This window comes from Bacillus sp. FSL R5-0820 (assembly GCF_038593385.1).
Classification (GTDB): Bacteria; Bacillota; Bacilli; order Bacillales; family Bacillaceae; genus Bacillus; species Bacillus altitudinis.
In genome coordinates this window covers 2,547,065-2,604,735 of sequence record NZ_CP151991.1, presented here as the reverse complement: position 1 = coordinate 2,604,735, position 57,671 = coordinate 2,547,065, and the positions used below count along the sequence as shown (strand labels likewise).

Here is a 57,671-nt window from a genome sequence, read left to right as displayed (position 1 = left end):
GATATTGGCAATGAATGAAACAGAGCCTTTATAGAAAAGGAAAGTACCAATAATGACAGAACCTAAAATATAGATCATGGCTAAAAATAACGAAAACATCGATGTGTATGTGCCACTAAAAAGCTGAGAAGAAATGTAATAGCCTGAGCTGATGAAGGCAATGCCTAGAACCCCAATGATGATTTCAAAGACAGAGATTTTTTTAATGCGCTGCTCTGTAGAAGAGGTGGTTCTAAACAAAGCTAAGATCGTTTGCTTCTGAATGAATCGTCTATTTCTTAGCATGATGACAACATAAATCAAGAGAAACACGATGACCGTTTGCAAAAGAGCCATGCCAGAAAAATGAAGATTGGCAATTGCATGAACACCTGTCACTTTAAATAGAACCATCAGCATCAGCTTTGAGCCGATAAATCCGGTAAATATACCAATAGCCATCGCAATTATATATAGGATAAAATTTTCTGCATGGAGCAGCTTGGCGATTTTTTGTTTCGTCATTCCAATGAGCTGCAAGAGGCCGATTTCTTTTCCTCTACGTTTGATGAAAATGCTATTTGCATATAAAAGGAAGATGCCGACGATGGCGATTAGCAGAATAGAAGCGGCTTTAATTGACGCACCGCCTTTAATAGACCCTTTCACATCATCAAGTGCTGGTGAATACTGCAAGGTGACAAAGGAAAAATAGAGCGCCACACTAAATACAAGTGCAAACACGTATAAATAGTAATTTTTTAAGTTTTTCTTCAGATTGCGGAAGACGAGCTGATTAATGTTCATGCTTCACACCGCCTAAAACACCTTGCGTTTTCATAATATCCTCGAAAAACATCTTTCTCTCTAGTGCGCCTTTATTCAATTGTGTATAGATCTGTCCATCTTTGATAAAAATCACTCGTCTTGAATAACTGGCTGCAACAGGGTCATGGGTCACCATGACAATGGTTGCTTTGCGCTTGTGATTGAATTCTTGCAGCTTGTTCAGTAAGTCAGACGCAGATTTGGAATCAAGTGCTCCGGTTGGTTCATCAGCAAAAATGAGGCTTGGTTCGTGAATAAAGGCACGAACCGCAGATGTCCGTTGCTTTTGTCCCCCAGACAGTTCATTTGGATATTTGTCTCTTAGTTCATAAATACCCATATCCTCTGCAAGCTGTTGAAAGCGTTCAAAAGCTTCTTTTTTAGGCGTTTTGGAGATGGATAATGGCAAGAGGATGTTCTCTTTAACCGTGAGTGTATCAAGTAAGTTATAATCCTGAAAAACAAAGCCAAGCTGTTTCTTTCTAAATTCAGCGAGCTGCTGATCTTTCATTTGCGTCATTTCTGCATCCGCGATCCGAATCGATCCGCTGGACACATGATCAATCGATGACAATACGTTCAAAAGGGTCGTTTTCCCCGAGCCTGATGGCCCCATGATGCTGACAAATTCTCCAGCTTCTATCGTCAAATCAATGCCTTTCAGCACCTCTTGTTTATTGAATTTGTTTCCATAGTTTTTATATAACTTGCGAGCTTCTAAAATGTTCATCTGTCGAACCCCTTTTTTATTTAATTGATATCTCTAGTATAAAAAGAAGCCGATCAGACTTCCTGCGATTTGGCGAACAAAATAGACGAGCATGTGACATTGTTGTCACATGCTCGCAATATGCACAAAATCATTCTTTTTCGGAAAGATAAAGGTAAAAGTGGTCCCTTGATCTAATGTGGAGTTGACCTCGATCGTGATATGAAGAGCGTAAGCTCCCTTTTTTGTTAAATAGAGCCCCATGCCTGTGGAGGCAGTGTCATTGTGATGTCTTGTGGAGGTAAAGCCTTTTTCAAAAATACGGGACACGTCTCTTGAATCAATTCCTCTACCTTGATCTGTGATGGTGAGCACCACTTGTTCGTTCATTTGTTTGCTTTCGATGATAATGTCAGATGATTGGCTGTACTTGACTGCGTTTGTCAGCACTTGTCTGATCATAAAGGATAACCATTTTGTATCACTTAATACGTCTCGCTCTTCTAATAAAAGGTCAAAGCCAATTCCTTTTTGCATACACCACGATTGGAGCGCTTTGATTTCTTTCGTTAGCATGTTTTGGAGATCCAGTTTTTCAATAAATAAATCATTTTCAATATGTTCGATCCTGCTTTGATGCAGCTGTGCATCAAGGAGTAAATGTATTCTAAGCCATTCATATGTCATATTTGATTTGAGCGGCTGTTCTGTTATACGGTCAATCATTAAGTGCATCGCCGTGAGCGGTGTTTTCACCTCATGTATCCATGAGAGCAGTTCATCTTTTTCTTCTTCCAGCGCAGTCTTTTGCTTAGCCGTCATCTGGCGGTATCGGTCGATTTGCTCTGACGCTGCCTCCTGTACAATTTGTTCAAAAGGGGAAGAGGGTTTGAGACGCATTTGATGGTCTATGTTTTCGTCCCATTCTTTCAGTTGTTCATAATAAGAAGTTTCTTTCCGGTAACGAAAAAAAAGAAAGACAATGAAGAGTAATGTAGACAAAAGCACGATATAAAAAAGAGAAGCGAGTGGAATCGTTGTATCCAAATAAGCAACAAAGAGAATGAGAAGCTGCAAACTAAGAAAGAACAAGATCCAGCTTCTTCGTTCTTTTAGAAATGCTTGCAGCATTATTGATCATCCTTTTCTTTTGCAAGATAACCTTGACCCACCTTTGTTTCAATGAAGGCGCCAAGGGAGATTTCGTCTAGTTTTTTTCTAAGGCGGTTGACGTTTACAGTGAGTGTATTGTCACTCACGAATCGTTCATCCTCCCATAATGCTTGGATGAGAGATTCCCTTTTGACGATATGATTTTTATGCTGAATCAATTCTTTGAGAATAAAAAACTCATTTTTTGTTAATTCAACCTCACCGTCTTCATTCGCCACTGTATTATTTTCGAGGTCAAGGGTAGCACCGCACCAAACTTTTAAGTTGGCAGGTTCGGCACTATAATCATGGACTCGGCGAAGAACAGCACTTACTTTGGCGATGAGAACGTCAAAGTGAAAGGGCTTTTGTACAAAATCATCGGCTCCAAGCTGCATCGACATGACCATATCAGCAGGATGATCACGAGAGGAAAGAAAGATGATGGGCACATTGGAATGATGCCGAATCATCCGGCACCAATGAAAGCCATCGTACTTTGGCAGCTGAATATCAATAATGACTAGATCAGGCTGGATGGAAGTGAACTCCTGCATGACCTGTTGAAAATTGTTGATCCCATACACATCATAAGACCAGTTAACTAAACGTTCTTTGATTTCTTGGAAGAGGGTTGTATCATCCTCAATCAGCAAAATTTTAAACAAAACGAGCACCACACTTTTTAAATTAGCTTGTACATCATTGTAGCGGAAAATAGGCACTCCCGCTAGAAGCAGACAGCAAAAAAGCAAGGGAAGAGGTCCCTTGCTTCGGTTTATTTACCTAAAAAGTGCTTTTTAAAGAATGATAGTTGATATTCAAGTGTGAGCGGGTCATTAAAGTAAAACTCTTCCGCATTTGCTTCATACACACGATGTTTTTTCACAGCAGGAATGGACTTATAGATTTCACTGTTTTGATAGGAATTGTCCATCTCGCTGTTTTTGCTAATGATCATATAGTCTCCGGCAAATTCAGGGATGACCTCTTGTGACACCGCATAATAGCCAGCTTTTAATGCTTTTTCTTTTACTTTTTCCGGCATTTTTAGTTTCATTGCTTGGTAGAGGATTTCTGTTCCGCGTCCCCATGCATCTCCAAAGACGTAAAGATCTTTTGTGCCGCTTTCAAAGACAGATACGGTTGCATCTTCACCAATTTTTGCTTTGATTTCTTTGCCAGCTTCAGCTGCACGCTGTTTGAAATCCTTGACCCATGCTTTTGCTTCTTTTTCTTTGTTTAAGACTTTTCCAATTTCAATATGCTGCTGAAGGTAATCGACTTTGTTATACGTGAATAAAACGGTAGGGGCGATTTTTTTCAGTTTTTCTACATTTTTTGCACCGCTTAAACCTATGATGACATCAGGCTTTAGCTTCATGATTTTTTCTACATTTTCATCTGATACTTCTTCCACATTTTTTAATTTCTTTTTGAAACGTGGATTCTTTTTTGACCAAGAGTCAACACCCACAAGGTTCACACCAAGTGACAAGACATTTCCTGTATAAGAGGCGAGAACAACAACACGTTTTGGATTTGCTGGCAACTTCACAGGTCCATTTTCAGATTGATATGTAATCGTGTCTGACGTTGATTGATTTTTTCCTTTATTTGAGGAAGAGTTGTTGCTATTGCCACATGCGCTCAACGCAAGTACGAAGATGAGCATCAGAGGGAACAATATTTTCTTCATGAATGTAGACTCCTTTGAAATCGGCACATAAGCCGTGTATTTGGTTGTATGAGTGATAATGATAATTATTATCACTCAGATATCATACCATAGATGTGAGGTTTGTTGTCAATGATATTTTAGCAGTGGATAGAGGAATTCGGATAGAAAGAAAAAAAGATCAAGGCAGTGTCTGACCTGATCTTTTTTCTTATTTAAACCAGCCTTTTTCTTTGGAACGAGTGATGGCTTCAATTCGGTTTTTGACTTCTAGTTTATCTAAAATAACGGATATGTAGTTTCGGACAGTGCCGCTTTTTATGCTGAGTTCCTTGGCGATTTCTTTTGTGTTTTTTCCGTCTGCGACGAGTTCTAGAACCGACTTTTCTCGTTCAGTTAAAGGATTTTCGTCGCTATACAAGTCTTCCATTAATTCAGGGGCGTACACCTTTTTCCCTTTCATCACGCTGCGGATGGCACTTGCCAAATCCTCGCTTGGGCTGTCTTTCAGCATGTAGCCGCTAACGCCAGCTTTCAGCGCTCTTTGAAAATAGCCAGAACGGGCAAAGGTAGTTAAAATGATGATCTTCACATCAGACTTTTTGAGTTCTTCAGCGGCATCGAGCCCAGATTTTCCTGGCATCTCAATATCCATTAAACAAATGTCGACCGGGTGTTTTTTAGCAAAATCTATGGCGTCCTGGCCGTTTGTGCCTTTTCCAACAACCGTCATATCGTCTTCTAAATCGAGAAGCGATCCAAGAGCACCGAGCAGCATTTGCTGATCCTCTGCGATAAAGATGTTAATCATTTTATTTCCTCCTTATCTTTCGCTGCTGAATCATTTGGAATGCTCATGATCAGCTTCGTCCCGTTTTTTGTCTCAATGTGCAGGCGTCCATTTGCAAATTCCAATCTTTCTCTAATCCCTGCAAGGCCATGTCCCTTCGATTGAGAGGATGGATGACTGCCTTTAAATGTGCCGTTATCCTCAACTGTAATGACAGCTTCCTTTGACTTTTGATGAATCGTGATTTGACAGACAGTGGCGTCGCTATGCTTGACGACATTCGTCACGGCCTCTTTGATGCACATGCTCACAATGTTTTCGTTAAGAAGAGAGATGTGTTTCGGCGCTTCTTTTTCATCATAAATCATGTCAATATCCGCGGCTTCAAGTATTTGCTTGATGTTCAATATTTCATCTTTGATCCGAATGCCTTTCATGGAAGAAACAATTTTTCGCACTTCATTTAGAGACGTTCTAGCTGTCTGCTGGACGCTTTTTAGTTCGGCACGAGCCTGTTCAGGGTCTTTATACACGAGCTTACGGGCAAGGTCACTTTTTAATCCAATGAGAGAGAGTTTTTGTCCAAGTGTGTCATGCAGATCGCGAGCAATTCGCTGTCTTTCTTCAAGTTTGACAAGATCGGCGATCCGTTCATTGGCATATTCTAATTTCTCTTCTAGCCGTTCACGTTCCTTCCTGCTTCTAATGCTAAGAGGGAGGAGGATGGCGCTGATCAGTGTAATCACGACAAACGGAATTTGCGTGAGAAACCAGCCCTTTTTTAAGATCAGGCTAAAGTTCACCGCTACGGCAGCGCTCGCTAGATGGATATAGTATAAGATATAGAAAGGGACTTTTCTTTTGATATGCCCGTTGAAATAGGCGATACAAAAAGCAAAATAAATGTAGCTGTAGAGCATCACATAACCAGTCGAAATGGCGATTAATAGAAGGCCGAATACATATAACGACCAGCCCTTTGAGACAAAGGCAAAACGGTAGACCGCAAAAAAGACGACGTTTAAAATAATGCCGATCACAATGCCTAAAGTCGAAGGGGTCTTAAAGATAAAATAAAAGGGCAGGATGAAAAAAATCGCCCAAATATATGGGGAAATCCCATGCAGTTTTTGAATTTTAAGTTGTTTTTTCATCCGTGATTCACCTTTTTCATTTTTTCAGTCTTTTTCACTACTTTATCAAATTGAACAGATGAGCGCATCCTGCAAATACAACAAGCTCCTTCTATTGTAAGAAAGAGCTTGCGCCAATTATGCATTCTTCTTCAGAATGTCTCCTTTTATGACAGGGGTGATTCTAGTCTGACGTGCTTCTTTAAAGGTCACAAATGCTTTCGTCTCTTCATCCCATAGTCTGAATTTCATCGACTCAATACTAGTCTTTAACGTGATGGTTGGCACATTTTTAAGTGGTTCACTGTGTTCATGGGCATGTTCTAAATGATAATTCGGTACCCTCGGGCTTAAATGATGGACATGGTGGTAACCAATATTGCCTGTTAACCATTGAAGAAGCTTTGGCAATTTGTAAAAAGAACTGCCTTCTACAGCTGCCTGCACATAATTCCAATGTTCATCTGCTTCAAAGTAAGAATCTTCAAATGTATGCTGCACATAAAATAACCATACACCGATTGACCCTGAGATCAGGAAGATTGGACCTTGGACAAGCAGGAACTCCTGCCAGCCAAAAAGAAGACACGTTGCAGTTGCTAGCGCAATGATGCTCACGTTTGTGAAATACGTGTTCCAGCGCTCTTTTTTACGAGCATTTTTGACGTTGAAACGGTTTTTTAAGAGAAAAACAAAGATCGGTCCTAAAATAAACATCACAAAAGGATTACGGTAAAATCTGTAGCGAAATTTCGTCCAAGCTGATGCTTCTTGATATTCTTTGACTGTCAGGAGCCAAATGTCGCCAGTACCTCGTTTGTCTAGATTACTGCTTGTGGCATGGTGAATTGAATGATCTCTTTGCCATTGAAGATAAGGGAAAAGGGTGAGTACGCCCGTTACAAAACCGAACAGGTGATTCAGCGGCTTCTGTTTAAAAAAGGATTGATGGCAGCAGTCGTGAAAAATAATAAAGACACGTACTAAAAAACCAGCTGCAATAACCGCAAAGAAGAGGGTTAAAAGGTAGGAGATGTTCAGGCTATAATAGGCAAGAAACCAAAGCCCCAAAAATGGAATGAATGTATTAAAGAGTTGAATGATACTTTTTTTCGAATTAGCACCAGAGAATTGGCCAACTTGTTTTCTTAAAGTGGCTTGCTGCTGTGTGTTTGTTGAAGTCGTCATGAACGTTCAAGTCCTTTCCGTTTCTTTCTACTTCAAAGTATAGAAGGAAAGGTGTCATGCTCATAGTAGCACCCATCATGTATTCAATATGACATTTGTCATGTTGGACGCGGGAAAGGCTGATGGTTCAAGGGTTGTAAGCTTATTTTATTTTAAATAAAAAAAGTAAAGGCGCTTAGCCTTCACTTTTTATGCACGTGCTTCATGTACTTTTAACTGCTTGCCTTTAATCGTTGTGTGCCGCATGGCTTTTAGCACAAGAGGGCCTTTGCCATTTAAAATATCTACATATGTTTTCGTTTCCTGAATGGTAATAATCCCAATGTCATCAAACGCAACGCCGTCTATTTTGGCGATCGTTCCAACGAAATCAACTGCCCGGAGTTTCTTTTTCTTCCCGCCATTAAAATACAGCTTCATAATATCTTTTTCTATGCCGGCCTGCTTATTTTCCTTTTGAATCGGTGTTTCAATTTTTTCTTCAAAGCTTGCCACATGCTGTTCTGCTTCTTCTTTTGTAGGATAAGGCTGAATTTGAAAATGAATGCCAGCTTCCTCTTTTAATTCTTCAATGAGCGGCTGCCCGTGCCTTGTCATAAACGCAATCGTTTTTCCGCTTTTACCCGCTCTGCCAGTTCTTCCAGTCCGGTGAATGTAGCGTTCTTTTTCATATGGCAAGTCGTAATGAATGACATGTGTCATATCACTGACATCAATTCCTCGGGCTGCAATATCTGTTGCGATCAAATAACGGAATTCCCCGTTTTTGAATTCATCCATGACGGCAAAGCGGTCTTCCTGCCTCATCCCGCCATGAATCTTATCGCAAGGAACATCCCACTCATCCAGCTTCATCGTCAGCTCATTCACTCGCTCCTGCGTATTGCAAAAAATGATACAGCTATCTGGATTTTCAATAACAATCGTTCGTTGAAGTAATGAAAACTTGCCTTCTTCCTCGGTTTCAATCAACGTGTGGGTGATTTGCTGCTTCGTCGTTTCCTCCCGAGCAATCTCTATCACTTTTGGCGATTGTAAAAACTGCTCACTCAAATCCTTCATTTCATCAGACATCGTCGCTGAAAATAACATCGACATCCGCTTTGGCGGCAGATGCTGAATAATAGAAGAGACTTGATCAATAAATCCCATGTTCAGCATTTCGTCTGCTTCATCTAACACAAAAAATGACAGATTGTCTAAAGAAAGTGTCCCTTTTTCAAGGTGATCCAATATTCGTCCTGGCGTTCCGCACACAATGTGGTTCTTTTGTGCAAGCTCTATTTTTTGTGCTTGAAATGGAGCTTTCCCGTAAATGGCGGCTGCTTTGATTCGTTTAAATCGTCCGAGGCTAGTCAGATCCTGTTTGACCTGCATGGCAAGTTCTCTTGTTGGGACGAGGATGAGGGCTTGAGGTTTATTCTCAGCCCAATCCACCATTTCACAAATTGGCAGACCGTAGGCTGCTGTTTTGCCACTGCCTGTCTGAGATTTGACAATGAGGTCCTGCTTTGAAAAAGCAACGGATAATGTCTCGTGCTGAACAGGTGTAGGTGTATGGAAATGAAGCGCTTCTAGCGCTTGTTTCAATTCATCGCTTAATGGATATTGATCAAAATGTTGTAATGGCATCGTGTTCTCCTTTTCGTACATGTATACTTGTGACATCATACCATATCTTTTCAAAGACACCATGACCTTGAATGAAAAGGCATGAAAAAAAGCCCCATAAAGGAGCTTTTCAATGATTAAAGGAATCTGCGTTTTACTTTTTCCCAATAGGAGTTATCTTTTAATTTGACCGTTTTGATCACTTTACCAGAAAGGCCAATATCAATTTGTTTGACATGTTTTGTACCTAGCGCTTCGTTATCAAGACCGATAATCGGATGGTCGTTACCGTCCTGAACAACCTTTAGTGTCAGCTTGCGGTCACTGCTTAAAATGAAAGGAGCTCCAAGTGTACGGTATGAGTTGTTATTCAGCGATGCCAGCTCGGTTACTTGCATACACGGAAGCATCGGATCCACCACGGCGCCGTTGACAGATTTATTGTAGGCCGTTGAACCGGTCGGAGTGGAAATAATCATCCCGTCACCTCTAAAGGTTTCAAAATGGAAATCATCTATATACACATCGATGACAAATGTTTTAATGATGCTAGAGCGGATCGACAGTTCGTTTAAGCAATGGAACTGGTTTGTACTGTCAACGCTTACATCGATGATCGGATATTTTCTCACTTCAATTTGTTCAGTGTTCATGGCATCAATCATTTGATCAAAATGTTCTAACGAAAAATCGCAGTATAGGTGCGAATTCTCTGTTTTTGATACCCCTACATACAAGCAGTCATCCCGGAAGTTCGTTTTGCGAACCGCTTGAAGAAATGTACCATCTCCACCAATTGAAGCAATGATATGGGCATCTTCTGCACGCTTTACGACGTGAAAGCCTTGATCGGTAGCGAGCTTCTCCAGAGAAGAAATGTGTCCATCCAATTCATGATCTTTTTTGTAAAAGAAAAATACATTGCGACGATTGTCTGTCATTGACGTTCTCCCCTTTGTTGTCAAAAATAGATTTCGAGTAGTAAAGGGCTTACATAAAAACCCTTGTTCACATTTTACACTTTTTTCATATGAAAGTACAAATATTAGAAAGACGCTTCATCATGATAGAGGCTTCCATTTAAGAAATGAGTCATTGTAAGTGATTAGACAACGCTGACTTTGAGCATAATTTAATAGCTCATTTTGGAGGCTAGAGAGGTCTGGGCGTTTCGTTGTGGAGATGATCTGAGCTATTAGATGTAGGAAGAGGATAAAATAACCAATTTTTCGTCATGATGAGCAAATGATAGAAGATGTAAAGTTGATCGTCATTTCACATCGGTGCTATCATATGTTGAAATGAAATGTAAAAAAACCACAGTTCCTGTGAAACATTTCATGTGTGTATTCGTATGAACGAAGTGAGACAAAAAGGAGGAGAAAGAAATGAATGCGAAAAGATGGGTAGCCTTAATCATTGCACTTGGTGTTTTCGGCTTTTCGATTGTGATTAGTATCACGACGGCCTTGTATGAAAGCTTCAATGATAATAAGATGAGCTATCAATTCGGGGACGAAATCGAAGAAAAGGTACTAGAGGATGGCAGCGGAGCGAGTAAAATTGCTGTACTTGAGATTAATGGTACGATTCAAGATAACGGTGGTGCATCCAGCCTTTTAGGCGGGGAAGCATATGATCATCGTGCGTTCTTAAAAGAATTAGATAAAGCAAAAGACGATGCGTCTGTGAAAGGTGTCTTGCTGCGTGTCAACTCTCCTGGCGGCGGTGTCTATGAAAGTGCTGAAATACATAAAAAATTAGAAGAAGTAAAGAAAGCGAAGAAGCCAATTTATGTTTCCATGGGTTCAATGGCGGCTTCTGGCGGCTATTATGTATCCACTCCAGCGAAAAAAATCTTTGCTTCACCTGAAACGTTAACAGGCTCTCTAGGGGTCATCATGCAAAGTTTGAATTATGCAAAGCTGGCAGATAATTTAGGCATCAAATATGAAACCATTAAAAGTGGAAAATTCAAAGACATCATGTCTCCAAATCGTGATATGACAAAAGATGAGCGTGCTATCATGCAAAGCATGGTTGACAACTCTTATGAAGGCTTTGTGAAAGTCATTTCTGAAGGACGCGGCATGTCTAAGCAGGACGTCAAGAAAATTGCTGACGGCCGGGTCTATGACGGAACACAGGCGAAATCGAACGGATTAGTGGATGAGCTTGGGTACTATGAAGATGCACTAAAAGCAATGAAGAAAAATGAAAAAGGCCTAAAAGGAGCAAAGGTTATCAGCTATTCACAAAGCTTTGGCTGGAACTCTCTTTTCAATATGAGTGCAAGCAAGCTCTTTAAAAGCGAAATTGATTTTCTGAACTTAAAAGAAACACTGGCTGGCTCAAATGGGTCTAAACCGATGTATCTCTATTCAAAATAAAGGAGGGATCATAGATGGATTCTACATTCGATGAAGTAACGGAAAGTCGCAGCCAAGAGGAAGAATCAAGGCCGACTCTTGCGAAGCGCACTTCAATTGAAGCGCAGGCCTTTGCAGGTTTCTGGATTAGATTTTGGGCATTTATCCTAGATTGGCTCGTCGTATGGGGTGTTAACCATTTGACGGTTTCTCCAATCTTTAGTCTCTTTGGCTGGTCAAAAGGTGGAGGCTGGTTTTCCCCATTTTCCGTCACAACCACAATTGTCTTTCTGCTTTATTTTGCGATCATGACGAAGATTTTCCAACAAACACTTGGAAAGATGGTGTTTGGAATCAAAGTCGTCTCACTTCAGCCGGAGAAGAAGCTGTCATGGGATGTCATTTTCTTTAGAGAAATTGTGGGGCGATATATTAATACGCTTTTTGTTCTCTATGCTGTGGTTGGGTTCACGCCGAAAAAGCAAGGGGTTCATGACTACTTTGCAGATACGGTGGTTGTTCATGAACATTTATATGAAAAAACAGAATCAAACGCATAACCAAAGAGAGTTTGGCCGGGTACCGGTCAAACTCTTTTTTTGGGTGATTGGGTATAAAATCCAGAAGGAGAGCCATAATCGTAGAGGAAGCATCATTTGTTATGGAGGAAGTGAGCACAGTGCTGTACGTTTGGATCGCAGCTTTTTTGTTCCTTGTGATCTTATTGATCTTTATGAAAGTGACCATTTCACTGGACTATTCACATGCAAATGACAATGACCATATTGCGGTGAAGATCATCACCTTATATGGAATCGTCAGACTGAAGAAAGACATTCCGATGGTGAAAGTGAATACGGAAGATCAAACGATTGATATTCGTGAAAAGAAAATGGCCAGCACCAAAACGCCTAATCAAGAAAAAGAAACCATGCATAAAAAAGTGGGAAAACGTGATGTGAAAGAAATCCTTCATCAAATGGAGCGTATTACAAAAGAGATTGTCGATCTAAACCGGATCATGCGAAAGTTCTTCATTCATATAAAAATCGTCTCATTTCACTGGTCCACATGGATTGGTTTTCATGACGCAGCTTTAACAGGTGTAGCAGCCGGCGGTGTGTGGTCAGTCAAAGGAGCACTTCTTGCCTTTATGCAGGAGCATCTCACCTTTAAGCACAAACCCGTCTATGAAGTGATTCCCGCTTTTCAGCACAATGTATCACAGACACACTTTGCATGTATAGCTTATTTTCGGATTGGACATGCTATGCTTGCAGCCATTCGATTACTTGTCCATTGGTTAAAAGGGAGAAAGGCGAGAAAAAATGCCTCTCTTCAAGCAACGAAGAATGAATCATCTGTTTAAGGAGGAACCCGAAAATGGCAGATCATCCAATCCAAGGTCTGATGAAGACAGCGATGGAAAACTTAAAAGAAATGATTGATGTGAACACGATCATCGGCGATCCAGTCGAAACCCCTGACGGCAGTGTCATTCTCACTGTGTCAAAGGTTGGTTTTGGATTTGCAGCCGGCGGCAGTGAATTCAACGGTAACCAAAAGAAAGAAAAACGGTCTGATGAACAAGAACGAAAAGAACCGAGACTCCCATTTGGAGGCGGAAGCGGCGGGGGAGTATCGATTACACCAATCGCCTTTTTAATTGTGGGAACAAATGGCGTTAGAATGCTTCATTTGGATGAACACACACATCTGCTCGATAAAATATTGGATTCTGCTCCTCAAGCAATTGAACGTCTTCAGCACATGTTTAAGAAGGATGAACGGGAGCATCGTCACAAAGAACGAAAACTAGATGACATAGACCTTTAAAAAGTTAGCTGCCCTGCAGTTAACTTTTTTTTCAAAATGGACGATTAGGCTTTGCAGTTTTTTGCTTTCTCTACTATGATAGAACCATACATTTGATAAGGGAGGAATTGTTTTGGCATCGATCACATTTAAAGGGAGCCCAGTAACGCTTGTAGGAAATGAAGTGAAAGTAGGCGAGCAGGCTCCAGATTTCACGGTATTAACGAACTCACTAGGGGAAGTTTCACTTTCTGATTTAACAGGAAAAGTGACGATTATCTCAGTGATTCCTTCTATTGATACAGGTGTGTGTGACGCACAAACAAGACGTTTCAATGAAGAGGCAGCCGGCTTAGGTCCGGTCAATATTTATACCATTAGTGCAGACCTACCATTTGCACAAGCACGCTGGTGCGGAGCAAACGGAATTGAAAATGTCGAAACATTATCTGATCATAGAGATATGTCATTTGGTGAAGCGTTTGGTTTATATATGAAAGAATTGCGTTTATTGGCGCGTGCGGTCTTCGTATTAGACCCAAGCGGAAAAGTGGTTTACACTGAGTATGTAAGCGAAGCAACCAATCATCCAAATTATGAAAAAGCCATTGAGGCTGCGAAATCACTGTTATAAAAGCAGCATCGACAAGAGCTCCGGCTTCATACTGGGGCTCTTTTCAATGAGAACATATAGCTTTTAACAAAGCGAGGAGAGAAAAGCATTGCAGAAAGATCAAGTGAGTACGATTTTTGAGCTGCTCGATACAGCTTCAATTCGTTTAAAAAAGGAACAGAACATTTCCTATATTGAAGCATTGGCAGAAGCAGGAGAAGCCTTTTTCCAGTCAAATGATCGAAACGGTTTACTAAAAGATTTAATAGAGAAAGCAGATTTCGCCTCTTATGATCATGAGCAGATTCGTAAAGCGTTTCAGCTCGCCGTACTGAAAGGACAAAAAGATATTTCACATCCAAACCGGCAGATGACACCTGATACAATTGGTCTGTTTGTCAGCTATTTGGTCAATAAATTTTTAGAAGGACAAAAAGAGCTGGTTGTCTTTGATCCAGCAGCGGGAACAGGGAATTTACTGCTTGCGGTCCTCAACAATGTAACAGCAGAAACAAAACGTGGTTTTGCCTCTGAAATTGATGACGTGCTCATTAAAATTGCGTGGGCACAAGCGAACTTAGAAGAAAAAGAAGTAGAGCTTTTCCACCAGGACAGCCTTGAGCCGCTTCTTATCTCACCAGCAGATGTTGCTGTATGCAGTCTTCCTGTCGGGTATTATCCAAATGATGAGCGCGCTAAAGACTATGAATTAAAGGCAAAAGAAGGTCATTCCTTTGCGCATTATTTATTCATTGAGCAAAGTCTTCGTTACACGAAAGAAGGCGGCTTCTTATTCTTCATCATTCCAAACGATTTATTTGAAGGAAAAGAAAGCGTACAATTAAAGGATTTCATCAAAGAACATGCATATATGAATGCGTTAATTCAGCTGCCAGTCTCTATGTTCAAAGACAAAAAGCATGCCAAAAGCTTATTTGTGATGCAAAAGAAAAAAGAGGGGCTCGAAGCACCGAAACGTATGCTATTTGCCAATCTGCCATCTTTCTCACAGAAGGAAGCAATGGTTGGCGTCATGAGAAAATTAGACCAATGGTTTATAGAAGAAAAAGAAACGAAAGAATAGCCAGAGTGATGTCTGGCTATTTTATTATTCAGAAAATAACGACTTATTGATGTAAGCGGTAACAGTTCGAAGGTGTACTTGAAATGCAAAGTTTTCAATGTTTAAATGAAAAAGTCAGATATTTTTCGGACTTATCGTTAAACTATAAAAGACCCGTTCAAACAGGTTGAATATAGCACCGAAAAAACGTGAAACCTTATATAACAACTGAGTAAAAGGAGCGACAGTAATGTCCAAAATTATTGCAATCAACGCAGGAAGCTCATCTCTTAAATTCCAATTGTTCGACATGCCAGAAGAAACCGTTTTAACAAAAGGTCTTGTTGAAAGAATCGGAATGGACAACAGTATCTTCACGATTTCTGTAGATGGAGAAAAGAAAACAGAAGTCACAGATATTCCAGATCATGCAGTAGCGGTTAAAATGCTGCTTGAAAAACTAATTGAATTTAACATCATCAAAGACTTTAATGAAATTGATGGCGTAGGACACCGCGTCGTTCACGGCGGAGAAAAATTCAGCGATTCTGTTGTTTTAACAGATGAAGTCATCAATGACATTGATCAGCTTTCAGAGCTTGCACCACTTCACAACCCTGCAAACGTTGTAGGAATCAAAGCATTCAAACAAATTCTGCCTGACGTACCAGCGATTGCTGTGTTCGATACAGCGTTCCACCAAACAATGCCAGAGCAGTCTTACCTATACAGCCTTCCGTACGACTACTACAAAAACTTTGGTATTCGTAAATACGGATTCCACGGGACAAGTCATAAGTTCGTAACAGAGCGTGCAGCAGAGCTATTAGGCCGTCCTCTTGAAGAGCTTCGTTTGATTTCTTGCCACCTTGGAAATGGTGCAAGTATCGCAGCAGTTGAAGGCGGAAAATCAATCGATACGTCAATGGGCTTCACACCACTTGCGGGTGTTGCAATGGGAACACGTTCAGGTAACATTGACCCTGCCCTTATTCCATTTATTATGGAGAAAACAGGACATACAGCTGAAGAAGTACTTTCTACTTTGAATAAGAAGAGTGGTCTTTTAGGTGTGTCTGGTCTTTCAAGTGATCTTCGTGATATCGAAGAAGCGACAGAAGAAGGAAACGACCGTGCAGAAGTAGCACTAGATATTTTTGCAAGCCGTATTCATAAATACATCGGTTCTTATGCAGCGAGAATGAATGGTGTAGATGCCATCATCTTCACAGCTGGAATCGGTGAAAACAGCTCAGAAGTGAGAGCACGTGTACTTCGTGGTCTAGAATTCATGGGCGTATATTGGGATCCATCTCTTAACAACATGAGAGGCGAAGAAGCATTCATCAGCTACCCTCACTCTCCTGTAAAAGTCATCGTGATTCCAACGAACGAAGAAGTTATGATTGCAAGAGACGTTATGCGTTTAGCGTAACATCCTTTTGAAGCTCTTTTCCTCAGCGGAAAAGGGCTTTTTTCTATTGAAATCAGCATGCTATAATGTGAGGCAATATGAAAGGAGCGGTGTGAAGAGATGAGTGCCCAAGAACATAAACGTGAAGCGAAAACGAGGCTTCATGTAAAAGTCATTACCGTCAGTGATACAAGGACAAAAGAAACAGATAAAAGCGGCCGTCTGATGATTGATTTGCTCAAAGAACAAGGGCACCTTATTCTTGCATACGATATTGTAAAAGATCACATTGGAGCGATTCAAGACGCGGTTTTAGAAGGAACAAGTGAAGCGAAGATTGATGCCGTCTTGTTAAACGGGGGAACTGGTATTGCAGCAAGGGACGTCACGATTGAATCCATTACACCTCTTTTCTCAAAAGAACTGCCGGGCTTTGGAGAAATTTTTCGCATGCTGAGCTATACAGAAGATATTGGATCAGCCGCTATCTTATCTAGAGCGACGGCAGGGGTGATTAACCAAAAAGCCGTTTTTGCCACACCAGGCTCTACCGGAGCAGTTCGGTTAGCCATGACCAAACTCATTATTCCAGAGCTTCCTCATGTCTTGCGAGAGCTTGAAAAAGATCAAAAATAGCCCAAAATGACTCTGCCAAGAAAATTTGGCAGAGTTTTTTTCATAAAGGGGTTGAAAAAACAATTTTTCCTTGTTACAGTGTATACATACTAAATGCATGTTTATAAATTAAAACTTATTTTTATGCAAAAAACATTCACAGAATCAAAACAAGCGAGAGGAGCTTTTCAAACATGTCACAAAATAAAAAAGTCGTATTAGCATATTCCGGAGGTCTTGATACCTCTGTTGCAGTTAAATGGTTACAGGAGCAAGGTTACGAAGTTGTTGCTTGCTGCCTGGACGTAGGTGAAGGAAAAGATTTAGCATTCGTTCAACAAAAAGCACTTCAAGTCGGAGCTGTTCAATCTTACATGATCGACGCAAAAGAAGAGTTTGCTGAAGAATTTGCACTTGCTGCACTGCAAGCACACACGATGTATGAAGGGAAATACCCACTCGTGTCTGCACTATCTCGTCCGCTCATTGCTAAAAAATTAGTGGAAGTTGCAGAGAAAGAAAATGCCGTAGCTGTTGCACACGGATGTACAGGTAAAGGAAACGACCAAGTTCGTTTTGAAGTATCAATCAAAGCATTGAATCCAGACCTAGAAGTTCTTGCACCAGTGCGTGAATGGAAATGGTCTCGTGATGAAGAAATCGACTATGCACAAAAGCACGGGATTCCAATTCCGATTAACCTAGACAGCCCATATTCAATCGACCAAAACCTTTGGGGCAGAAGTAACGAATGTGGTATTTTAGAAGATCCTTGGGCAGCGCCGCCAGAAGGTGCTTATGATCTGACAAATCCACTTGAAAAAACACCTGACACACCTGAAATCATTGAAATCACGTTTGAAAAAGGAAAACCAACAGCGATTGACGGAATCCAGTATTCATTATCTGATCTCATCCTTCATTTAAATGAAGTTGCTGGCCAGCATGGTGTAGGCAGAATCGATCATGTTGAAAACCGTCTTGTTGGAATCAAATCTCGTGAAGTATATGAGTGCCCAGGTGCAGTTACCCTATTAAAAGCACACAAAGAACTTGAAGACTTAACGCTTGTTAAAGAAGTAGCACACTTTAAGCCAATCGTTGAACAAAAAATGGCTGAATTAATATACAACGGCTTATGGTTCTCACCACTTAAATCAGCACTAGATGCATTCTTACAAGAAACGCAAAAGAACGTAACAGGTGTTGTACGTGTGAAACTATTTAAAGGCCATGCCATTGTAGAAGGACGTAAATCACCATATTCACTTTATGATGAAAATCTAGCAACTTACACAAAAGCAGATGAATTCGATCATGATGCAGCTGTAGGATTTATTAACCTTTGGGGTTTACCAACAAAAGTAAACAGCATCGTGAACAAAAAGGAGCAGGTTAAAGCATGAAAAAGCTTTGGGGAGGCCGATTTCAAAAAACACCAGAAAAATGGGTCGATGAGTTTGGTGCATCCATTCATTTCGACAAACAATTAGTCAAAGAAGATCTGACCGGCTCCCTTGCCCATGCAAGTATGCTGAATAAATGCGGTATCATCGGTGATGAGGAGGCCGCTGCAATCAAAGACGGACTGAATACGCTCATGAAAAAGGCAGAGGCGGATGAACTTGAATTCTCAGTGGATTATGAGGACATTCATTTAAACCTTGAAAAAATGCTCATTGATGAGATTGGTCCGCTTGGCGGCAAATTGCACACAGCGAGAAGCCGGAATGATCAGGTCGCAACCGATATGCATTTATATTTGAATAACCAAGTAGAGCATATCATTGAGCTGATCTCTTCTTTTCAAACAGTGCTTGTAGAAAAAGCTGAACAGCACGTTGGAACGATTTTTCCAGGATATACGCACTTACAGCGTGCACAGCCTATTTCCTTTGCCCATCATATGCTTGCCTACTTTTGGATGCTTGAGCGGGACAAAGCGCGTTTTCAAGATTCATTGAAGCGGATTAATGTGTCACCACTTGGATGCGGGGCGTTAGCAGGAACGACATTCCCAATTGATCGTGAATATACAGCAGAGCTTCTTGGCTTTGACCATATTTACGAGAACAGCCTTGATGGCGTGAGTGATCGGGATTTCATTTTAGAGTTCTTGTCTAATAGCAGTCTTGTGATGATGCACCTCTCACGTCTTTGTGAAGAAATCATTTTATGGTGCTCTCAAGAATTCAAATTCATTGAGCTTGATGACACGTACGCAACAGGCAGCAGCATGATGCCGCAAAAGAAAAACCCGGATATGGCTGAATTGATCCGCGGCAAAACAGGGCGGGTATATGGCAACCTGATGGGGCTGCTCACGATTATGAAAGGCTTGCCGCTTACGTATAACAAAGACTTGCAAGAAGATAAAGAAGGCATGTTTGATACGGTGAAAACGATCGCTGGCAGCCTGCAAATCTTCACAGGCATGATTCAAACAATGACAGTGAACGAAGATGTCATGAAAAAAGCAACAAAAGAAGATTTCTCAAATGCGACCGAAGTGGCAGACTACCTTGCAAAAAAAGGTATGCCATTCCGTGAAGCACACGAAATCGTTGGGAAGCTTGTGTATACATGCATTCAAAAAGGCATCTATTTAAGTGACCTTCCATTTGAAACATTTACAGAAGCAAGCGGCCTCTTTGAACAAGACATTTACACTGTTCTTGATCCGTATGTTGCTGTTGAAAAAAGAACAAGTGCAGGTGGAACTGGATTTAAACAAATTCAGCTCGCTTTAGAAAAAGCAAAAGCCTGCCTAGCATAATTCGCCAAAACCATTCGTTTATACGGATGGTTTTTTTTCATGGGAAAAAGGAGATTGATCTTCACTGGAGAAAATGAAAGCATACCAGTGTCAAGCTGAATAAGGAGTGACAACAGTTCATGAAGAAAACGCTTCAGGCTTTGTTTGATCAGCCTATCGTATCAGTGAAAACGTTAGGAGAACCATACGACGGCCGGGCTAATGATGTGTGGCTGATTTCCTTGCAAGATCAGACGGAATATGTAGTGAAATCTCCAAAAACTGCAAGAGAAGAAAGTGAATTTGTATATGGGATCAACATGATTTATGGAGTAGATGCCCGTACTGTACAGGAGCATCTTGATGAAATCAATGAAATGCTGGCTCATACGAATTCCTTTCATATTCCGAAAGTTGTTCGTAAAGTGAAGAAGGCGGGGAAACACTTTTATGTCATGGAAAAAGTAGAAGGAATCCCTTTAACATCTTTTGAGGGCCGTTCAGCACAATTCTATAGGGATTACGGGAGGAAACTAGCGCATCTTCATTCATATCAAACAAACTTTTTCGGTGCAGTATACGGGGGAGAAAAGAGACATTTGAGAGAATTCCATGCGCTGTTAAAAAAGGCAGTTTCCAAACTTATCAGCCGCTATTACGCTGATCAGCCTGAATATCAGGATTATGCAGAAAAGGTGCAGCAAAAGCTTGAAAAGCTAAGTCCTCCTGATGCAGCCAGTCTCATTTTAATTGATTTAGACCCATCGCAATATATTGAAGACGATGATCAAGTGACCAGTCTAGTTGATACGGAATATGTCGTATTTGGACCAGCTGCGTTTGATTTTATTGCACTCGAATACCTTTTGACGAAAGAAGCTGCACAAGCGGTTCAATTAGGATATGAAGAGATTTGCCCGCTTCCTCGCCAGCTTCATGAGGTGAGAGAATGCTATCGGTTTGTTTCGCTGCTTCTCGATATCCATGGTTCATGGGATATGAAAAAGTGGATGAATCACCCTATACGGTTTTCCCCTCATTGTTAAAGGGTTCAAAAGTGCGAAGGGAGCCGGTTTATAGTAAAGTAAAGATAACAAAAGAAACACATGAACTTGCAACCTTTGCTTTAGGAGGAGATTGTGTGCGACACGCATTAATAACAGCGGGTTCTAAAGGACTTGGCAGGAAAGTCACCGAGTCTTTACTGAATATGGGGTATTCTGTGACAGTGAATTATCGAAGTGATGATGAAGCTGTTCGGCAGATGAAAGAAGAATTGCAAGAATACGAAGAAAAGCTTCAATTTGTCCAAGGCGATGTGACAAACAAAGAAGATTTAAAAAACATGGTCGAGCTGGCAGCAGAGCGATTTGGGCGGATTGATGCCTTGATCAATAATGCTGGACCTTATATTTTTGAACGAAAAAAACTCGCGGATTACTCTGAATACGAATGGTATCAAATGATGGAAGGCAACCTATCCGCAGTGTTCCATTTGTTCCGAATGGTGATCCCTATGATGAGAAAACAAGGCTTTGGCCGGATTATCACATATGGCTTCCAAGGAGCAGACCATGCGCCAGGCTGGATGCACAGATCAGCCTTCGGAGCGGCAAAAGTGGGCCTTGCGTCATTGACGAAAACCATTGCGATTGAAGAAGCCGAAAACGGCATCACCGCTAATATGGTGTGTCCAGGCAAAATCGTTGGAGACATGAAAGAATCAACGATAGAGGAAGCACGTCAGATAAAAGACGATGAAACACCGATTGGTCGGTCTGGGACAGGTGAGGATATCGGTCGTATCATTTCATTTCTATGTGATGACCGTTCAGACCTCATTACAGGAACCGTCATTGAAGCAACAGGTGGTCTTAATGTGATTCATAGGCACTAAGTTTTTCAGCTTTTTATAGAGGGAATAGACAAAATGAGATCAAATTCGAAAGGTGGATATATTTACATGAAAGCTACATATCATGGACATTCAGTCGTACACATTGAAACAAACGGATACCATATTTGGATTGATCCATTTTTAAATGGAAATAAGCACACGGATATCAAACCGCAAGATGTGAAAGCAGATGTGATTTTGCTCACGCACGGGCATGGAGATCACGTCGGAGACACGATTGAAATCGCTAAAAACAATGACGCACTCGTGATTGCGCCATTCGAGCTTGCCACTTATTTAGGCTGGCAAGGGGTGAAAACGCACCCGCTTTCTATAGGCGGCGGACGTGAATTTGAATTTGGTAAAGTCAAGCTGACACAAGCGTTCCATGGCTCAGCGGTCATTGATGAAGAATCCAAAACGATTACGTATACAGGTATGCCATCCGGTATTTTATTTACTGCTGAAGGCAAAACAATTTATCATGCTGGAGACACGGCTCTCTTCTCGGATATGAAACTCATTGGGGAGCTGAATCATATTGAGCTTGCCTTCCTGCCAATAGGTGATAACTTCACGATGGGACCAGACGATGCGAGAATCGCAGCAGAGTGGCTTCGTGCGAAACAAGTCGTACCGATTCATTACAGTACATTCCCGCCGATTGAGCAAGATCCTCATGCCTTTGCAGACAGCTTGCATGGCGGCGTGGGTCACGTATTAAACAGCGGAGAATCCATCGATATTTAATAATAGGAAGAAAAGCCGGCATCCAACCGGCTTTTTTTATTTGCCTGTATCGTGCTCGTGTAAAAGACAAATTGCTATTAAAAGCCTCCTGCCTTTATAATGAAATATAGATGAAAACGCTGAAAACAAAAAGGGTGAACGGGATTGGCGACAAAGCATGAGCAAATTTTATCGTATATTGATTCATTAGATGTCGGAGAGAAAATTTCTGTCCGGCGTATAGCGAAAGAAATGAAAGTCAGTGAAGGCACGGCTTACCGGGCTATTAAGGATGCTGAAAATAAAGGGTTCGTGAGCACCATTGAACGAGTCGGTACCATTCGAATTGAACAGAAGAAAAAAGAAAATATTGAAAAGCTGACATATGCGGAAGTGGTCAATGTCATTGATGGCCAGGTGCTTGGTGGACGAGCTGGCTTACATAAAACGTTAAATAAATTTGTCATCGGTGCAATGGAACTGGATGCAATGATGCGTTACACAGCAGCAGGCAACCTGTTGATCGTCGGAAACCGAATCAATGCTCACCGGCAAGCATTAGAGGCGGGAGCGGCTGTGCTGGTCACGGGCGGATTCTCAACAGATGATGAAATTATTCAGCTCGCAGATGAGCTTGAGCTGCCCATTTTATCAACAAGCTACGATACATTTACCGTAGCGGCTCTCATTAACCGGGCCATTTATGACCAGTTGATTAAAAAAGAAATTGTGCTTGTGGAGGATATTTTAACGCCGATTGAACGGACCGTCTATTTATCGCCAGAAGACAAACTTGAGAAATGGTATGAAAAGAATTATGAAACCGGGCACGGCCGGTTCCCGGTAGCAGACGATCAAATGAAAATACACGGCATTTTGACCTCAAAAGATATTGCAGGCCATGACCGTTCTACACCGATTGAAAAGGTGATGACAAAAAATCCGCTGACCGTTATTGGCAAAACATCTGTCGCTTCAGCTGCACAAATGATGGTGTGGGAAGGTATTGAGGTGCTGCCAGTTGTAAATGATCATGCGAAGCTGATTGGGATGATTAGCCGTCAGGACGTGCTGAAGGCGCTGCAAATGATTCAAAAGCAGCCGCAGGTCGGTGAAAAGCTGGATGATGTCGTGTCACGAGGATTTAAGGAGACTGAGACAGAAAAACCAAAAACAGATGCGGTGTACCAATATGAAGTCTCACCACAAATGACAAATCAGCTCGGCAATATTTCGTATGGTGTGTTTACACAAATTTTAATCGAATCAGCCAACCGCTTCTTAAAGTCTCATAAAAAAGGCGAGCTAATTGTAGAGAGTCTTTCTGTCTATTTCTTAAAACCGGTTCAAATGGAATCCACGATACAGATCAAACCGAATATTTTAGAAGTTGGGCGCAAGTTTGGAAAGCTGGAAGTGGAAGTTTACCATCAGTCAAATATTGTAGGCAAAGCGATGTTGATGGTGCAGCTGATGGAGAGAGGATAATAGGCAAAAAAGGGCGGCATGAATGCGCCCTTTCAGCGTGTAAACAAACCCTCGTATTCTTTATCAGTCCTGCGTGCTGGTGCTCACGAATGTGACATTCGCTCCGCGCCAGTACTCCTCCTTCCTAGGGCTGCAAAGGTTTTCTATCACGCTGAAAAGAAGAGAAAGGGCTAAAATAAAGTTCATTTTAGCCCTTTCTCTATTATGCGTGGTCTTTTTCGCCTTCCTTTAAAAAGAGCGGAAGATAGTGCTTATAGGCTTTATATCCGGCCCATGTACTGCCGATACCAACTGCAACAAAAACAAACCCAATGACAAATGCGAGTGACGAGCGGTTTAAAAATAATTGATTCACACCGAAGAGCAGGACAAAGCAGCCAAGTGCCATACTTGATTTGGCAGACCAGAATTTCTTTTCGACCGGCCGGTTCGTACGGACATTCTTTGCTTTGTAGTATAGATAAAACATGGCAGAACAAATAATAAACACAATCAAAACAAGCATGTGCCAAGCCTCCATTGTAAGTGGTTACAACCCTATTTTAAACGTAAATAGGCTTGCTTACTAGAATAAATTGTCTATTCCTCACTTTTCTGTCTGGGTAGATTATGATTTAATAATAAAAAGAGTATCGCATAAGAAGGAGTATTTATGAAAAAAGAACTGATTAGAACCATATCATTATATGACACCATCATCATTCATAGACATGTAAGACCTGATCCAGACGCATATGGATCGCAGTGCGGCCTTACGGAAATCTTGCGTGCCACCTATCCAGAAAAAAATATTTATGCGACAGGAACCCCTGAGCCATCCCTTTCATTTTTATATGAATTAGATGAGGTGCCAGATGAAGTGTACAAAGGTGCCCTTGTCATTGTCTGTGACACTGCGAATCAAGCAAGAATTGATGATCAGCGTTATTCAATGGGCGATAAGCTGATGAAAATTGATCATCATCCGAATGAAGATCCGTATGGTGATTTGCTTTGGGTTGATACAGAAGCAAGCTCTGTTAGTGAAATGATTTATGAGCTGTATTTAGAGGGGAAAGAAGAAGGATATCAGCTGAATACAAAGGCGGCAGAACTCATTTATGCCGGCATTGTAGGAGACACAGGCCGTTTCCTTTTCCCAAACACAACGAAAAAGACACTCAAATATGCGGGTGAACTCATCGAATATCCGTTTTCATCATCAGACCTTTTCAATCAATTGTATGAGACAGATTTGAATGTCGTGAAATTAAATGGCTATATTTTTCAACATATCTCCTTATCAGAGAATGGCGTAGCTTCTGTTTTTATTAAACGTGACATTTTGGAGTCGTTCCAAACAACAGCGCAGCAAGCCTCACAGCTTGTTGGAACACTTGGAAATATTGCAGGGATTAAGGCATGGGTCTTTTTTGTGGAAGAGAACGATCAGATTCGTGTGAGATTCCGCTCAAAAGGCGTCGTCATTAACACCATTGCTAAAAAATATCATGGCGGAGGTCACCCGCTTGCAGCCGGTGCGTCCATATATGATTGGGCAGTTGCAGATGAGATTTTGCGTGATTTAGAAGAAGTATGTAAATCATCATCGTGAGAGAGGGGCTTCAAGTCCCCCCTCTCTTTTTTTGTGCTTGAGAAAAGGGTTACTTGGATACAGGGATAAACCAGCAGCCGATGTCAGTTGAATCTTCATAGGCTTGGAGATTTTGATGCTTTAATTCTTTTTTAATTAAATGGGCCATCATTTCTGTCTCGGCATAAGCACACATGCCGTCTTTAATCCGGCTTGCTTTGTCTCGTGCCATTTGACGATAGCTGTAAACCTCCATTGTTCTCACCTCTTTCTTGTGATGATCTCGTTCTTCTTTTAGTGTATAAAAATAACAAGTGAAAAGCGATCATTGAGTGCAGAAATTCATAAAAATTCCACATCATCTATTATTCAGCAAAGGAAATACGCACTTCAAGCGATAGCTTTGTATAAATGGTCAGCTCAGTGACTTTGGCGCGGTATGCCTTTTCTCTAATCGTATATTCTTTATTTTCCACGGTCCGTTTTAAGAGCTCTTTTGTTTTATAGACACTTTCAATATCCTTTGTGATCACCTCTGAGATATCCTCTTTCACCTGATCTTCAAATTTCAAGGTATCTGGCTCCGGGATTTTGTACTGCTCACGGTTGACGAGGTGAACATCTACGCTCTGAATAAGCAGACGCTGCTTATTGTCTTCATTTAATTTATGCAAATCTTCCCGATAGAGTGTGATTTGTTCTTTCAGACTGTCCATATGGTGCTGCTGGCTTCTGAGCAGTGTCACTTGCTTCTCTTGAAAGGTGCCATACGTAAAGAGAAAAATCAGCCAGCTGATAATTGCGCCGAACATCATCCCAGCAAAAAAACGCTGCCAGCCTGGACGTTTATACAGCTCAGGCACCCTCATGATGACACATGCTCCTGAGTGAGCCACGTAATCAGGAGATACCCCGTTTGCGCACCGCCCATAGCAGAGATAATTAACAAGATCTGCTTGAAAATATCACGTGTGTTCCCTTCGAAAATCCCTCTTTCAAAACTATAGACCGCATCAAAAGTTCCACCGATTGCCGCAACAAGTGCCCAAATTTTTAAGCGGTTGGCAAGACTTGAAATAATTGATAGCGGTGGCTGACCAGATAAATATGCACCTACCCCGCCGATAATGGCACCGCCCAAAATAACCCCCAGTGCGATAAAATAACAGCTAATAAAGTTTGGAATAAAGGCTTCCTTCACATCCATTTTTCCCACCTCACTCTATTCAATATATGGCGTGTGCTGGACAAGTATGAACGAGCGGAAAAGAAAGAACATTTGTTTCTCACCGCATCGCGTTTTATAATGAAAGAATGAATTTAGACGAAAGGAGTGGATTAAGCATGTCCTATGTTCATCTTCAGGTCCACAGTGGATACAGCTTGTTGAGCAGTGCAGCGAAGGTCAAGGAGCTCGTATTAAAGGCGAAAGAACTTGGCTATCAAGCGCTCGCTCTTACCGATGACCATGTGATGTATGGAACGGTTGAATTTTATAAGGAATGTAAAACACATGGCATCAAGCCGATTATCGGTTTAACAGCTTCTGTCTTCATAGATGAACAAGAGACAGAGGCTTATCCTTTGATCCTCCTTGCCAAAAACAATGAAGGCTATCAAAACTTGATCAAAATTAGCAGTGTCTTGAAATCAAAGTCAAAAACCGGCCTGAAAGAGAAATGGCTGAAAGCCTATCATCATGGCCTTATTGCCATCACACCAGGCGTATCCGGCTATATTGAAACGCTGCTGCAACATGATCAGCTAGATGAAGCAAGGGATGCAGCGAGCCATTTAAAAGATCTTTTTGGTGAGGAACATGTGTATTTAGCCGTTCAGCCGTTTCAGCAGGACGAAGAGCTGTCTCATAAGCTGCGGGAACTCTCAAAAAGGGCGAACATCCCGCTTGTGGCAACAGGTGACGTCCACTATATCCATCAAGAGGACAAAACCGCATATACATGTTTAAAGGCCATTAAAGCAGGCCAGCAGTTATCAGAAATAGAGGAAGACCAAGGAGACAAGCATTTCAGATCGACCGAAGAAATGATGAAGTGGTTTGGTGATGATCCAGAATTGCTGGCAAGAACGGTTGAGATTGCAAACCGCTGTGAGGTCGATTTAAATCTTGGTCAGACGAAACTGCCAACTTATCCGACGCCTGATCAATCAACAGCTGATCAGTTTTTACGAAGAGTGTGCCAAGAAGGCATGAAACGAAGACAGATTGCTTCAAATGACACATATATCAAAAGGCTTGAGTATGAGCTGAGCATCATTCAAAAAATGAATTTCAGTGACTATTTCCTCATTGTGTGGGATTTTATGAAGTATGCTCATGATCATGGCATAGTCACAGGTCCTGGCCGGGGATCAGCAGCAGGCTCTTTAGTTGCGTATGTTCTGTTTATTACAGATGTCGATCCGATCCGTCACGGGCTTTTATTTGAGCGTTTTTTAAATCCTGAACGAATCAGCATGCCGGATATAGATATCGATTTTCCTGACACGAGAAGGGATGAAATCATTTCATATGTAAAAGGCAAATATGGGGATATGCATGTGGCGCAAATTGTCACGTTTGGAACACTTGCCGCAAAGGCAGCTTTAAGAGATGTCGGACGTGTGATGGGAATTGATTCAAAAGCAGCAGACCGCCTTGCAAAACTCATCCCATCAAAGCCAGGGACGACACTGAAAGAAGCGGTGACAGTCTCCTCAGAATTAAAAACATTGCTCCAGCAATCTGAAGAGCTGCAAAGAGTGTTTCAAACCGCTTTAAAGGTAGAAGGATTACCAAGACATACATCAACACATGCAGCCGGCGTTGTCCTAAGTGAGGAGCCGCTCACACAAGTCGTGCCTATTCAAGAAGGCCATGATGGAGTGTATTTGACGCAATATGCGATGAATTATTTAGAAGATCTCGGTCTTTTAAAAATGGATTTTTTAGGTTTGAGAAACTTAACATTAATTGAATCCATTAAAAACCAGATTGAAAGACAGGAAAACGTCCACATTAACTTTAGTGACATTTCATATGAAGATCAGAAAACGTTTGATTTGTTATCAGCGGGAGATACAACGGGGATTTTCCAGCTCGAATCACAAGGTATGCGTCAGGTGCTGAGACGACTGAAACCTTCTAGTCTAGAAGATATCGTGGCAGTCAATGCCTTATACCGCCCGGGTCCGATGGAGAATATCCCGCTCTTTATCGACCGAAAGCATGGCAGAGTGAAAGTCTCCTACCCGCATCCAGATTTGTATGACATCTTAAAGGATACATATGGGGTCATCGTCTATCAGGAGCAAATCATGCTGATTGCAGCAAAGATGGCAGGCTTTAAGCTGGGCGAGGCTGATTTACTAAGAAGAGCCGTTTCAAAGAAAGATAAAAAGGTGCTTGATGAAGAGCGAAGCCATTTTGTTGAAGGATGCCTAAAAAAGGAGTATCCTGTTAACATTGCAAATGATGTTTATGACCTAATCGTCAAATTTGCAAACTATGGTTTTAATAGAAGCCATGCTGTTGCATATAGCATGATCGGCTTTCAGCTTGCTTATTTAAAAGCGCATTATCCGTTATATTTTATGTGCGGTCTTTTAACGAGTGTGATTGGAAATGAAGACAAAGTGGCTCAATATTTCTATGAGGCAAAGGAAAAAGGGATATCTGTGTTGAAGCCTTCTATTAATAAGAGCGAATTTCCATTCACGGTTGAAAAAGGGGAGATCCGCTACAGCTTAAGAGCGATCAAAAATGTCGGAGTGTCAGCTGTAAAGGATATATACAGAGCAAGACAGGAAAAGCCATTTGAAGATTTATTTGATTTTTGCGCAAGGGTATCAACAAAGAGTGTCAACCGAAAAACGATTGAAGCCCTCATTTTCTCAGGGGCAATGGATGAGCTTCATCCAAATCGTGCTTCGTTATTAGCATCGATAGATATTGCGTTAGACCATGTGTCATTTTTAACACCTGAGGATCAGCTGGACTTTCTTGGGGATACAACCTTCCCACTTGAGTTAAAATATGCGGAGATAGAAGAAATGCCGCTTGTCGATCTCTTGCAATTTGAGAAAGAAGCACTCGGGTTATATTTATCAAATCACCCAGTACAAGCGTATCGAGATCGTTTGAGAGAGAATGGTGCAGTGGAAATCATCAGACTTTCTTCCTATATAAAGCGAAAGATCTCAATGGGTGGTCTTTTGACAAAGGTGAAATCGATTCGGACAAAAAATGGACAATCGATGGCATTTGTCACATTCGGGGATGAAACGGGAGAAATGGAAGGTGTCGTCTTTCCAGAGCAATTTAGAAAGCTGTCCCCCTTACTTGAGGAGGGCGCAATGCTTTATGTTGAAGGCAGAATAGATGTCAGAAATGAGAGCAGTCAAATCATCGTGCAAGAAGCTGTTCTACTGGAAGAGATGGGCTCTAAAAGAAAAGAATCTGTCTACATTCGAGTCAAAGAAGAGAACCATACGCAGGAGCTGCTAGAACAAGTGAAACGAGTGATCTCCATGCACAGCGGAGAAGCAGATGTCTATTTGTATTATGAAAAGCAAAAAAAGACGATGAGACTTCCAGATGCATACAAAGTTCATGCAGATCATGCGGTGATTTTCCAGTTAAAAGAGCTGCTCGGTGAACAAAACGTTGTGATTAAATGATGACAAATCGTCTGAATATGTTTTACAATTTCACCTATTGTGTTATCATTTTAAAGATTCTGTGTATTTAAACTGCCAAGTATGTGCTTATCAACTTAGCAATTCATTAAATCATTTTCCACTTGAAGGAGTGTTCATCACATGTCATTAAGAGAAGAAGCATTACATATGCACAAAGAGAATCAAGGCAAACTCGAATCAAAATCAAAGGTACAAGTGAAAAATGCGAAAGACTTGAGCTTGGCTTACTCACCAGGTGTGGCAGAGCCATGTAAAGATATTTATGACGACACAAGCAAAGTGTATGATTATACAATGAAAGGCAATATGGTTGCTGTTGTCACAGACGGAAGTGCTGTGTTAGGGCTTGGAAACATTGGGGCAGAAGCATCTCTTCCAGTAATGGAAGGAAAAGCTGTATTATTCAAAAGCTTTGCAGGTGTTGATGCATTCCCAATCGCACTTGCAACAAACGATGTAGACAAAATCGTTGAAACAGTGAAGCTTCTTGAGCCGACATTTGGCGGCGTGAACCTTGAAGATATTGCAGCACCAAACTGCTTTATCATTGAAGAGCGTTTGAAAAAAGAGACAAACATTCCTGTTTTCCACGATGATCAGCACGGGACAGCGATTGTAACAGTGGCAGGACTTGTGAATGCACTGAAGCTGTCTGGAAAATCAATGTCTTCAATTAAAGTGGTTGCAAACGGCGCTGGAGCAGCAGGAATTGCGATTATCAAACTTCTTTATCATTTCGGTGTACGTGATATCATCATGTGTGATACAAAAGGCGCTATTTATGAAGGCCGTCCGAATGGTATGAATGCAGTGAAAAATGAAGTAGCTAAATTCACGAACCAAGATCGTAAAGAAGGTTCTTTAGAAGAAGTGATTGAAGGCGCAGATGTCTTTATCGGCGTTTCAGTAGCAGGTGCTTTAACTAAAGAAATGGTTGGGAAAATGGCAAAAGATCCTGTCATCTTCGCAATGGCTAATCCAAACCCAGAGATCATGCCAGAAGATGCACATGCAGCAGGTGCAAGTGTTGTAGGAACTGGCCGTTCTGACTTCCCGAACCAAGTGAACAACGTCCTTGCATTCCCTGGTATTTTCCGCGGAGCGCTTGATGTACGTGCGACACACATTAACGAAGAAATGAAAATTGCAGCTGTTGAAGCGATTGCTTCCCTTGTATCAGATGAAGAATTGTCAGCGGAATACGTTATTCCTGCGCCATTTGATGCACGAGTAGCGCCAGCGGTAGCCAAAGCAGTGGCAAAAGCAGCAATGGAAACGGGCGTTTCAAGAATCAAAGTAGACCCAGAAGCTGTTGCAGAAAAAACAAGAAAATTAACGATTATCGGCGAGTAATCGAATTGGAAAAGTGTGCACGGTTTTTCTGAATTTGGAGGAAAAACGTGCACCATTTCCTCTCTTTCACGAAATTTTTTTCATCCTAAATGAGATTTTTTTGTAGACGTTCACAATTCACATATACCAACTACTCAGCGCCCCAAACCTATACTCATTTCTCATCAATTCCCCACTGAAAAAATTGAATGAAGGATGACAGCGTTTGACAAAAAAAGTACAATAGTTTCGGTACAGTTATGACATGTCCTATAATAGTGGATGTGCGTGTAAAGAAAAAACCCTTCAAAAAGGGAGGTAGTCATTTGTCAATCAAGAATATTTTCAGTAAAAAGAAAAAATATGCATCTGTACCCTCTGAACAGGCAAGTCAAGATGTGCCTGAAGGCATCATGACCAAATGTCCGCAATGTAAAAAAATAATGCTCACCAAAGAACTAGATAAAAATTTACGTGTTTGCATGAATTGCGGCAGACATTTGCAAATGAATGCAAAACAACGTATTGAAAGCCTTGTAGACGAAGGCACATTTGAAGAATTTAACGGTCACCTCATTTCTGAGAACCCGCTCGGTTTCCCAGGCTACGAAGAAAAGCTTGAGAAAGACAGAGAAAAAACATCTTTGAATGAAGCCATCGTGACAGGAAAAGGTGAAATTAAAGGTCAAAGTGCTGTCATTGCTGTCATGGATGCCACGTTCCGTATGGGCAGCATGGGCTCGGTCGTTGGTGAAAAGATTACACTAGCTATTGAGAAAGCAAAAGCGGACAAGGTGCCATTTATCATCTTCACTGCATCTGGAGGAGCAAGAATGCAAGAGGGGATTCTTAGTCTGATGCAGATGGCAAAAACAAGTTCAGCATTAAAGCTGTTCAGCGAGGATCAAGGTCTGATTATTTCTGTGATGACCAATCCGACTACTGGCGGTGTATCAGCTAGTTTCGCGTCTCTCGGTGATTACAACTTTGCAGAGCCTGGTGCATTAATTGGTTTTGCTGGTCGCAGAATCATTGAACAAACCATTCGTGAAGACTTACCAGAGGACTTCCAAACGGCTGAATTTTTAATGAAGCATGGTCAGCTAGATGCTGTGATTCACCGTGCAGAAATGAAAGAAACATTAGGCCAAATCTTAGCATTACACAGCACAGGAGGTGAACGAGAGTGGCTGGAGAACTAGAATTTGAAAAACCTGTCATTGAACTTCGAGCGAAAATTGATGAATTGAAAAAGTTCACACAAAACTCAGAGATGGATTTAAGTGCGGAAATTGAGCGCCTTGAAACACGTCTGAGTAAGCTTGAAACAGACATTTATACAAATTTAAAGCCGTGGGACAGAGTGCAAATTGCTCGTCATGCGATGCGCCCAACAACTCTCGATTACATTCAAGAGCTGTTTGATCACTTTTTCGAATGTCACGGTGATCGTTTTTATGGTGACGATGAAGCCATCGTTGGAGGAATTGCCACGTTTAAAGGACTTCCTGTCACAGTCATTGGTCATCAGCGCGGAAAAGACACAAAAGAAAACTTGCGCCGTAATTTCGGGATGCCGCATCCAGAAGGTTACCGTAAAGCATTGCGCTTGATGAAACAAGCAGATAAATTTAATCGTCCAATCATTTGCTTTATTGATACAAAAGGAGCTTATCCTGGTAAAGCAGCTGAAGAACGCGGGCAAAGTGAAGCAATTGCGAAAAACCTTTTCGAAATGGCAGGACTTCGTGTACCGGTTGTCTGTATTGTCATTGGAGAAGGCGGAAGTGGCGGAGCACTAGGCTTAGGCGTAGGAAACCACCTATTTATGCTAGAGAACTCAACATATTCAGTGATTTCACCTGAAGGTGCAGCAGCACTGCTCTGGAAGGACTCATCACTTGCAAAAAAAGCTGCAGAATCAATGAAAATTACCGCTCCAGACCTAAAAGAATTAGATATTATAGATGATGTTATTAAAGAAGTGCAAGGTGGAGCACACCGAGACGTGAAACAACAAGCAGCCTACATTGAAAAAACATTAAAACAGTCACTTACATCTTTGCTCAAACAATCGCCTGAAGAATTAGTCGAACAAAGATATCAAAAATACAAAGCAATCGGCAAAGTATCGATTGAAAATCAATATATTGGGGTAAACTAAATAAACGTACAGCCTTTTGGCTGGCGTTTATTTTTTTCGTCTTTTTTCATCAAAACGATCTGATGTAAGCGCTATTTGAAAATAATTTTCTTTTGTTTTCATAAAATTTGAAACGTCTGAAAACGTTGATTTGACAAGGTTTAGAGGACTTGAAACAACTGTTTTTTGAACAAAGTGCTTTCATGACTTTCTTAACTTTTGTTTAAAAACATTTTATTTAATTGTATAATAAGTACGGTTTTAGAAATTCGTATTGAAAACATCCGGTTTTGCTCATGATTGTTTTCAAGCAGTGGAAATGGTATGTTTAATTCATATATGGTCTCTGAGGTGAAAAAGATGAAGCGTATAGGAGTTTTAACGAGCGGTGGGGATTCCCCAGGAATGAATGCAGCTGTGCGCGCAGTTGTAAGGAAAGCAATTTACCATAATGTAGAAGTTTACGGTATTTATAATGGATATTCAGGTCTAATTAACGGTAAAATTGAGAAACTCGAAATAGGTTCAGTAGGCGATATCATTCATCGTGGAGGAACAAAACTTTACACGGCAAGATGTCCTGAATTCAAGACAGTTGAAGGTCGTGAAAAAGGGATTGAGAACTTAAAAAAATTCGGTATTGAAGGACTTGTTGTCATCGGTGGAGATGGCTCATTCATGGGAGCGAAGAAATTAACAGAGCTCGGTTTTCCATGTGTAGGTGTTCCCGGCACGATTGACAATGACATTCCAGGTACTGATTTCACTATTGGCTTTGATACAGCACTAAATACAGTCATTGATGCCATTGATAAAATTCGTGATACAGCCACATCTCATGAACGTACATACGTAGTGGAAGTAATGGGAAGACATGCGGGGGATATTGCCCTTTGGTCAGGTCTTGCAGGCGGAGCTGAATCGATTTTGATTCCTGAAGCAGACTATGACATGGACGAAATTATTGCCAGATTGAGAAGAGGACATGAGCGCGGCAAGAAGCACAGTATCATCATCGTCGCAGAAGGCGTAGGCAGCGGTGTCGAATTTGGTAAGAGAATTGAAGAGGAGACAAGCCTTGAAACGCGTGTATCTGTCTTAGGACATATTCAGCGTGGAGGTTCTCCAAGTGCGTTTGACCGAGTGCTCGCAAGTCGCTTAGGAGCGTATGCAGTAGAACTTCTTCTTGAAGGAAGAGGCGGACGCTGTGTAGGCATTCAAAGCAACGAACTCGTTCATCACGATATTTTAGACATCTTAGATAAAAAGCATACAGTCGATCAAAATATGTACCGACTTTCACAAGAGCTCTCTATATAAAACGAGAAGACCTTAGGAGGAACAGTAATGAGAAAGACAAAAATCGTTTGTACAATCGGTCCAGCAAGTGAAAGCATTGAAAAGCTGACTGAATTGATTGAAGCAGGAATGAATGTAGCCAGACTAAACTTCTCTCATGGAGATTTTGAAGAGCATGGTGCACGTATTGAAAACATTCGCAAAGCAGGTAAAACTTTAGGCAAGGACATTGCGATCCTTCTTGATACAAAAGGTCCAGAGATCCGTACACGCACAGTTGAAAACGGCTCAATTGAGTTAGTTGCTGGTGCTGATCTTATCGTGAGTATGGAAGACATTGTGGGAAACACTGAAAAAATCAGTGTGACGTACGAAGATTTAATTCATGATGTAGGAGTGGGCTCAACCATCTTATTAGATGATGGTCTGATTGGTCTAGAAGTAAAAGAATTAAATATGGACCGAAAAGAAATCGTCACAAAAGTGATGAATACAGGTACACTGAAAAACAAAAAAGGTGTCAACGTACCGGGTGTGAGTGTGAACTTGCCGGGTATTACAGAAAAGGATGCCAATGATATTCTGTTCGGAATTGAACAAGGTGTCGATTTCATCGCAGCTTCTTTTGTAAGACGAGCTTCTGATGTTCTTGAAATTCGTGAGCTGCTTGAAAAGAACAACGCAGCTGACATTCAAATTATTCCTAAGATTGAAAACCAAGAGGGCGTTGATAACATCGATGAAATCCTTGAGGTATCAGATGGATTGATGGTCGCTCGTGGAGATCTTGGTGTTGAGATTCCGGCAGAAGAAGTACCGCTTGTTCAAAAAATGCTGATCAAAAAATGCAACCGTTTAGGCAAGCCTGTCATCACAGCAACTCAAATGCTGGATAGCATGCAGCGTAACCCGCGTCCAACTCGTGCAGAAGCAAGTGATGTGGCAAATGCTATTTTTGACGGTACAGATGCGATCATGCTATCTGGTGAAACAGCAGCAGGAACATATCCAGTTGAAGCTGTGCAAACAATGCACAACATTGCCTCACGTTCAGAGGAAGCACTTAACTATAAAGCAATCCTTTCTCGCAGAAGCGAAGAAGTAGAGGTCAGCATTACAGATGCGATCGGTCAATCTGTTGCGCACACAGCTATGAAGCTTGATGTGGCAGCGATTGTGACACCTACTGAGAGTGGTCATACTGCAAGAATGATTTCAAAATATAGACCAAAAGCACCAATCGTAGCAGTCACAGCAAACGAATCAGTGGCAAGAAAACTTTCACTCGTATTCGGTGTATTTGCAAAGAGCGGTTCAAAAACGACATCTACTGATGAAATGCTTGAGAATGCAGTAGAAAAGTCAATTGAAACAGGCTATGTAAGACATGGTGATTTAATCGTGATTACAGCTGGTGTGCCAGTTGGTGAAACAGGTACAACCAACTTAATGAAAGTGTATGTTGTCGGTGACATCATTGCGAAGGGTCAAGGAATTGGCCGCAAATCTGCATTTGGACCGGTTGTTATTGCACAAAGCGGAAAAGAAGCAGAGGAAAAAATGTACGATGGTGCGATTCTTGTCGCAAACTGCACAGATCGTGATATGATGGGTGCTTTAGAAAAAGCGTCTGCCCTTATCACGGAAGAAGGCGGTTTAACAAGCCATGCAGCAGTCGTTGGGCTCAGTCTTGGCATTCCAGTCATTGTTGGTCTCGACAGTGCCACAACACTTCTAAAAGAAGGCGAAGAGATTACAGTAGATCCAGCACGCGGAGCGATCTACAAAGGCCGTGCAAGCGTCCTTTAAATCACACACGAGGGGAGTTATCTGACTCCTCTCTTTTTTTATGTTACACTAAAAAAAGTAAACAGCTTTCGATGAAAGAGACCCCATGAGGTGATATGGCTTGAAAAAATATTTTCTACTATTATTGATTCTGTTCCCAGCAGTTGAAATTAGTTTATTTTTAATCTCAAGTAACATCATTGGTATTTTACCAACGATGCTAGTCATTGTGCTGACAAGTGCACTAGGTGCTTACTTTGCAAGAAAACAAGGAATAGAAGCATTTCAGAAAGTACAGCGAGATTTACAATATGGCAAAATGCCAGGGGCCACCATTGTCGATGGCTTCTGCATTCTGATCGGTGGTTTGCTGCTGCTCATACCTGGATTCCTTTCTGATCTGATTGGGGCTGTTCTGCTCATTCCCATGACAAGAAAACGGATCAAACCGCTCTTTGAGCGCTGGCTTAGAAACATGTCCAATCGCAAACGCTATACGATTATACGCTAAAGAGACCTTCTCATCAGGTCTCTTTTACTTTTGCGCACCATACCGAATGTACTGATAAAGGTCTCTGAAAACCCCTGCATTACGAAACGCCTGCCAAACGACAAGAGAAGCGGGACCGAGTGCAAGTCCAAGAAAACCAAAGCATTTTAACCCGACAAACAATGCCACGAGTGTTGCTAAAGGATTAAGACCGATTGATTTACTTAAGACTTTTGGCTCTGATATTTGTCTTTGAATGAGCACCACAATATACAAAATGCCCAGTCCAATGGCGAGTGAAAGATTTCCTGTCATGGCGGAGTAAATGATCCACGGAAGAAAAACCGTGCCACTCCCGATGTAAGGAAGTAAATCAACTAGACCAATACATAGAGCGATCACAATCGCATGCTCGACCTTTAAGATGAAAAGTCCAATCAGCACGATACCAATTGTCATGGCAACAAGGAGAAGCTGGGCTTTCATAAAGCCAGAAATGGCTTTTTTGATTTCAGATAAGATGGCACGTGTATGAAGCATCCATTTGGCGGGAAAGATACGAGAACCATATTTTTTTAATGTAAACCAATCTTTTGTGATAAAAAAAGTCGCTAGTGCGGAAAATAAAAGCGTCGCTGCTGCATCAGGCAAAAGACCTAAAAAAGCTGGAATGAATTCAAGAGTTTTTGAAAGGAAAGTCCCGATTTTTGCCGCTGCTTCGTCACCAAGTGCTTGGATTTGTCCTAAAATCGACTCCTTTTGACCTGCTTGAAGTGTATTAAATTGAGCAGTCAAATCATGATATAAAGGCAAAATCTGATCCGTGAAAAAACGTTCCACAATCCCAATCATTTGATCAAGATGACCTGGCAGTACCTTTGCTAAATAAGCACTTCCTGAAATGATTTCCGCCACTAAAAGTGTCATGAATCCGGCTGCTGCCACTAAAAAGAGTAATAGCACAATGATGACAACAAAACCTCTTGGCATCCCGGTCATGTTTTCGATTTTGCATACGGCTGGATGAATCAAACACGACACGGCAAATGCAATCCAAAATGGATATAAAAACGGAAAAGACTGATATAAAAAAACAACCGCACAAACGGCGATGCTGAAAATCATCAAACTTCGCAAAAAAATGGCCACATACGTGTGATTCACACAATCCCCTCCAAAAAACAAGCATGTTCGATACTTCATTTTATTCAAAAAGATTAGTAATATGAAAAGGTCGCAATAAAAAGAAAGAAAGGAGCGGCGTATGTTTACTCAAGCAAATTTGTTTTTGGTTCTTTTACTCGTTATTGCACTTATTGCAAAAAACAATTCGTTAATTTTAGCGGTCTCTGTGCTGATTGCCATTAAGCTGATTGGCCTGGATCAAAAAATATTCCCGGTTCTGCAATCAAAAGGTATCAATTGGGGTGTGACGGTCATCACGATCGCTGTGCTTGTACCGATCGCAACAGGGGACATTGGATTTAAACAGCTTGGAGAAGCAATGAAATCCTCTTATGCTTGGATTGCACTCGGAGCGGGTATATTAGTAGCATTAATTGCAAAAAACGGCATTGTGCTACTCGAAAACGATCCGCATATCACAGCAGCGCTTGTATTCGGTACGATTTTGGCAGTCAGTTTATTCAAAGGTGTAGCTGTTGGCCCGCTGATTGGTGCTGGAATTGCCTATTTAGCGATGCAAGCAGTGAAATTTTTCAGCGGTTAAAAAGAGAGTGGCTCATGCCACTTTCTTTTGATATTTTTTCTGACGTGAGCTTTTGCAAAAAAACATAATTAAATATATTAAAAGAAGCAAAATCCCTTTATTCCATGCCCGAACCGGAAGGCTGGAAAAAAAAATATCAAAAAAAATTATAGTTAAACATTTAACAAATGTCTGATTATTGTTTATAATGGGAATAGGCTTAATTTTGAACTCATTGATCAAACAAGAGATATGAGGCTAAAAGCGCTCTAACCGTATAGGTAAATGTAAGCATTTTCTTTTCTAAACCTGCCAGCCTATTTTGGTTGGATAGCGCTTTCAAAAAGCGAGAATTTTGCAACGAAGGGGAATCTTTTTAAAAAGGGGAGATTGAACATGACAGCAACAAGAGGTCTTGAAGGTATCGTGGCAACAACTTCATCCGTAAGCTCAATTATTGATGATACTCTTACTTATGTAGGGTACAATATCGATGATTTAACTGAAAAAGCTACTTTCGAAGAAATTGTCTACCTGTTATGGCACTTAAAGCTGCCGAATGAGCAGGAGCTAAGCGAGTTAAAGCAGCAGCTCAATGAAAATGCTCATATTCCGCAAGAGATCATTGAGCACTTTAAATCTTATTCGCTGGATGGGGTTCATCCAATGTCTGCGATTCGTACAGCGGTATCCTTATTAGGTTTACTTGATGACGAATCAGAGATTATGGACAAAGAAGCGAATTACAGAAAAGCCATTCGCTTACAAGCGAAAATTTCTGGACTTGTCGCTGCATTCTCACGTATTCGAAAGGGACTTGAGCCTGTACAGCCAAAAGAAGAATACAGCTATGCTGCAAACTTCTTATATATGCTAAACGGCGAAGAGCCTTCACCAGTAGAAATTGAAGCGATTGATAAAGCGCTCATTCTACATGCGGATCACGAATTAAACGCATCGACATTTACAGCACGTGTATGTGTTGCTACACTATCAGATATCTACTCTGGTGTAACAGCGGCTATCGGCGCATTGAAAGGACCACTTCATGGCGGCGCAAATGAAGGCGTAATGAAGATGTTGTCAGAAATTGGCGAAGTTGAAAACGTAGATTCCTATATTCATGGTAAGCTAGAGAAGAAAGAGAAAATTATGGGCTTTGGCCACCGCGTTTACCGCCAGGGTGACCCGCGTGCAAAACATTTAAAAGAAATGAGCCAGCGCTTAACAAATCTCACAGGCGAGCCAAAATGGTATGAAATGTCTGTACGCGCAGAGGAAATCGTGACATCAGAGAAAAATCTTCCACCAAATGTTGATTTTTATTCTGCTTCTGTCTATCACAGTCTTGGGATTGATCATGACTTGTTTACACCAATTTTCGTGATCAGCCGATTCTCTGGATGGATTGCTCACATTTTAGAGCAATATGACAACAACCGTCTGATCCGTCCAAGAGCTGACTATATTGGACCAGATCTTCAAACGTTTGTTCCGATCAGTGAAAGAGACTAATGTTTATAGAATAGTGGAGGCTGATCCATCTAAACCAATCAGCCTCCATATCAACAAAAAACGAATCATGTGAAAAACTTCTTGGCTTGCAGACATCAAGCTTGGAAGTTTCAAATATTCACTACATAACCTGGGAGGTAATATCATTGTCACAAGGCGAAAAAATTACAGTTACTGGCGGCGTATTGAATGTACCAAATAATCCAATTATCCCGTTTATCGAAGGGGACGGAATCGGTCCTGACATTTGGAAAGCAGCATCAAGAGTTCTTGAAGCAGCTGTAGAAAAAGCATATAAAGGTGAAAAGCAAATCACTTGGAAAGAAGTATATGCAGGTGAAAAAGCTTACAATAAAACTGGCGAGTGGCTTCCAGAGCAAACACTTGAAGACATTCGTGAATATTTAATCGCGATCAAAGGACCACTGACAACACCAATTGGCGGAGGAATCCGTTCATTGAACGTGGCACTAAGACAAGAGCTTGATTTATTCACATGCTTACGTCCAGTTCGCTGGTTCCAAGGCGTACCATCTCCTGTGAAACGTCCAGAAGACACAGACATGGTCATCTTCCGTGAAAACACTGAAGATATCTATGCAGGAATCGAGTATGCAAAAGGATCAGACGAAGTGAAGAAGTTAATCGACTTCTTGAAAAACGAATTAGGTGTGAATAAAATCCGTTTCCCAGAAACATCAGGTATCGGAATCAAACCAGTTTCTGAAGAAGGAACATCTCGTCTTGTCAGAGCAGCGATCCAATATGCGATTGACCAAGGCCGTAAATCTGTGACACTTGTTCACAAAGGAAACATCATGAAATTTACAGAAGGAGCCTTCAAAAACTGGGGCTACGAAGTGGCTGAAAAAGAGTTCGGCGACAAAGTCTTTACATGGGCACAATATGATCGTATTGTAGAACAAGATGGAAAAGATGCGGCAAACAAAGCGCAAAGTGAAGCAGAAGCTGCTGGCAAAATCATTGTCAAAGACAGCATTGCAGATATTTTCCTTCAACAAATTTTAACTCGTCCAGCTGAGTTCGATGTTGTCGCAACAATGAACTTAAACGGAGACTACATCTCTGACGCACTTGCAGCACAAGTTGGTGGAATTGGTATCGCACCTGGTGCAAACATCAACTACGAAACAGGACACGCTATTTTTGAAGCGACTCACGGAACAGCACCGAAATATGCTGGTCTTGATAAAGTGAATCCATCTTCTGTTCTTCTATCAGGCGTGCTTTTACTTGAGCACCTTGGATGGCAAGAAGCTGCTGATCTAGTGATTCAATCTGTTGAAAAAACAATTGCATCTAAAGTCGTCACGTACGATTTTGCTAGATTAATGGACGGTGCAACAGAAGTGAAATGTTCTGAGTTTGCTGACGAGCTCATCAAAAACTTGTCTTGATTCTTAAACTTTAAAGTTAAAGGGGAAAAAGGAAATGGCAAACAAGCGTAAAAAAGTATCTGTCATCGGAGCAGGCTTTACTGGAGCAACTACAGCATTTCTAACAGCTCAAAAAGAATTAGCGGATGTCGTATTAGTGGATATCCCTCAGCTTGAGAACCCGACAAAAGGGAAAGCACTTGACATGCTGGAAGCAAGCCCTGTTCAAGGCTTCGATGCGAATATTACAGGAACTTCTAACTACGAAGATACAGCCGGTTCTGATGTCGTGGTCATTACGGCAGGAATTGCAAGAAAGCCGGGAATGAGCCGTGACGACCTCGTGTCAACAAATGAAAAAATCATGCGCAGTGTGACACGTGAAATCGTTAAATATTCTCCAGAAGCGATCATTGTTGTGTTAACAAACCCTGTTGATGCAATGACATATGCAGTTTATAAAGAATCAGGATTACCAAAAGAAAAAGTCATCGGACAATCAGGAATTCTTGATACAGCACGTTTCCGTACGTTCGTTGCTCAAGAATTAAACCTATCTGTGAAAGATGTGACGGGCTTTGTTCTTGGCGGACATGGGGACGACATGGTTCCTCTTGTACGTTACTCTTATGCAGGCGGTATCCCGCTGGAAACATTAATTCCTAAAGAGCGAATTGATGCAATTGTTGAAAGAACAAGAAAAGGCGGCGGTGAAATCGTTAACCTATTAGGTAACGGTAGTGCGTATTATGCACCTGCTGCTTCACTCGTTGAAATGGTTGAGGCGATCTTAAAAGATCAACGCCGCGTCATGCCGACGATTGCATACCTTGAAGGTGAATATGGCTACGAAGGCATTTACCTTGGCGTTCCAACAATCGTAGGTGGAAACGGCCTTGAGCAGATCATCGAGCTTGAGCTGACAGAAGAAGAAAGAAGTCAGCTTGACCGTTCTGTTGAATCTGTAAAGAACGTCATGAAAGTATTGTCTTAATATGAATAAAAAAGAAGGCTTCTCGTATGAGGAGTCTTCTTTTTGTTTACAAAACCAATCTTGTCGAAATTTTAAATTGTTCTCTTGTTAAGCTTTCGTTAAAATGAAAGAGAAAGCATGACTTCTCGCTTTTCACATAAGATACAAAAAACCGGATGCAGGGGAAATCACTAATTGGAGGCACAACATGAATAAAAAAATATTAGTTGTGGATGATGAAGAATCAATTGTAACACTTCTAAGCTATAACCTTGAAAGGGCGGGCTACGATGTCGTCACAGCAAGAGACGGAGAAGAAGCGCTTGAAAAAGCAGCAAGTGAACAGCCTGATCTGATTGTGCTTGATTTAATGCTTCCGAAAATGGACGGCATTGAAGTGTGCAAACAACTGAGAATTCAAAAAATGATGTTCCCTATTTTAATGCTGACAGCAAAGGACGATGAATTTGATAAGGTGCTCGGTCTTGAACTTGGAGCCGATGATTACATGACAAAACCTTTCAGTCCTAGAGAAGTGGGTGCTCGGGTAAAAGCCATTTTGAGAAGAGCACAGCAATCTCAGCCGGCTCCCGTGCAAGAAGAGAAGGAAGAGATCATTGCAGACCAAATCAAAATTGGAGACCTGCGCATTTTACCTGAACATTACGAAGTCTATTTCCAAGAAGAACGTCTAGAGCTCACGCCAAAGGAATTTGAACTGCTTCTTTATTTGGCTAAGCATAAAGGCCGTGTTCTTACGCGTGATCTATTGTTAAGTGCGGTTTGGAATTATGACTTTGCAGGTGATACTCGTATTGTGGATGTGCATATCAGCCACTTGCGGGACAAAATTGAAAAGAACACGAAAAAACCAACATATATTAAAACCATTCGAGGCTTAGGCTACAAATTGGAGGAGCCAAAGCCAAATGAGTAAAGTGAGAACCCGCCTTTTTTCTGGGCTCATTTTTCTCCTGTTTATTGTGTTTGTTGCGCTTGGTCTTTTCTTGGATCATATGTTTCATATTTTCTATGAAACAAAATTAACCGAACGAATGGAAAAGGAATCGAGTTTTCTCCTTTCTTCAATGAATGTTGAAGATTTGAACGCGGAGCAAAACAAGAAGATTCTCAATCAAGCAAAGCAGCATCTCGATATGAATGCGTCGATTGTGGACGTGAAGGGGAATATCATACATACAACGGGTCAAGCAGAACAAAGAGCCGTCATTTTAAACACGCTGGAAAATGAGCAGCTCCAAACAAAAGGAATGTTCATTGAGGATGAGAAAGATGCGCTGTTTCATTATGCAGTTCCAATGATGAAACAAAACGAACCGGCGGGATATTTATTTCTTCATGCTTCATTCCAGCCTTTGAATGAGATTGATGGTCAGCTCTGGCTTGCATTAGCCTTTTGTCTTGGTTCAGCCATCATTATCATCGTCTTCTTTGGCTATCGCATGTCGATGAAGTATGTAAAGCCGATTGATTATGCCACAAAGGTGGCCAAACAGCTTGAACGAGGGAACTATGATACAAATAACTATGAAGAGCTGATCATTGAAACAAGTGAACTCAATACATCAATGAAGCGTCTGGCAGAAAGTCTTCAAGACATGACAAGCGCTGGCGAAATGCAGCGAGATCGTCTGCAAACAGTCATTGAAAACATTGGAGCGGGGATTATTTTGATTGATAAAATGGGCTATATTCACTTAGTCAATCGAACATTCCGCAAGCAATTCAAAGTTCAAAAACATATTTACATGCACAAGCTGTATCATGAAGCCTTTACCCATGAAGAGATTATTGAGTTAATAGACGAAATTTTCATGACAGAAACCAAGGTCCGAAAGTTTTTACGTCTCGCTGTTGACATCGAGCGCCGTTATTTCCAAGTCGATGGTGTTCCGATCTTAAGTACAGACGATGAATGGAAAGGGATTGTTCTTGTCTTTCATGATGTGACAGAAACAAAGCAGCTAGAACAGATGCGAAAAGACTTTGTCGCTAACGTGTCACATGAATTAAAGACACCGATCACGTCAATTAAAGGCTTTTCTGAAACACTTCTGGATGGTGCCATTGACGACAAAGAAGCGCTGACACAATTTTTGTCCATCATCCTAAAAGAGAGTATTCGTTTAGAAACGCTCATCCAAGACTTACTTGATCTCTCGAAAATTGAACAGCAGCATTTTAAGCTGAATATTCAAGAAGCCAATGCGACAGAAATCATTCAAGAGATTGAAGTGCTGCTAAAACAAAAGGCTGCTGAAAAAGGCATTGACCTACAAGTGCGTGTCCCGAAAGAGCCGGTCTATGTCATGGCAGATCCGCTGAGATTAAAACAAATTTTCCTCAACCTGATCAATAATGCCCTCACCTATACACCAGAGGGAGGAAGTGTCACGATCACAGCAAGACAGAGGAAAGACAGCTATGAATTTGATGTAGCAGATACAGGGATCGGTATGAAAAAGAGTGAAATTCCAAGAATATTCGAGAGATTTTATCGAATTGATAAAGATAGAAGTAGAAACTCAGGCGGTACAGGGCTTGGTCTTGCCATTGTCAAACACCTTGTCGAAGCACATGAAGGAACGATTTCTGTTCATAGCAAACAAGGCAAAGGGACGACGTTTACCGTGAGTTTAAAGTCAAAATAGAGAAGAATGGAAAGTGGCGTTAAAATTTACATGATCTTTACAATGAATTCATGTTTTGTTAATCAATCATTGGTAGGATGAATAGGAACCCCTTCATCCAAGGAGCCAATTTTGGAAGGACGAAAACACTTGTTGTTTTCGTCCCTTTTTTATGCAGGCTCGTCTATTTTCTTTTCAAAATAAACTTTGATAAAATGAACATACAATGTGCGAAAGAGACGGCTGAGCCGGCTCAGTCGATGGAGGATTAAAAGATGACAGATCAAAAGAAATTAGTACTTGTGGATGGAAACAGTCTCGCTTATCGAGCTTTTTTTGCTTTGCCGCTATTATCCAATGATAAAGGCGTACATACAAATGCCATTTATGGCTTTGCGATGATCTTAATGAAGATGCTTGAAGACGAGAAGCCGACTCATATGCTCGTAGCATTTGATGCGGGTAAAACCACCTTCCGTCACGAGACGTTTAAGGAATATAAAGGCGGAAGACAAAAAACTCCGCCAGAACTATCAGAACAAATGCCATTCATCCGTGAGCTATTAGATGCTTATCAAGTGAAAAGGTACGAGCTTCCGCAATACGAGGCGGATGACATTATCGGCACACTGGCTGTAGAGGCAGAAAAGGACGGCTTTGAGGTCAAGATCTTCTCAGGAGATAAAGACTTAACGCAGCTTTCAACAGACCATACAACAGTAGCCATTACGAAAAAAGGTATCACAGAAGTAGAATATTACACACCGGCACATATTGAAGAGAAATACGGACTCAGGCCAGATCAAATCATCGACATGAAAGGGCTGATGGGAGACTCATCAGACAATATCCCAGGCGTGCCTGGTGTCGGTGAAAAAACAGCGATCAAATTACTAAAGCAGTTTGAAACGCTTGAAAATCTGCTTGATCATATTGACGAAGTCAGCGGGAAAAAGCTAAAAGAAAAGCTTGAAGAATATAAAGAACAAGCGGTGATGAGTAAAAAGCTGGCGACGATTCTCGTAGAAGCACCCATAGATGTGTCAAGCAAAGAGCTCGCCTATGAAGGTCCTCACATGGAGCAGGTCATCTCGCTTTATAAAGAACTGGGCTTTCAAACGCTGCTAGAGCGTTTAGGAGAAGCGCCAGAATCAGATGAACCAGTTGAAATAGATGAAATAGATGTGAAGAAAATGACAGATGTTACGGAGGACATGCTGACAGATCACGCTGCACTTGTGGTAGAACAGCTAGGAGACAATTATCACGAAGCCGATTTGATAGGGTTTGCGATCCATAATGAGAACGGTGCATTTTTTATGACAAAAGAAGATGCTCTGCAATCTGAAGCATTTAAACAATGGGTACAGGATGAAACGAAGAAGAAATGGGTCTTTGATTCCAAAAGAGCGGTTGTTGCCCTCAGATGGCATGATGTCGATCTTAAAGGTGTCGATAACGATGTCCTGCTCGCTTCCTATGTGGTCAATCCGCAGAAATCTTATGAGGACGTTGCAAGTGTGGCGAAGGAATATGGCCTGAACATTGCCCTTTCCGATGAAAAAGTTTACGGAAAAGGAGCGAAACAGGCGATTCCACCTGAAGAAGAGCTAAAAGACCATCTTGGAAGAAAAGCAGCAGCGATCTCTGCGCTGCATGATTTGACCCTTGAAGCGTTAGAAAAAAATGATCAGCATGAGCTGTATGAAGATTTAGAGCTGCCACTTGCCCTCATCTTAGGTGAAATGGAATCTCTTGGGGTAAAAGTGGATGTTGAACGTCTTCAGAAAATGGGTGAAGAACTCACGAAGAAGCTGAAGGAATATGAAGAAACCATTCATCGGTTAGCAGGAGAAACATTTAACATCAATTCACCGAAGCAACTTGGTGTGATTTTATTTGAAAAATTAGGACTACCCATTATCAAAAAGACCAAAACAGGCTACTCTACGTCTGCGGATGTCCTTGAAAAGCTTGAAGACAAGCACGAAATTATTCGGTCCATTCTGCATTACCGTCAAATAGGAAAGCTGCAATCCACTTATGTGGAAGGCTTAATGAAAGTGACGCGCAAAGATACGCATAAAGTGCACACAAGATTTAATCAGGCACTTACACAAACAGGAAGACTAAGCTCAACAGATCCAAACCTTCAAAACATCCCGATTCGTTTAGAAGAAGGCCGAAAGATTCGTCAAGCGTTCGTCCCGTCAAAAGAAGGCTGGCTCATGTTTGCGGCTGATTATTCTCAAATTGAGCTGCGTGTACTCGCGCACATTTCTCAAGATGAGAACTTGATTGAAGCCTTTACGCAAGATATGGATATTCACACGAAAACAGCAATGGATGTGTTCCATGTGTCAGAAGAAGAAGTGACTTCCTCTATGAGAAGACAGGCCAAAGCTGTCAACTTCGGAATCGTGTATGGAATTAGTGATTATGGACTGTCTCAAAACCTTGGGATTACAAGAAAAGAAGCAGCGGCCTTCATTGAACGTTATTTAACAAGCTTTAAAGGCGTGAAAACCTATATGGAAGACATCGTGCAGGAAGCAAAACAAAAAGGGTATGTGACCACGCTTCTTAAACGCAGACGATATATCCCAGATATCACAAGCCGTAATTTTAATGTGAAAAGCTTTGCGGAAAGAACGGCAATGAACACACCGATCCAAGGCAGTGCCGCCGATATCATCAAAAAAGCGATGATTGATATGGCACGAAAGTTAAAAGAAGAGAACCTGCAGACAAATCTGTTATTGCAAGTGCACGATGAACTGATCTTTGAAGCGCCACAAGAAGAAATCGCCATACTAGAAAAAATCGTCCCTGAAGTCATGGAAAATGCACTTCAGCTCGATGTGCCGCTAAAAGTCGATTTCGCTTCAGGTCCATCTTGGTACGACGCAAAATAAAGAGAGAGAAAAAGGAGCGAGGAGCATGCCGGAATTACCAGAGGTTGAGACCGTCCGGCGCACTCTTCAGCGGTTAGTCAAAGGAAAAACGATTGAAACGGTCGATATCAAATGGCCAAATATCATCAAACGTCCTGGGGAACCGGAAGAGTTCGCTAGAAGGATGGTAGGAGAAACCATTCAAACCATTGAAAGAAGAGGGAAGTTTCTACTCTTTCATTTAGACCACTATGTGATGGTCTCCCATTTAAGAATGGAAGGGAAATACCGTGTACATGAAACTGGTGAGCCTTATGATAAACATGTACACGTCGTCTTTACGTTCACAGATGGTACCGAACTTCGGTACCATGATGTCCGTAAATTTGGGACGATGCATCTATTTCAGCCAGGCGAAGAAGAAAAAGAACTTCCGCTATCACAGCTGGGATATGAACCTTTTTCAGACTCATTTACACCAGAATATTTATGGGAGCAATTAAAGAAAACCTCCCGCGTGGTCAAAACGGCTTTACTTGATCAAAAGATTGTGGTTGGCCTTGGTAATATTTATGTAGATGAAGTGCTGTTTAAATCAGGCATTCATCCAGAAACAAAAGCGAATCAGCTAAGTCTTGCATCTTGTAAGGTGCTCCACAAACATATTATTGATACGCTTCAAGTGGCTGTTGATGCAGGAGGTAGCACCATTCGTTCCTACATCAATTCACAAGGTGATATTGGGACTTTTCAATTACAGCTTCTTGTATATGACCGGCGGGGAGAACCTTGCCAGACGTGCGGAAGTATCATAGAGAAAACAGTGGTGGGAGGGCGCGGCACTCATTTTTGTGTGACCTGCCAAAAACGCCCTTCATAAAAGTAAGCCGTCAGCATGCTTCCTTTTTGCCATGCATACGATAAAAAACATTCTTTTTTCAGCAAGGTGTAGACTGACACACAGCCCACCTGCTCTTCATATAGTGAAGAAGAGTCTAAGGACGCCTAGAGACTCTTGATCATCGTTGCATGAACAGAAAGGAAGAGTACAGGTATGATTTCGTTTTCGCTTCTGTTTTTAGCTATTGCCGTCAGCATTGACAGCTTTTCTGTAGGTTTTACGTATGGTCTTCGCAAGATGAGGATTCCATTTAAAGCCATCGTTATTATTGCTTGCTGTTCAGGAATTGTGTTGCTCATTTCCATGCTGATTGGCAGCCTGCTCACGACATTCCTCCCTGTCTCAGTGACAGATAAACTGGGTGGAGGCATTTTAATTGCTATCGGACTTTGGGTTCTGTATCAATTTTATAAACCAGCGAAAGAGCGTGATTTGCTCCTTCATGAAAAAACACTTCTCAATGTAGAAGTGCAGTCTCTTGGGCTTGTCATTCATATTTTGCGAAAGCCTACAAGTGCAGATATTGACCGCTCTGGCACCATTAATGGAATGGAAGCGGTGCTTCTTGGAATTGCTTTATCCATCGATGCATTTGGTGCAGGGATTGGTGCAGCGATTCTTGGTTTTTCTCCAATTGTCATGAGCATCACGGTCGCTGTGATGAGTTCTCTTTTTGTATGCATCGGACTGCGTGCAGGTCATTATTTGGCCAATTGGCGCTGGATCGATAAACTCGCATGCTTACCAGGGCTGCTGCTCATTTTAATTGGGGTGTGGAAGCTGTAAAGGAGGAAACGAATTGACGCTCGTCATTGGATTAACAGGCGGGATTGCTAGCGGAAAAAGCACAGTCTCGCAGATGATAAAAGAGAAAGGCATTCGGGTGGTGGATGCAGATATCATTGCAAAAGAAGCGGTTTCTAAAGGAGCGCCTGCCCTTCATCAAATCGTTCAAACTTTTGGTGAAGAGGTTCTTCTGCCAAATGGTGAACTGAACCGGCAGCAGCTTGGAGCGATCATTTTTTCTGATGAAGAGAAAAGAAAAAAGCTCAATGCCATCGTTCATCCTGAAGTCAGAAAGGAAATGCTCAAGCAGCGTGATGAAGGGGTCAGCAACCAAGAAACTTTTGTTGTGCTTGATATTCCGCTCCTATTTGAGAGCAAGCTGGAAGGGCTAGTCGACCGTATCATCGTTGTGTACACGACGCCTGATTTGCAGCTGTCGCGGCTCATGAATCGAAACGACCTGAGCGAGGAAGAAGCGCTGAATCGCATTCACTCCCAGCAGCCTCTTGAGGAGAAATGCCAAAAAGCAGACCGTGTGATAGAAAACACAAAAGATCTTGCTTTTATTAGAAAGCAATTAGAGAACATATTAAACGAATGGGAACATACAGATAAGTAAGAGTACATACAGTACTCTTCTTTTTTTATGCTTTTTTCGTCAATTTCATTGCAAAGAACAGCCCTTTTTTGAAAATATACGTTTATATACTGGCAATTACATTCTAATGTGATATACTAATTTCATAAATAAATTTATTGAGTATAACACATAATAGAGGAGTGACCTGTTCATGAAGGTAAAAGCAGCGATCAATGGGTTTGGCAGAATTGGACGCATGGTCTTCAGAAAAGCAATGCTTGATGATCAAATTCAAATTGTAGCGGTGAACGCAAGCTATCCTGCCGAAACGCTAGCACATTTAATTAAATATGACACAAATCATGGACGTTACGAATGCGATGTGACAGCAGAAGATGACGCTTTGATTGTCAATGGAAAAAGAGTGCTTTTGCTTAATAATAGAGACCCAAAGCAGCTTCCATGGGGAGAGCTTGGGATTGATATCGTGATCGAAGCAACAGGGAAATTTAATTCAAAAGATCAAGCGATGGGCCATATAGATGCCGGAGCGAAAAAGGTCGTACTTACAGCTCCAGGTAAAAATGAAGACGTTACAATTGTAATGGGTGTCAATGAGGATGATCTTGATCCTGAAAAGCACGTCGTTATTTCAAACGCATCTTGTACAACAAACTGTTTAGCGCCAGTTGTCAAGCTGTTAGATGATGAATTTGGCATCGACAACGGCTTAATGACAACGGTTCATGCTTATACAAATGATCAAAAAAATATCGACAACCCCCACAAGGATTTGCGCCGGGCAAGAGCATGTGCCCAGTCCATCATTCCAACGACGACGGGTGCCGCTAAAGCGCTTTCTTTAGTGCTGCCGCACATGAAAGGGAAATTACATGGACTTGCACTTCGCGTACCGGTTTCAAATGTGTCGATGGTTGATCTTGTGGTCGACTTGAAAAAAGATGTCACAGCAGAAGAGGTCAATGCTGCCTTTGCAACGGCTTCAAAAACATCTCTTGCTGGCATATTAGATTACACCGATGAACCACTTGTCTCCACAGACTTTAACACAAACCCTTATTCTGCTGTCGTTGATGGACTTACAACGATGGTGATGGAAGGCAGAAAAGTAAAAGTTCTTGCATGGTATGACAATGAATGGGGCTATTCTTGCAGAGTGGTTGATCTTGTAAAGTTTGTTGGTTCCCAGATGAAAGAGCTTTCAGCTGTTTGAAATGAAGAAGACTGAACGTCCCTTTTCAAGAAATGAGAGAAAATCCCACTAAAAACACAGCTTGCAAAATGGGTCTAAACAAAGTATACTATTTTTCGTGAACTTCTTGTTCGCAGACTCATTCGGGTATACTTAAAGGGTTAGGACCTCTTTGGACTAACTTTCCCCCGTGGTATATGTCCGGTCCGGCTGCTTAGAACTTCACTCTTTCATTCTTGTTTAAGGGGGGTCCATGATGGAAACAATCGGACGTCACGTTATCTCCGAGTTATGGGGATGCGACTGTGATAAACTGAACGACATGGATTTTATTGAAAAAACGTTTGTAAATGCAGCTTTGAAATCAGGAGCTGAAGTAAGAGAGGTTGCTTTTCACAAATTTGCACCTCAAGGAGTAAGTGGAGTTGTCATTATTTCTGAATCTCATCTGACAATTCACAGCTTTCCTGAACATGGTTATGCGAGCATAGATGTTTATACTTGCGGCGATCTAGATCCGAATATTGCAGCAGATCATATCGGAGATGAACTAGGTGCTGAAACAAGAGAAAACATCGAAATTCCTCGAGGCATGGGACCTGTACAAGTGAAACAGGCGCAAGCCAAAGCACTGTAAACATAAAAAAGATTGCAATGGGAGCTGGCCAAAAGCATTAAATGCCTTTGTGTTATGCTCCTTTTTATATTTGTTCCATACACGGGCATCCAGCATGATCCAACCTGTCTATACTTTTGTTCTAGGAAAACAAAGGTTTTTTTTATAAAATAAAGAAGAGGGTTTATGACAAAGGGGATACGTGTATGACTTTAGGGCAAAAGCTAAAACGATTCATTTCAAATCATACAGAAACATCTGACCATCATCCAGTGTCAGAGCTGAAAAGCCATTACTACAAATCGACACAAACTCAAGCTTTTCAAGCGGTAGAAGCTGTTCTTTCAAGAAACGATTCCTATCAAGTGACATCTGTTTCAGCAGAACGAGGTGAAATCAGCGCAAACATACGAACGCCGAAAAAAGCTTTTCTCGTGGCGACTGTCATTTCAATTCGTCCTTTTGAAACAGCTGTCGATTTTAATGTGACAACAGAAACAGCACTGCCAACAGACTTTGGCTACAGTCAAAAGGCTGTTTTGTCCCTTTATAAAGAACTAGACAAACAACTTCCAAGAAGAGATCGGAGCTGATGAAATGAAATGTCCCACATGTCAGCACCTTGGCACAAGGGTGCTTGATTCAAGACCAGTAGATGAAGGAAAATCCATTCGTCGGAGAAGAGAGTGTGAAAGCTGTCAATATCGCTTCACGACGTTTGAAAAATTAGAAGAATTGCCATTGATTGTGGTGAAAAAAGAAGGAATTCGAGAAGAATTCAGCCGGGAAAAGATGCTGAGAGGCCTCATCAAAGCGTGTGAAAAACGTCCTGTCGCTTTAAAACAGCTTGAGGATGTCTGCTTTAACATCGAGAAGGAATTGCGTAACCAAGGCATGTCAGAGGTGAAAAGCGAGCTTGTAGGGGAAATGGTGATGGACGAGCTGGCGAAAATTGATGAAGTGTCTTACGTCAGGTTTGCTTCGGTATACCGTCAATTTAAAGATATCAATGTATTTATTGATGAATTAAAAGATTTATTAAAGAAAGAACGCTAAAAAAGAGCTGAAGATTCTTCATGCTCTTTTTCCTGCGTAAAGCGTAAAACGCAAAAAGAGTGTACAATGAAGACAACCGTATTAAGGGAGGATCAGCATATGACAGAGCATTGGAAGGAAGTGCTAGCCGTCGATCCGTATGTCGTCAAAAGCGCTTCATTGCTCGGTGACATCGATAGACAGCTTATTACTCTTTTATATCAGCCGCTTATTGGCATGTCCGCTTTCAGTTTATACATGACGCTGTGGGGAGAGCTGGAACAAAATCGAATGTGGGGGAAACCCGCACCTCACCGTCAGCTGATGGTGATGCTGCAAACGAATTTAAATGATATTTTTGAGGAGCGCTTAAAGCTTGAAGCGATCGGATTACTCCGCACATATGAACAGGAAACGGAAGAAGGCAGACTGTTTACATATGAGCTCGTGCCGCCGCTGAGACCGGATGAATTTTTCCAAGACGGTATGCTGAATGTCCTTTTGTATCATCGGGTAGAGAAAGCAAAATATATGCAGCTCCGTGATTATTTTTCTTATCCAGGAGTTCCTGCTGATGCAAAGAACATCTCCCGATCGTTTGAAGAAGTGTTTCACGTCTTGCAGCCAGGAGAGCGCAAGATGACAGAGGAAATCAATCAGGCGTCATCGCTTGATGAGGGCTACGAATATGTGACAGTTGGCTCAAGTCAGCCTGCACCGCTTTCAGATGAATCTTTTGATTTTGATCTCCTGTTAGCAGGCATGTCGGACATGATGATTCCGAGAAAGGCTTTAACAAAGCAAGTGAAAGAAACAATTAAGAAGTTAGCTGTCGTCTATGGCATCACACCGCTGCAAATGCAAAATATTGTCGCAGGTGCCTGTGGTTCAGATCAGATGATATCAACTGAGGATCTGCGAAAAGCAGCGAGAGACTGGTATCAAATTGAATACAGGGGCGAACAGCCGAAGCTGATTGATCAAAAACAGCCAAGGCATTTACGTCACGATGCCACGCAGCCAGGTGCAGATGCGCCTGATGCGAAATTGATTGAAAAGCTTGATCATATTTCGCCTAGAGAGCTTCTAAAAGATATGGCAGATGGCATTGAGCCAACATATGCAGACTTAAGAATTGTTGAAGATATTATGCTTGAGCAGCAGCTAGAGCCTGGGGTCATGAATGTCCTGATCTACTATACACTGCTAAAAACGGATATGAAACTGTCCAAAACATATATGCAGAAAATCGCCGCCCATTGGGTGCGAAAGAAAATCAAAACCGTGGCAGCTGCTATGAAAATTGCCAAAGAAGAGAATAGGCAAATGACAGAATGGGCGCAGCAAAAAAATAAGCGTCAATCCTATGGATCAGGAAAAGTGATCCGCGAGGAGAAGCTGCCTGACTGGATGAAAGAAGCTGAAACGAAAGAACAGCCCGCAAAAGAACAGACAGATAACTTGTCTACAGAGGACCTTGAACGAGAAAAAGAAAAATTGTTAGATCAGTTTAATAATATGAAAAAGTACAATGCACATTAATGTGAGGTGAGATGGAGATGAAACCGATCGGTCGTTCATTTGATCAGCTAAAAGGGCGGGTAGATTTTCGCGTGAGATACAATCAGATTAAAGAAAGTGTCCTAGCTGATGAAGATGTAAAAGCTTTTTTAAAGGAGCATCAAGAGGACATCCAAGAAGACATGATCAATCGCAGTTTGAACAGGCTCTTTGAATATGTACAGCAATCAAAGGGCTGTTCTTACTGCTTAGAGGAAGAGAATGTAAATGTCATTTTAGACGGGTATCACCCGAAGCTTGTGATCAAAGGTCAGAGCATTGATATTGAATATTCCCCTTGTCCTGTCAAACTGCGGCTTGATAGACAGAAAAAACAGCAAGAACTCATGAAAAGTATGTATATTCCGCAGAATGTTCTTCAAGCGACGTTTGCTGATTTAAATGTGGTTGGAAGACAAGAAGTCATTCAAAAAGTAGGTCAATTCTTGCAAAGTTATGATGAAACAGGTAAGGGCAAAGGCCTCTATTTACATGGAAAGTTTGGGGTCGGAAAAACATTTATTCTGGCAGCGATTGCGCAGCAGTTAGCGGTAAAAGAGTATCCATCTCTCCTTGTATACGTGCCTGAATTTGTGAGAGAGTTAAAAAATTCGTTAGCCGATCATACACTCGAAGAGAAGCTGAATATGGTCAAATCAACACCGATTTTAATGCTTGATGATATTGGAGCAGAGTCGATGACAAGCTGGGTACGAGATGAACTTTTAGGAACAATCTTGCAATACCGCATGGCAGAGCAGCTGCCGACTTTTTTCTCTTCTAATTTCTCACCGAATGAGTTAAAGCATCACTTTACGTACTCACAGCGCGGGGAAAAAGAAGAGGTGAAGGCAGCTCGATTAATGGAACGTATTCTCTACCTAGCTGAACCAGTTTTGCTTGAAGGGGAAAATCGCCGTCATTTATAAAAAGATAGGTCACGTGAAGGGGAGCGGATGAGATGAACAAAAGAAAATGGCTGCTTTTTCTCGTGATTGGCATTCTAGCTGCTGTGCTATGGTGGCTCAACAAACAGCATCTTCAACTGTCGCCGAAAGATGTGAAGAATTGGATTCTTCAATTTGGGATGCTGGCTCCCTTTGTCTTTCTTTTCTTATCACTTTTTCGTCCATTTGTGCTTGTCCCTCTCACCGTCTTTTCGCTAGCAGCGGGTTTGGCATTCGGCAGTGTCCTTGGGACCATTTATGCCTTAGCTGGTGCGACAGCAGGTGCAACAGGATCTTTCCTGCTTGCCTCAACCTTCCGTTCAAACAAGCAAGAAACTGAATCAAGCAATCGGAAGCTAAAAGCGGTGACGTCCCGTATTCAAGAACATGGATTTCTTTATATCCTCTTATTACGCATTGCACCCATTCACTTTGATTTTGTCAGTTATGCCGCAGCAGCTTCACGTGCGAATTACCGTGCATTTGCGGCAGCGACTTTTTTAGGATTAATACCTGGTACTGTGGCGTTAAATGTCCTTGGATCAAGCTTTGTGAGCGGAAATTATGCCGCCTTAGCGATTGTTTGTTTGATTTATTTGATCTTTATCTCAGTGCCACTGATTTTAAAAAGAAAGATGCCTGATTTATTTTAGGCGTCTATTTTTTATGTTCCCCCCATATATATGTAACAGATGTCGTTAGGGGGGACAAACATGCTTGAAATAATCTTTGAAGATGAATATGATACCGCCGCTTTTTTACATCTTGCTGAACACTTGGACAGTCGGCATCACATTTCGATTCAACAAGGGAAAGACCGGCTTCTCATAGAAGCGAAGAAATCAGGAGAAGCCATAGAGCACATTGTGCGGACATTGCTGATTCACTTTTTTTTGGAATGCAAAGAAAATGAACGCATGCGCAGCATCCTTGAAAACACATACTTATTTAAAGATCCAGAAGAGCAGCACCAAATTCTTTCAATCGCCCATAGCATCATGAAAGGGGATCTAGATGATATCCCTGGAATTCATCAAGACCCGCCGAGGGAGGATCTGTTAAAAAAAGAGCTTGAGACGATTTCTTTACAGAAAGGTGTTTTTTCCATTGGTTCATTTATGACATTTAGGCTCTCAGCGTATGACAGAAGGCTGAAGAACTATGTTGAAGTATCCATCGAAGAATATAAAATGGAACAAGAATATCAAAACTTTATTCAATCCCTTCGAGACTATGTGATGTCAAGAGAACCTAAGCTTGAAAAAGTACATGTTGTGCATCAGGACCGCCTGATGATTTGGGAATTTCGGTACGCTTCTGAGCGTGATCAAAAACAATACATAGACAGACAGTTTGTAAGAGAGCATCCAATGTATATTGATTCGCAGTTGATTGCACCGCTAGTATCCATTGCGCCACAAAAAATTGACCTATTTACAGATGATACAGGTCACTCGATGGTGCAAACCATTCAAAATATTTTTCAAGAAAGAGTCGAGGTATTCCCGCCTCATTCGTTTCAAGAACAGCATGTACAATTTGTTCCTAGCCATTTGGAAAAGAAAAGTGAAAAGCTTTCTTGATTTTCACGAAAAAACGTTTTATAATACGGTGTAACTTCATACAGAGACCGTATTGATAAGGACATGAACAAATGAACACCCGCTTAAAGAGAGGGAAGCCGCGGCTGAAAGCTTCCTAGCAGAGGACCATTTGCTTTACCACCTTTGAACATCAGCTGTG

At 41.5% G+C, this 57,671-nt stretch carries 55 protein-coding genes and 1 other annotated feature (2 of these 56 running past the window's edge); of the genes, 40 read left to right on the top strand and 15 right to left on the bottom strand.

From position 1 onward, the window contains the following. From NST15_RS13410 to NST15_RS13365, 10 genes are all read right to left on the bottom strand, one after another. Window positions 1-786: the 5' end (the start) of an ABC transporter permease gene (locus NST15_RS13410; RefSeq protein WP_342498585.1), read on the bottom strand. It extends 1,152 nt beyond the left edge of the window; 786 of the gene's 1,938 nt are visible here — the first part of the coding sequence; its start codon is at window positions 784-786; its stop codon lies off the left edge, out of view. Beyond that, complete coding sequence (locus tag NST15_RS13405) at window positions 776-1,537, bottom strand: ABC transporter ATP-binding protein (RefSeq protein WP_272511781.1); 762 nt, start codon at window positions 1,535-1,537, stop codon at window positions 776-778. The genes NST15_RS13410 and NST15_RS13405 overlap by 11 nt, the downstream gene beginning before the upstream one ends. A 105-nt stretch (window positions 1,538-1,642) precedes the next feature. Further along, entirely contained in the window at window positions 1,643-2,647 is a 1,005-nt protein-coding gene (locus NST15_RS13400) for a sensor histidine kinase (protein WP_342498584.1), read from the bottom strand. Continuing rightward, on the bottom strand, window positions 2,647-3,336 hold the full coding sequence (locus NST15_RS13395; protein ID WP_125589957.1) for a response regulator transcription factor: 690 nt from the start codon (window positions 3,334-3,336) through the stop codon (window positions 2,647-2,649). The genes NST15_RS13400 and NST15_RS13395 overlap by 1 nt, the downstream gene beginning before the upstream one ends. Window positions 3,337-3,446: 110 nt before the next feature. Further along, window positions 3,447-4,367 (bottom strand): iron-hydroxamate ABC transporter substrate-binding protein, encoded by a 921-nt coding sequence (locus NST15_RS13390; RefSeq protein ID WP_017358286.1) that lies wholly within the window; start codon window positions 4,365-4,367, stop codon window positions 3,447-3,449. Window positions 4,368-4,557: 190 nt separating this feature from the next. Continuing rightward, window positions 4,558-5,157 (bottom strand): response regulator transcription factor, encoded by a 600-nt coding sequence (locus tag NST15_RS13385; RefSeq protein WP_035391139.1) that lies wholly within the window; start codon window positions 5,155-5,157, stop codon window positions 4,558-4,560. Then, window positions 5,154-6,290 (bottom strand): sensor histidine kinase, encoded by a 1,137-nt coding sequence (locus NST15_RS13380; RefSeq protein ID WP_108611312.1) that lies wholly within the window; start codon window positions 6,288-6,290, stop codon window positions 5,154-5,156. Before NST15_RS13380 ends, NST15_RS13385 begins: the two co-directional genes overlap by 4 nt. Window positions 6,291-6,407: 117 nt before the next feature. Next, complete coding sequence (locus tag NST15_RS13375) at window positions 6,408-7,457, bottom strand: fatty acid desaturase (protein WP_008343127.1); 1,050 nt, start codon at window positions 7,455-7,457, stop codon at window positions 6,408-6,410. Window positions 7,458-7,646: 189 nt separating this feature from the next. Continuing rightward, on the bottom strand, window positions 7,647-9,089 hold the full coding sequence (locus tag NST15_RS13370; RefSeq protein ID WP_017367842.1) for a DEAD/DEAH box helicase: 1,443 nt from the start codon (window positions 9,087-9,089) through the stop codon (window positions 7,647-7,649). A gap of 116 nt (window positions 9,090-9,205) precedes the next feature. Continuing rightward, the gene (locus NST15_RS13365; protein ID WP_017358281.1) at window positions 9,206-10,009 is read right to left on the bottom strand and encodes an NAD kinase; all 804 of its coding nucleotides are present in this window, start codon (window positions 10,007-10,009) and stop codon (window positions 9,206-9,208) included. A 447-nt stretch (window positions 10,010-10,456) separates the two neighbouring features. Between NST15_RS13365 and sppA the strand changes: the two genes are divergently transcribed. From sppA to NST15_RS13295, 14 genes are all read left to right on the top strand, one after another. Continuing rightward, window positions 10,457-11,458: a signal peptide peptidase SppA gene (sppA, locus tag NST15_RS13360; RefSeq protein WP_008343134.1), complete on the top strand. Its 1,002-nt coding sequence runs from the start codon at window positions 10,457-10,459 to the stop codon at window positions 11,456-11,458. A 14-nt stretch (window positions 11,459-11,472) separates the two neighbouring features. Next, the gene (locus tag NST15_RS13355) at window positions 11,473-11,997 is read left to right on the top strand and encodes an RDD family protein (protein WP_113747101.1); all 525 of its coding nucleotides are present in this window, start codon (window positions 11,473-11,475) and stop codon (window positions 11,995-11,997) included. Window positions 11,998-12,098: 101 nt separating this feature from the next. Beyond that, window positions 12,099-12,806, top strand: coding sequence for a DUF2953 domain-containing protein (locus NST15_RS13350; protein WP_008343138.1), 708 nt, complete (start codon window positions 12,099-12,101; stop codon window positions 12,804-12,806). Between the two features lie 14 nt (window positions 12,807-12,820). Next, on the top strand, window positions 12,821-13,273 hold the full coding sequence (ytfJ, locus tag NST15_RS13345) for a GerW family sporulation protein (RefSeq protein ID WP_007501733.1): 453 nt from the start codon (window positions 12,821-12,823) through the stop codon (window positions 13,271-13,273). A gap of 112 nt (window positions 13,274-13,385) precedes the next feature. After that, on the top strand, window positions 13,386-13,886 hold the full coding sequence (gene tpx, locus NST15_RS13340) for a thiol peroxidase (protein ID WP_007501731.1): 501 nt from the start codon (window positions 13,386-13,388) through the stop codon (window positions 13,884-13,886). An 88-nt stretch (window positions 13,887-13,974) separates the two neighbouring features. Then, a complete protein-coding gene (locus tag NST15_RS13335; RefSeq protein WP_008343142.1) occupies window positions 13,975-14,949 on the top strand; it encodes a class I SAM-dependent methyltransferase in 975 nt (324 codons plus the stop codon). Between the two features lie 229 nt (window positions 14,950-15,178). Continuing rightward, a complete protein-coding gene (locus NST15_RS13330; RefSeq protein ID WP_007501728.1) occupies window positions 15,179-16,363 on the top strand; it encodes an acetate kinase in 1,185 nt (394 codons plus the stop codon). Between the two features lie 99 nt (window positions 16,364-16,462). After that, entirely contained in the window at window positions 16,463-16,978 is a 516-nt protein-coding gene (locus NST15_RS13325) for a molybdenum cofactor biosynthesis protein B (protein ID WP_046526486.1), read from the top strand. A gap of 173 nt (window positions 16,979-17,151) precedes the next feature. After that, on the top strand, window positions 17,152-18,363 hold the full coding sequence (locus NST15_RS13320; protein ID WP_008343148.1) for an argininosuccinate synthase: 1,212 nt from the start codon (window positions 17,152-17,154) through the stop codon (window positions 18,361-18,363). Then, complete coding sequence (argH, locus tag NST15_RS13315; RefSeq protein ID WP_056705537.1) at window positions 18,360-19,733, top strand: argininosuccinate lyase; 1,374 nt, start codon at window positions 18,360-18,362, stop codon at window positions 19,731-19,733. The genes NST15_RS13320 and argH overlap by 4 nt, the downstream gene beginning before the upstream one ends. 119 nt (window positions 19,734-19,852) lie before the next feature. Further along, entirely contained in the window at window positions 19,853-20,758 is a 906-nt protein-coding gene (locus NST15_RS13310; RefSeq protein ID WP_342498583.1) for an aminoglycoside phosphotransferase family protein, read from the top strand. Window positions 20,759-20,853: 95 nt separating this feature from the next. Beyond that, window positions 20,854-21,609 carry an SDR family oxidoreductase gene (locus tag NST15_RS13305; protein ID WP_342498582.1) on the top strand — a complete coding sequence of 252 codons (756 nt, stop codon included), beginning with the start codon at window positions 20,854-20,856 and terminating at the stop codon, window positions 21,607-21,609. 66 nt (window positions 21,610-21,675) lie between these two features. Next, window positions 21,676-22,359, top strand: coding sequence for a metal-dependent hydrolase (locus tag NST15_RS13300; protein ID WP_035391153.1), 684 nt, complete (start codon window positions 21,676-21,678; stop codon window positions 22,357-22,359). Between the two features lie 144 nt (window positions 22,360-22,503). Beyond that, window positions 22,504-23,826: a CBS domain-containing protein gene (locus NST15_RS13295; protein WP_017358275.1), complete on the top strand. Its 1,323-nt coding sequence runs from the start codon at window positions 22,504-22,506 to the stop codon at window positions 23,824-23,826. 202 nt (window positions 23,827-24,028) lie between these two features. Here NST15_RS13295 and NST15_RS13290 read toward each other — a convergent pair whose 3' ends face one another. Next, the gene (locus NST15_RS13290; protein WP_008343164.1) at window positions 24,029-24,331 is read right to left on the bottom strand and encodes a YtpI family protein; all 303 of its coding nucleotides are present in this window, start codon (window positions 24,329-24,331) and stop codon (window positions 24,029-24,031) included. A 147-nt stretch (window positions 24,332-24,478) separates the two neighbouring features. Here NST15_RS13290 and NST15_RS13285 point away from each other — a divergent pair, with 147 nt between their 5' ends. Next, window positions 24,479-25,420 (top strand): bifunctional oligoribonuclease/PAP phosphatase NrnA, encoded by a 942-nt coding sequence (locus NST15_RS13285; RefSeq protein ID WP_007501719.1) that lies wholly within the window; start codon window positions 24,479-24,481, stop codon window positions 25,418-25,420. Between the two features lie 49 nt (window positions 25,421-25,469). On the opposite strand, the gene NST15_RS13280 is transcribed toward NST15_RS13285, so the two are convergent. From NST15_RS13280 to NST15_RS13270, 3 genes are all read right to left on the bottom strand, one after another. Further along, window positions 25,470-25,655, bottom strand: a complete 186-nt coding sequence (locus NST15_RS13280) for a hypothetical protein (RefSeq protein ID WP_008346082.1) — start codon at window positions 25,653-25,655, stop codon at window positions 25,470-25,472. A gap of 109 nt (window positions 25,656-25,764) precedes the next feature. After that, window positions 25,765-26,268, bottom strand: coding sequence for a sporulation membrane protein YtrI (gene ytrI, locus NST15_RS13275; RefSeq protein ID WP_007501718.1), 504 nt, complete (start codon window positions 26,266-26,268; stop codon window positions 25,765-25,767). Continuing rightward, a complete protein-coding gene (locus tag NST15_RS13270; protein WP_007501717.1) occupies window positions 26,265-26,606 on the bottom strand; it encodes a YtrH family sporulation protein in 342 nt (113 codons plus the stop codon). Before NST15_RS13270 ends, ytrI begins: the two co-directional genes overlap by 4 nt. 137 nt (window positions 26,607-26,743) lie before the next feature. Between NST15_RS13270 and dnaE the strand changes: the two genes are divergently transcribed. The 7 genes from dnaE to NST15_RS13235 all read left to right on the top strand — a co-directional run bounded on the left by dnaE (window position 26,744) and on the right by NST15_RS13235 (window position 37,173). Further along, entirely contained in the window at window positions 26,744-30,079 is a 3,336-nt protein-coding gene (gene dnaE / locus NST15_RS13265; protein WP_342498581.1) for a DNA polymerase III subunit alpha, read from the top strand. A gap of 141 nt (window positions 30,080-30,220) precedes the next feature. After that, complete coding sequence (locus NST15_RS13260; RefSeq protein ID WP_007501712.1) at window positions 30,221-31,453, top strand: malic enzyme-like NAD(P)-binding protein; 1,233 nt, start codon at window positions 30,221-30,223, stop codon at window positions 31,451-31,453. A 305-nt stretch (window positions 31,454-31,758) separates the two neighbouring features. Continuing rightward, window positions 31,759-32,634 (top strand): acetyl-CoA carboxylase, carboxyltransferase subunit beta, encoded by an 876-nt coding sequence (accD, locus tag NST15_RS13255; protein WP_017358273.1) that lies wholly within the window; start codon window positions 31,759-31,761, stop codon window positions 32,632-32,634. Then, window positions 32,619-33,596 (top strand): acetyl-CoA carboxylase carboxyl transferase subunit alpha, encoded by a 978-nt coding sequence (gene accA, locus NST15_RS13250; RefSeq protein WP_017358272.1) that lies wholly within the window; start codon window positions 32,619-32,621, stop codon window positions 33,594-33,596. Before accD ends, accA begins: the two co-directional genes overlap by 16 nt. Before the next feature lie 339 nt (window positions 33,597-33,935). After that, window positions 33,936-34,895, top strand: a complete 960-nt coding sequence (pfkA, locus tag NST15_RS13245) for a 6-phosphofructokinase (RefSeq protein WP_017358271.1) — start codon at window positions 33,936-33,938, stop codon at window positions 34,893-34,895. A gap of 27 nt (window positions 34,896-34,922) precedes the next feature. Continuing rightward, a complete protein-coding gene (gene pyk, locus NST15_RS13240; RefSeq protein ID WP_035701978.1) occupies window positions 34,923-36,683 on the top strand; it encodes a pyruvate kinase in 1,761 nt (586 codons plus the stop codon). Between the two features lie 100 nt (window positions 36,684-36,783). Then, window positions 36,784-37,173 (top strand): FxsA family protein, encoded by a 390-nt coding sequence (locus tag NST15_RS13235; protein WP_007501703.1) that lies wholly within the window; start codon window positions 36,784-36,786, stop codon window positions 37,171-37,173. A gap of 24 nt (window positions 37,174-37,197) precedes the next feature. Here the strand turns inward: NST15_RS13235 and ytvI are convergent, their stop codons facing one another. Beyond that, window positions 37,198-38,316, bottom strand: coding sequence for a sporulation integral membrane protein YtvI (ytvI, locus tag NST15_RS13230; protein ID WP_025207772.1), 1,119 nt, complete (start codon window positions 38,314-38,316; stop codon window positions 37,198-37,200). Between the two features lie 100 nt (window positions 38,317-38,416). Here ytvI and NST15_RS13225 point away from each other — a divergent pair, with 100 nt between their 5' ends. The 18 genes from NST15_RS13225 (at window position 38,417) to ytxC (ending at window position 57,511) form a co-directional block, all read left to right on the top strand. Then, window positions 38,417-38,881 carry a DUF441 domain-containing protein gene (locus tag NST15_RS13225; RefSeq protein WP_007501699.1) on the top strand — a complete coding sequence of 155 codons (465 nt, stop codon included), beginning with the start codon at window positions 38,417-38,419 and terminating at the stop codon, window positions 38,879-38,881. Window positions 38,882-39,256: 375 nt separating this feature from the next. After that, window positions 39,257-40,375 carry a citrate synthase gene (gene citZ / locus NST15_RS13220; RefSeq protein WP_008346063.1) on the top strand — a complete coding sequence of 373 codons (1,119 nt, stop codon included), beginning with the start codon at window positions 39,257-39,259 and terminating at the stop codon, window positions 40,373-40,375. Window positions 40,376-40,521: 146 nt separating this feature from the next. Then, window positions 40,522-41,793 (top strand): NADP-dependent isocitrate dehydrogenase, encoded by a 1,272-nt coding sequence (gene icd / locus NST15_RS13215; RefSeq protein ID WP_008346060.1) that lies wholly within the window; start codon window positions 40,522-40,524, stop codon window positions 41,791-41,793. A 34-nt stretch (window positions 41,794-41,827) separates the two neighbouring features. Continuing rightward, the gene (gene mdh / locus NST15_RS13210; RefSeq protein ID WP_007501693.1) at window positions 41,828-42,766 is read left to right on the top strand and encodes a malate dehydrogenase; all 939 of its coding nucleotides are present in this window, start codon (window positions 41,828-41,830) and stop codon (window positions 42,764-42,766) included. 187 nt (window positions 42,767-42,953) lie between these two features. Continuing rightward, window positions 42,954-43,682: a response regulator transcription factor gene (locus NST15_RS13205; RefSeq protein WP_007501691.1), complete on the top strand. Its 729-nt coding sequence runs from the start codon at window positions 42,954-42,956 to the stop codon at window positions 43,680-43,682. Next, complete coding sequence (locus NST15_RS13200) at window positions 43,675-45,417, top strand: ATP-binding protein (protein ID WP_048001854.1); 1,743 nt, start codon at window positions 43,675-43,677, stop codon at window positions 45,415-45,417. Before NST15_RS13205 ends, NST15_RS13200 begins: the two co-directional genes overlap by 8 nt. A gap of 254 nt (window positions 45,418-45,671) precedes the next feature. Further along, window positions 45,672-48,311 (top strand): DNA polymerase I, encoded by a 2,640-nt coding sequence (gene polA, locus NST15_RS13195; RefSeq protein WP_342498580.1) that lies wholly within the window; start codon window positions 45,672-45,674, stop codon window positions 48,309-48,311. Between the two features lie 25 nt (window positions 48,312-48,336). After that, the gene (gene mutM, locus NST15_RS13190; RefSeq protein ID WP_017358266.1) at window positions 48,337-49,170 is read left to right on the top strand and encodes a DNA-formamidopyrimidine glycosylase; all 834 of its coding nucleotides are present in this window, start codon (window positions 48,337-48,339) and stop codon (window positions 49,168-49,170) included. A 174-nt stretch (window positions 49,171-49,344) separates the two neighbouring features. Beyond that, window positions 49,345-49,977 (top strand): sporulation membrane protein YtaF, encoded by a 633-nt coding sequence (gene ytaF / locus NST15_RS13185; RefSeq protein WP_007501684.1) that lies wholly within the window; start codon window positions 49,345-49,347, stop codon window positions 49,975-49,977. A 13-nt stretch (window positions 49,978-49,990) separates the two neighbouring features. Continuing rightward, the gene (gene coaE, locus NST15_RS13180) at window positions 49,991-50,596 is read left to right on the top strand and encodes a dephospho-CoA kinase (RefSeq protein WP_035701967.1); all 606 of its coding nucleotides are present in this window, start codon (window positions 49,991-49,993) and stop codon (window positions 50,594-50,596) included. 172 nt (window positions 50,597-50,768) lie between these two features. Continuing rightward, window positions 50,769-51,791, top strand: a complete 1,023-nt coding sequence (locus NST15_RS13175; protein WP_008346043.1) for a glyceraldehyde-3-phosphate dehydrogenase — start codon at window positions 50,769-50,771, stop codon at window positions 51,789-51,791. A 235-nt stretch (window positions 51,792-52,026) separates the two neighbouring features. Next, complete coding sequence (gene speD, locus NST15_RS13170) at window positions 52,027-52,407, top strand: adenosylmethionine decarboxylase (protein ID WP_003216492.1); 381 nt, start codon at window positions 52,027-52,029, stop codon at window positions 52,405-52,407. 185 nt (window positions 52,408-52,592) lie between these two features. Continuing rightward, window positions 52,593-52,979: a hypothetical protein gene (locus tag NST15_RS13165; RefSeq protein ID WP_008346039.1), complete on the top strand. Its 387-nt coding sequence runs from the start codon at window positions 52,593-52,595 to the stop codon at window positions 52,977-52,979. A 4-nt stretch (window positions 52,980-52,983) separates the two neighbouring features. Further along, on the top strand, window positions 52,984-53,442 hold the full coding sequence (gene nrdR, locus NST15_RS13160) for a transcriptional regulator NrdR (protein ID WP_003216720.1): 459 nt from the start codon (window positions 52,984-52,986) through the stop codon (window positions 53,440-53,442). A gap of 99 nt (window positions 53,443-53,541) precedes the next feature. Beyond that, on the top strand, window positions 53,542-54,963 hold the full coding sequence (locus NST15_RS13155; RefSeq protein ID WP_019743723.1) for a replication initiation and membrane attachment family protein: 1,422 nt from the start codon (window positions 53,542-53,544) through the stop codon (window positions 54,961-54,963). A 17-nt stretch (window positions 54,964-54,980) separates the two neighbouring features. Continuing rightward, window positions 54,981-55,910 (top strand): primosomal protein DnaI, encoded by a 930-nt coding sequence (gene dnaI / locus NST15_RS13150; RefSeq protein ID WP_008346034.1) that lies wholly within the window; start codon window positions 54,981-54,983, stop codon window positions 55,908-55,910. 32 nt (window positions 55,911-55,942) lie between these two features. Further along, complete coding sequence (locus tag NST15_RS13145; RefSeq protein ID WP_008346032.1) at window positions 55,943-56,581, top strand: TVP38/TMEM64 family protein; 639 nt, start codon at window positions 55,943-55,945, stop codon at window positions 56,579-56,581. 60 nt (window positions 56,582-56,641) lie between these two features. Next, the gene (gene ytxC, locus NST15_RS13140) at window positions 56,642-57,511 is read left to right on the top strand and encodes a putative sporulation protein YtxC (protein ID WP_008346029.1); all 870 of its coding nucleotides are present in this window, start codon (window positions 56,642-56,644) and stop codon (window positions 57,509-57,511) included. Between the two features lie 43 nt (window positions 57,512-57,554). Then, window positions 57,555-57,671 (top strand) — a binding site (T-box leader); it runs 131 nt beyond the window's last position.

Coding starts and splice junctions, on each gene's coding strand:
- dnaE (WP_342498581.1), top strand. CDS start 26,744: ATGTCCTATGTTCATCTTCAGGTCCACAGTGGATACAGCTTGTTGAGC.
- NST15_RS13200 (WP_048001854.1), top strand. CDS start 43,675: ATGAGTAAAGTGAGAACCCGCCTTTTTTCTGGGCTCATTTTTCTCCTG.
- NST15_RS13145 (WP_008346032.1), top strand. CDS start 55,943: ATGAACAAAAGAAAATGGCTGCTTTTTCTCGTGATTGGCATTCTAGCT.
- NST15_RS13325 (WP_046526486.1), top strand. CDS start 16,463: ATGAGTGCCCAAGAACATAAACGTGAAGCGAAAACGAGGCTTCATGTA.
- sppA (WP_008343134.1), top strand. CDS start 10,457: ATGAATGCGAAAAGATGGGTAGCCTTAATCATTGCACTTGGTGTTTTC.
- NST15_RS13320 (WP_008343148.1), top strand. CDS start 17,152: ATGTCACAAAATAAAAAAGTCGTATTAGCATATTCCGGAGGTCTTGAT.
- NST15_RS13290 (WP_008343164.1), bottom strand. CDS start 24,331: ATGCTTGTTTTGATTGTGTTTATTATTTGTTCTGCCATGTTTTATCTA.
- ytxC (WP_008346029.1), top strand. CDS start 56,642: ATGCTTGAAATAATCTTTGAAGATGAATATGATACCGCCGCTTTTTTA.
- ytfJ (WP_007501733.1), top strand. CDS start 12,821: ATGGCAGATCATCCAATCCAAGGTCTGATGAAGACAGCGATGGAAAAC.
- mdh (WP_007501693.1), top strand. CDS start 41,828: ATGGCAAACAAGCGTAAAAAAGTATCTGTCATCGGAGCAGGCTTTACT.
- NST15_RS13375 (WP_008343127.1), bottom strand. CDS start 7,457: ATGACGACTTCAACAAACACACAGCAGCAAGCCACTTTAAGAAAACAA.
- NST15_RS13155 (WP_019743723.1), top strand. CDS start 53,542: ATGACAGAGCATTGGAAGGAAGTGCTAGCCGTCGATCCGTATGTCGTC.
- NST15_RS13310 (WP_342498583.1), top strand. CDS start 19,853: ATGAAGAAAACGCTTCAGGCTTTGTTTGATCAGCCTATCGTATCAGTG.
- NST15_RS13280 (WP_008346082.1), bottom strand. CDS start 25,655: ATGGAGGTTTACAGCTATCGTCAAATGGCACGAGACAAAGCAAGCCGG.
- speD (WP_003216492.1), top strand. CDS start 52,027: ATGGAAACAATCGGACGTCACGTTATCTCCGAGTTATGGGGATGCGAC.
- dnaI (WP_008346034.1), top strand. CDS start 54,981: ATGAAACCGATCGGTCGTTCATTTGATCAGCTAAAAGGGCGGGTAGAT.
- NST15_RS13330 (WP_007501728.1), top strand. CDS start 15,179: ATGTCCAAAATTATTGCAATCAACGCAGGAAGCTCATCTCTTAAATTC.
- NST15_RS13350 (WP_008343138.1), top strand. CDS start 12,099: ATGGAGGAAGTGAGCACAGTGCTGTACGTTTGGATCGCAGCTTTTTTG.
- pfkA (WP_017358271.1), top strand. CDS start 33,936: ATGAAGCGTATAGGAGTTTTAACGAGCGGTGGGGATTCCCCAGGAATG.
- NST15_RS13300 (WP_035391153.1), top strand. CDS start 21,676: ATGAAAGCTACATATCATGGACATTCAGTCGTACACATTGAAACAAAC.
- NST15_RS13225 (WP_007501699.1), top strand. CDS start 38,417: ATGTTTACTCAAGCAAATTTGTTTTTGGTTCTTTTACTCGTTATTGCA.
- NST15_RS13270 (WP_007501717.1), bottom strand. CDS start 26,606: ATGGATGTGAAGGAAGCCTTTATTCCAAACTTTATTAGCTGTTATTTT.
- mutM (WP_017358266.1), top strand. CDS start 48,337: ATGCCGGAATTACCAGAGGTTGAGACCGTCCGGCGCACTCTTCAGCGG.
- NST15_RS13405 (WP_272511781.1), bottom strand. CDS start 1,537: ATGAACATTTTAGAAGCTCGCAAGTTATATAAAAACTATGGAAACAAA.
- citZ (WP_008346063.1), top strand. CDS start 39,257: ATGACAGCAACAAGAGGTCTTGAAGGTATCGTGGCAACAACTTCATCC.
- NST15_RS13355 (WP_113747101.1), top strand. CDS start 11,473: ATGGATTCTACATTCGATGAAGTAACGGAAAGTCGCAGCCAAGAGGAA.
- NST15_RS13165 (WP_008346039.1), top strand. CDS start 52,593: ATGACTTTAGGGCAAAAGCTAAAACGATTCATTTCAAATCATACAGAA.
- NST15_RS13260 (WP_007501712.1), top strand. CDS start 30,221: ATGTCATTAAGAGAAGAAGCATTACATATGCACAAAGAGAATCAAGGC.
- pyk (WP_035701978.1), top strand. CDS start 34,923: ATGAGAAAGACAAAAATCGTTTGTACAATCGGTCCAGCAAGTGAAAGC.
- NST15_RS13365 (WP_017358281.1), bottom strand. CDS start 10,009: ATGACAGACAATCGTCGCAATGTATTTTTCTTTTACAAAAAAGATCAT.
- argH (WP_056705537.1), top strand. CDS start 18,360: ATGAAAAAGCTTTGGGGAGGCCGATTTCAAAAAACACCAGAAAAATGG.
- NST15_RS13380 (WP_108611312.1), bottom strand. CDS start 6,290: ATGAAAAAACAACTTAAAATTCAAAAACTGCATGGGATTTCCCCATAT.
- nrdR (WP_003216720.1), top strand. CDS start 52,984: ATGAAATGTCCCACATGTCAGCACCTTGGCACAAGGGTGCTTGATTCA.
- ytaF (WP_007501684.1), top strand. CDS start 49,345: ATGATTTCGTTTTCGCTTCTGTTTTTAGCTATTGCCGTCAGCATTGAC.
- NST15_RS13205 (WP_007501691.1), top strand. CDS start 42,954: ATGAATAAAAAAATATTAGTTGTGGATGATGAAGAATCAATTGTAACA.
- polA (WP_342498580.1), top strand. CDS start 45,672: ATGACAGATCAAAAGAAATTAGTACTTGTGGATGGAAACAGTCTCGCT.
- ytrI (WP_007501718.1), bottom strand. CDS start 26,268: ATGAGGGTGCCTGAGCTGTATAAACGTCCAGGCTGGCAGCGTTTTTTT.
- NST15_RS13285 (WP_007501719.1), top strand. CDS start 24,479: ATGAAAAAAGAACTGATTAGAACCATATCATTATATGACACCATCATC.
- NST15_RS13390 (WP_017358286.1), bottom strand. CDS start 4,367: ATGAAGAAAATATTGTTCCCTCTGATGCTCATCTTCGTACTTGCGTTG.
- NST15_RS13175 (WP_008346043.1), top strand. CDS start 50,769: ATGAAGGTAAAAGCAGCGATCAATGGGTTTGGCAGAATTGGACGCATG.
- NST15_RS13400 (WP_342498584.1), bottom strand. CDS start 2,647: ATGCTGCAAGCATTTCTAAAAGAACGAAGAAGCTGGATCTTGTTCTTT.
- NST15_RS13370 (WP_017367842.1), bottom strand. CDS start 9,089: ATGCCATTACAACATTTTGATCAATATCCATTAAGCGATGAATTGAAA.
- NST15_RS13385 (WP_035391139.1), bottom strand. CDS start 5,157: ATGATTAACATCTTTATCGCAGAGGATCAGCAAATGCTGCTCGGTGCT.